General features: G+C 51.5%; 60 protein-coding genes (2 of these 60 running past the window's edge). 18 read left to right on the top strand and 42 right to left on the bottom strand.

Annotation, left to right across the window (positions count from 1 at the left end; translation table 11 throughout):
* The 12 genes from tolB to GQ52_RS06075 form a co-directional block, all read right to left on the bottom strand.
* Positions 1-920, bottom strand: partial view of a Tol-Pal system beta propeller repeat protein TolB gene (gene tolB / locus GQ52_RS06130; RefSeq protein WP_047515912.1) — the 5' portion only. 415 nt of this gene lie to the left of the window's left edge; the window shows 920 of its 1,335 coding nt (coding positions 1-920); its start codon is at positions 918-920; the stop codon falls past the left edge of the window.
* 58 nt (positions 921-978) lie between these two features.
* Positions 979-1,803, bottom strand: coding sequence for a cell envelope integrity protein TolA (locus tag GQ52_RS06125; RefSeq protein ID WP_047515910.1), 825 nt, complete (start codon positions 1,801-1,803; stop codon positions 979-981).
* A gap of 21 nt (positions 1,804-1,824) precedes the next feature.
* The gene (locus tag GQ52_RS06120) at positions 1,825-2,217 is read right to left on the bottom strand and encodes an ExbD/TolR family protein (protein WP_019883647.1); all 393 of its coding nucleotides are present in this window, start codon (positions 2,215-2,217) and stop codon (positions 1,825-1,827) included.
* Positions 2,218-2,228: 11 nt separating this feature from the next.
* Complete coding sequence (tolQ, locus tag GQ52_RS06115) at positions 2,229-2,903, bottom strand: protein TolQ (RefSeq protein ID WP_019883648.1); 675 nt, start codon at positions 2,901-2,903, stop codon at positions 2,229-2,231.
* On the bottom strand, positions 2,900-3,295 hold the full coding sequence (ybgC, locus tag GQ52_RS06110; RefSeq protein ID WP_019883651.1) for a tol-pal system-associated acyl-CoA thioesterase: 396 nt from the start codon (positions 3,293-3,295) through the stop codon (positions 2,900-2,902). The genes tolQ and ybgC overlap by 4 nt, the downstream gene beginning before the upstream one ends.
* 1 nt (position 3,296) lies before the next feature.
* Entirely contained in the window at positions 3,297-4,343 is a 1,047-nt protein-coding gene (gene ruvB / locus GQ52_RS06105) for a Holliday junction branch migration DNA helicase RuvB (RefSeq protein ID WP_047515908.1), read from the bottom strand.
* A gap of 150 nt (positions 4,344-4,493) precedes the next feature.
* Positions 4,494-5,069, bottom strand: a complete 576-nt coding sequence (ruvA, locus tag GQ52_RS06100) for a Holliday junction branch migration protein RuvA (protein ID WP_019883653.1) — start codon at positions 5,067-5,069, stop codon at positions 4,494-4,496.
* On the bottom strand, positions 5,066-5,626 hold the full coding sequence (ruvC, locus tag GQ52_RS06095; RefSeq protein WP_024930879.1) for a crossover junction endodeoxyribonuclease RuvC: 561 nt from the start codon (positions 5,624-5,626) through the stop codon (positions 5,066-5,068). The genes ruvA and ruvC overlap by 4 nt, the downstream gene beginning before the upstream one ends.
* A gap of 38 nt (positions 5,627-5,664) precedes the next feature.
* A complete protein-coding gene (locus tag GQ52_RS06090) occupies positions 5,665-6,393 on the bottom strand; it encodes a YebC/PmpR family DNA-binding transcriptional regulator (protein ID WP_047515902.1) in 729 nt (242 codons plus the stop codon).
* 141 nt (positions 6,394-6,534) lie between these two features.
* Positions 6,535-7,437, bottom strand: coding sequence for a DMT family transporter (locus GQ52_RS06085; RefSeq protein ID WP_019883656.1), 903 nt, complete (start codon positions 7,435-7,437; stop codon positions 6,535-6,537).
* Between the two features lie 34 nt (positions 7,438-7,471).
* On the bottom strand, positions 7,472-7,849 hold the full coding sequence (locus GQ52_RS06080; protein WP_019883657.1) for an SgcJ/EcaC family oxidoreductase: 378 nt from the start codon (positions 7,847-7,849) through the stop codon (positions 7,472-7,474).
* Positions 7,850-7,877: 28 nt separating this feature from the next.
* Positions 7,878-8,390 carry a MarR family winged helix-turn-helix transcriptional regulator gene (locus GQ52_RS06075; protein ID WP_047515900.1) on the bottom strand — a complete coding sequence of 171 codons (513 nt, stop codon included), beginning with the start codon at positions 8,388-8,390 and terminating at the stop codon, positions 7,878-7,880.
* 124 nt (positions 8,391-8,514) lie between these two features.
* Here GQ52_RS06075 and GQ52_RS06070 point away from each other — a divergent pair, with 124 nt between their 5' ends.
* Positions 8,515-8,946, top strand: coding sequence for a CBS domain-containing protein (locus tag GQ52_RS06070; RefSeq protein WP_019883659.1), 432 nt, complete (start codon positions 8,515-8,517; stop codon positions 8,944-8,946).
* Positions 8,947-9,019: 73 nt separating this feature from the next.
* Here the strand turns inward: GQ52_RS06070 and yegQ are convergent, their stop codons facing one another.
* From yegQ to GQ52_RS06030, 8 genes are all read right to left on the bottom strand, one after another.
* Complete coding sequence (gene yegQ, locus GQ52_RS06065) at positions 9,020-10,369, bottom strand: tRNA 5-hydroxyuridine modification protein YegQ (RefSeq protein WP_047515898.1); 1,350 nt, start codon at positions 10,367-10,369, stop codon at positions 9,020-9,022.
* A gap of 35 nt (positions 10,370-10,404) precedes the next feature.
* Positions 10,405-10,824, bottom strand: a complete 420-nt coding sequence (locus tag GQ52_RS06060) for a secondary thiamine-phosphate synthase enzyme YjbQ (RefSeq protein WP_024930884.1) — start codon at positions 10,822-10,824, stop codon at positions 10,405-10,407.
* A gap of 104 nt (positions 10,825-10,928) precedes the next feature.
* Positions 10,929-11,717 carry a quinoprotein dehydrogenase-associated SoxYZ-like carrier gene (locus GQ52_RS06055; RefSeq protein ID WP_047515896.1) on the bottom strand — a complete coding sequence of 263 codons (789 nt, stop codon included), beginning with the start codon at positions 11,715-11,717 and terminating at the stop codon, positions 10,929-10,931.
* A 96-nt stretch (positions 11,718-11,813) separates the two neighbouring features.
* Positions 11,814-12,242 (bottom strand): VOC family protein, encoded by a 429-nt coding sequence (locus tag GQ52_RS06050; RefSeq protein WP_019883663.1) that lies wholly within the window; start codon positions 12,240-12,242, stop codon positions 11,814-11,816.
* A 69-nt stretch (positions 12,243-12,311) separates the two neighbouring features.
* Positions 12,312-12,842: an adenine phosphoribosyltransferase gene (locus tag GQ52_RS06045; RefSeq protein WP_047515894.1), complete on the bottom strand. Its 531-nt coding sequence runs from the start codon at positions 12,840-12,842 to the stop codon at positions 12,312-12,314.
* An 85-nt stretch (positions 12,843-12,927) separates the two neighbouring features.
* Positions 12,928-14,718, bottom strand: a complete 1,791-nt coding sequence (gene aspS, locus GQ52_RS06040) for an aspartate--tRNA ligase (RefSeq protein ID WP_019883665.1) — start codon at positions 14,716-14,718, stop codon at positions 12,928-12,930.
* Positions 14,719-14,750: 32 nt separating this feature from the next.
* Complete coding sequence (locus GQ52_RS06035; protein WP_047515892.1) at positions 14,751-15,350, bottom strand: DUF502 domain-containing protein; 600 nt, start codon at positions 15,348-15,350, stop codon at positions 14,751-14,753.
* Between the two features lie 12 nt (positions 15,351-15,362).
* The gene (locus GQ52_RS06030) at positions 15,363-15,629 is read right to left on the bottom strand and encodes an FmdB family zinc ribbon protein (protein ID WP_019883667.1); all 267 of its coding nucleotides are present in this window, start codon (positions 15,627-15,629) and stop codon (positions 15,363-15,365) included.
* A 129-nt stretch (positions 15,630-15,758) separates the two neighbouring features.
* On the opposite strand from GQ52_RS06030, the gene GQ52_RS06025 reads away from it, so the two are divergent.
* Entirely contained in the window at positions 15,759-15,953 is a 195-nt protein-coding gene (locus GQ52_RS06025; protein ID WP_019883668.1) for a hypothetical protein, read from the top strand.
* 24 nt (positions 15,954-15,977) lie between these two features.
* Here GQ52_RS06025 and GQ52_RS06020 read toward each other — a convergent pair whose 3' ends face one another.
* Entirely contained in the window at positions 15,978-16,349 is a 372-nt protein-coding gene (locus GQ52_RS06020; protein ID WP_024930887.1) for a glycine cleavage system protein H, read from the bottom strand.
* A gap of 214 nt (positions 16,350-16,563) precedes the next feature.
* Between GQ52_RS06020 and pbpG the strand changes: the two genes are divergently transcribed.
* Positions 16,564-17,640: a D-alanyl-D-alanine endopeptidase gene (gene pbpG, locus GQ52_RS06015; RefSeq protein ID WP_019883670.1), complete on the top strand. Its 1,077-nt coding sequence runs from the start codon at positions 16,564-16,566 to the stop codon at positions 17,638-17,640.
* An 85-nt stretch (positions 17,641-17,725) separates the two neighbouring features.
* Here pbpG and GQ52_RS06010 read toward each other — a convergent pair whose 3' ends face one another.
* The 3 genes from GQ52_RS06010 to GQ52_RS06000 form a co-directional block, all read right to left on the bottom strand.
* Positions 17,726-18,169 carry a DUF3106 domain-containing protein gene (locus GQ52_RS06010; protein WP_019883671.1) on the bottom strand — a complete coding sequence of 148 codons (444 nt, stop codon included), beginning with the start codon at positions 18,167-18,169 and terminating at the stop codon, positions 17,726-17,728.
* Between the two features lie 138 nt (positions 18,170-18,307).
* Entirely contained in the window at positions 18,308-18,679 is a 372-nt protein-coding gene (locus GQ52_RS06005) for a DUF3619 family protein (protein ID WP_047515890.1), read from the bottom strand.
* Positions 18,680-18,683: 4 nt separating this feature from the next.
* Positions 18,684-19,259: an RNA polymerase sigma factor gene (locus GQ52_RS06000; RefSeq protein ID WP_029512457.1), complete on the bottom strand. Its 576-nt coding sequence runs from the start codon at positions 19,257-19,259 to the stop codon at positions 18,684-18,686.
* 290 nt (positions 19,260-19,549) lie between these two features.
* Here GQ52_RS06000 and GQ52_RS05995 point away from each other — a divergent pair, with 290 nt between their 5' ends.
* Together GQ52_RS05995 and GQ52_RS05990 are read left to right on the top strand one after the other, a co-directional pair.
* On the top strand, positions 19,550-21,151 hold the full coding sequence (locus GQ52_RS05995) for a nitrogen regulation protein NR(II) (RefSeq protein WP_047515887.1): 1,602 nt from the start codon (positions 19,550-19,552) through the stop codon (positions 21,149-21,151).
* Positions 21,152-22,654 (top strand): sigma-54 dependent transcriptional regulator, encoded by a 1,503-nt coding sequence (locus GQ52_RS05990; RefSeq protein ID WP_047515885.1) that lies wholly within the window; start codon positions 21,152-21,154, stop codon positions 22,652-22,654.
* Between the two features lie 54 nt (positions 22,655-22,708).
* On the opposite strand, the gene GQ52_RS05985 is transcribed toward GQ52_RS05990, so the two are convergent.
* Positions 22,709-23,719 (bottom strand): sodium:calcium antiporter, encoded by a 1,011-nt coding sequence (locus GQ52_RS05985; RefSeq protein ID WP_029512458.1) that lies wholly within the window; start codon positions 23,717-23,719, stop codon positions 22,709-22,711.
* A gap of 126 nt (positions 23,720-23,845) precedes the next feature.
* Here GQ52_RS05985 and ampD point away from each other — a divergent pair, with 126 nt between their 5' ends.
* Positions 23,846-24,394, top strand: a complete 549-nt coding sequence (gene ampD, locus GQ52_RS05980; protein WP_047515883.1) for a 1,6-anhydro-N-acetylmuramyl-L-alanine amidase AmpD — start codon at positions 23,846-23,848, stop codon at positions 24,392-24,394.
* Positions 24,395-24,463: 69 nt separating this feature from the next.
* Here the strand turns inward: ampD and GQ52_RS05975 are convergent, their stop codons facing one another.
* The 3 genes from GQ52_RS05975 to GQ52_RS05965 form a co-directional block, all read right to left on the bottom strand.
* Entirely contained in the window at positions 24,464-25,405 is a 942-nt protein-coding gene (locus tag GQ52_RS05975) for a DMT family transporter (protein ID WP_047515881.1), read from the bottom strand.
* Between the two features lie 1,017 nt (positions 25,406-26,422).
* On the bottom strand, positions 26,423-26,956 hold the full coding sequence (locus tag GQ52_RS05970; RefSeq protein WP_047515879.1) for a GNAT family N-acetyltransferase: 534 nt from the start codon (positions 26,954-26,956) through the stop codon (positions 26,423-26,425).
* A 6-nt stretch (positions 26,957-26,962) separates the two neighbouring features.
* The gene (locus GQ52_RS05965) at positions 26,963-28,189 is read right to left on the bottom strand and encodes a dicarboxylate/amino acid:cation symporter (RefSeq protein WP_047515877.1); all 1,227 of its coding nucleotides are present in this window, start codon (positions 28,187-28,189) and stop codon (positions 26,963-26,965) included.
* A 134-nt stretch (positions 28,190-28,323) separates the two neighbouring features.
* Here GQ52_RS05965 and GQ52_RS05960 point away from each other — a divergent pair, with 134 nt between their 5' ends.
* Positions 28,324-28,869 carry a hypothetical protein gene (locus GQ52_RS05960; protein ID WP_235273002.1) on the top strand — a complete coding sequence of 182 codons (546 nt, stop codon included), beginning with the start codon at positions 28,324-28,326 and terminating at the stop codon, positions 28,867-28,869.
* 26 nt (positions 28,870-28,895) lie between these two features.
* On the opposite strand, the gene GQ52_RS05955 is transcribed toward GQ52_RS05960, so the two are convergent.
* From GQ52_RS05955 to purM, 4 genes are read right to left on the bottom strand one after another with little or no spacing between them, the layout of a single operon-like run.
* Positions 28,896-30,173: an RsmB/NOP family class I SAM-dependent RNA methyltransferase gene (locus GQ52_RS05955; RefSeq protein WP_019883685.1), complete on the bottom strand. Its 1,278-nt coding sequence runs from the start codon at positions 30,171-30,173 to the stop codon at positions 28,896-28,898.
* Positions 30,174-30,195: 22 nt separating this feature from the next.
* A complete protein-coding gene (locus tag GQ52_RS05950) occupies positions 30,196-31,284 on the bottom strand; it encodes a DUF3108 domain-containing protein (protein WP_047515873.1) in 1,089 nt (362 codons plus the stop codon).
* Positions 31,285-31,312: 28 nt separating this feature from the next.
* Complete coding sequence (locus GQ52_RS05945) at positions 31,313-32,014, bottom strand: DUF3108 domain-containing protein (protein ID WP_235273001.1); 702 nt, start codon at positions 32,012-32,014, stop codon at positions 31,313-31,315.
* A 14-nt stretch (positions 32,015-32,028) separates the two neighbouring features.
* A complete protein-coding gene (gene purM, locus GQ52_RS05940) occupies positions 32,029-33,075 on the bottom strand; it encodes a phosphoribosylformylglycinamidine cyclo-ligase (protein ID WP_047515869.1) in 1,047 nt (348 codons plus the stop codon).
* Between the two features lie 176 nt (positions 33,076-33,251).
* Here purM and GQ52_RS05935 point away from each other — a divergent pair, with 176 nt between their 5' ends.
* Positions 33,252-34,382 carry an AI-2E family transporter gene (locus tag GQ52_RS05935; protein ID WP_047515867.1) on the top strand — a complete coding sequence of 377 codons (1,131 nt, stop codon included), beginning with the start codon at positions 33,252-33,254 and terminating at the stop codon, positions 34,380-34,382.
* A gap of 24 nt (positions 34,383-34,406) precedes the next feature.
* Entirely contained in the window at positions 34,407-35,006 is a 600-nt protein-coding gene (locus GQ52_RS05930; protein ID WP_019883691.1) for a DnaA ATPase domain-containing protein, read from the top strand.
* 6 nt (positions 35,007-35,012) lie between these two features.
* Here the strand turns inward: GQ52_RS05930 and GQ52_RS05925 are convergent, their stop codons facing one another.
* Positions 35,013-36,110, bottom strand: a complete 1,098-nt coding sequence (locus GQ52_RS05925; RefSeq protein ID WP_019883692.1) for a diguanylate cyclase domain-containing protein — start codon at positions 36,108-36,110, stop codon at positions 35,013-35,015.
* A 189-nt stretch (positions 36,111-36,299) separates the two neighbouring features.
* Between GQ52_RS05925 and GQ52_RS05920 the strand changes: the two genes are divergently transcribed.
* The gene (locus GQ52_RS05920) at positions 36,300-37,940 is read left to right on the top strand and encodes an NAD(P)/FAD-dependent oxidoreductase (RefSeq protein ID WP_047515865.1); all 1,641 of its coding nucleotides are present in this window, start codon (positions 36,300-36,302) and stop codon (positions 37,938-37,940) included.
* 64 nt (positions 37,941-38,004) lie between these two features.
* On the opposite strand, the gene ahpF is transcribed toward GQ52_RS05920, so the two are convergent.
* From ahpF to GQ52_RS05900, 4 genes are all read right to left on the bottom strand, one after another.
* On the bottom strand, positions 38,005-39,567 hold the full coding sequence (gene ahpF / locus GQ52_RS05915; RefSeq protein WP_024930907.1) for an alkyl hydroperoxide reductase subunit F: 1,563 nt from the start codon (positions 39,565-39,567) through the stop codon (positions 38,005-38,007).
* A gap of 192 nt (positions 39,568-39,759) precedes the next feature.
* On the bottom strand, positions 39,760-40,323 hold the full coding sequence (gene ahpC, locus GQ52_RS05910) for an alkyl hydroperoxide reductase subunit C (RefSeq protein ID WP_019883695.1): 564 nt from the start codon (positions 40,321-40,323) through the stop codon (positions 39,760-39,762).
* Positions 40,324-40,482: 159 nt separating this feature from the next.
* Positions 40,483-41,289 (bottom strand): thiosulfate oxidation carrier complex protein SoxZ, encoded by an 807-nt coding sequence (soxZ, locus tag GQ52_RS05905; protein WP_235273000.1) that lies wholly within the window; start codon positions 41,287-41,289, stop codon positions 40,483-40,485.
* Between the two features lie 4 nt (positions 41,290-41,293).
* A complete protein-coding gene (locus tag GQ52_RS05900) occupies positions 41,294-42,862 on the bottom strand; it encodes a M48 family metalloprotease (protein WP_235272999.1) in 1,569 nt (522 codons plus the stop codon).
* A gap of 114 nt (positions 42,863-42,976) precedes the next feature.
* Here GQ52_RS05900 and moaC point away from each other — a divergent pair, with 114 nt between their 5' ends.
* A complete protein-coding gene (moaC, locus tag GQ52_RS05895; RefSeq protein ID WP_047515858.1) occupies positions 42,977-43,465 on the top strand; it encodes a cyclic pyranopterin monophosphate synthase MoaC in 489 nt (162 codons plus the stop codon).
* A 675-nt stretch (positions 43,466-44,140) separates the two neighbouring features.
* On the opposite strand, the gene GQ52_RS05890 is transcribed toward moaC, so the two are convergent.
* Both GQ52_RS05890 and GQ52_RS05885 read right to left on the bottom strand, forming a co-directional pair.
* Positions 44,141-45,151 (bottom strand): FAD-binding oxidoreductase, encoded by a 1,011-nt coding sequence (locus GQ52_RS05890; RefSeq protein WP_047515856.1) that lies wholly within the window; start codon positions 45,149-45,151, stop codon positions 44,141-44,143.
* Between the two features lie 76 nt (positions 45,152-45,227).
* Positions 45,228-47,204, bottom strand: a complete 1,977-nt coding sequence (locus GQ52_RS05885) for a cation:proton antiporter (RefSeq protein ID WP_019883702.1) — start codon at positions 47,202-47,204, stop codon at positions 45,228-45,230.
* Positions 47,205-47,433: 229 nt separating this feature from the next.
* Between GQ52_RS05885 and GQ52_RS05880 the strand changes: the two genes are divergently transcribed.
* Genes GQ52_RS05880 through GQ52_RS05860 form a run of 5 tightly spaced genes read left to right on the top strand, consistent with a single transcriptional unit; the run spans position 47,434 to position 52,078 of the window.
* Entirely contained in the window at positions 47,434-48,435 is a 1,002-nt protein-coding gene (locus GQ52_RS05880; RefSeq protein ID WP_047515848.1) for an SIS domain-containing protein, read from the top strand.
* A gap of 26 nt (positions 48,436-48,461) precedes the next feature.
* Positions 48,462-49,094, top strand: coding sequence for an LPS export ABC transporter periplasmic protein LptC (lptC, locus tag GQ52_RS05875; protein WP_047515847.1), 633 nt, complete (start codon positions 48,462-48,464; stop codon positions 49,092-49,094).
* Positions 49,095-49,109: 15 nt separating this feature from the next.
* Positions 49,110-49,766, top strand: a complete 657-nt coding sequence (gene lptA, locus GQ52_RS05870) for a lipopolysaccharide transport periplasmic protein LptA (protein ID WP_019883705.1) — start codon at positions 49,110-49,112, stop codon at positions 49,764-49,766.
* Between the two features lie 11 nt (positions 49,767-49,777).
* Complete coding sequence (gene lptB, locus GQ52_RS05865; RefSeq protein ID WP_019883706.1) at positions 49,778-50,524, top strand: LPS export ABC transporter ATP-binding protein; 747 nt, start codon at positions 49,778-49,780, stop codon at positions 50,522-50,524.
* 6 nt (positions 50,525-50,530) lie between these two features.
* A complete protein-coding gene (locus GQ52_RS05860) occupies positions 50,531-52,078 on the top strand; it encodes an RNA polymerase factor sigma-54 (protein ID WP_047515845.1) in 1,548 nt (515 codons plus the stop codon).
* Positions 52,079-52,124: 46 nt separating this feature from the next.
* Here GQ52_RS05860 and tyrS read toward each other — a convergent pair whose 3' ends face one another.
* Positions 52,125-53,363 (bottom strand): tyrosine--tRNA ligase, encoded by a 1,239-nt coding sequence (tyrS, locus tag GQ52_RS05855; RefSeq protein ID WP_047515841.1) that lies wholly within the window; start codon positions 53,361-53,363, stop codon positions 52,125-52,127.
* Positions 53,364-53,483: 120 nt separating this feature from the next.
* Between tyrS and GQ52_RS05850 the strand changes: the two genes are divergently transcribed.
* Both GQ52_RS05850 and gltA read left to right on the top strand, forming a co-directional pair.
* On the top strand, positions 53,484-54,611 hold the full coding sequence (locus GQ52_RS05850) for an anhydro-N-acetylmuramic acid kinase (RefSeq protein ID WP_047515837.1): 1,128 nt from the start codon (positions 53,484-53,486) through the stop codon (positions 54,609-54,611).
* Between the two features lie 165 nt (positions 54,612-54,776).
* Positions 54,777-56,066 (top strand): citrate synthase, encoded by a 1,290-nt coding sequence (gene gltA, locus GQ52_RS05845; RefSeq protein ID WP_047515835.1) that lies wholly within the window; start codon positions 54,777-54,779, stop codon positions 56,064-56,066.
* Positions 56,067-56,154: 88 nt separating this feature from the next.
* Here gltA and GQ52_RS05840 read toward each other — a convergent pair whose 3' ends face one another.
* Both GQ52_RS05840 and erpA read right to left on the bottom strand, forming a co-directional pair.
* Complete coding sequence (locus tag GQ52_RS05840; protein WP_019883713.1) at positions 56,155-56,742, bottom strand: GDSL-type esterase/lipase family protein; 588 nt, start codon at positions 56,740-56,742, stop codon at positions 56,155-56,157.
* An 87-nt stretch (positions 56,743-56,829) separates the two neighbouring features.
* Positions 56,830-56,967 carry the 3' portion of an iron-sulfur cluster insertion protein ErpA gene (gene erpA, locus GQ52_RS05835; RefSeq protein ID WP_019883715.1) on the bottom strand. Its footprint extends 219 nt past the window's final position, so only the last 138 of its 357 coding nucleotides appear in the window; its start codon lies off the right edge, out of view — the gene reads right to left on this strand; its stop codon occupies positions 56,830-56,832.

The raw sequence follows: 56,967 nt of genomic DNA, 5'->3' as shown, positions 1-56,967 counted from the left end.
GGTGAGAATGCAGGCGATGTATCAATCGCACTACTTTTAGTCACTTGCTGCAAATTGGAACCATCGGCAGAAATGGTATAAATCTGTGAGTTAGCACCATAGGTCAATACGACAGCCAGCTTGCTGCCATCGGGCGACCAGGCTGGCGCACTATTATTGCCTTTAAAATTGGCAACGATTTTACGCTCACCAGTGTACAGGGATTGCACAAATACGATGGGTTTCTTTTTCTCAAATGACACATAGGCCATTTTGCTGCCATCAGGCGACCAGGAAGGTGAAATAATCGGCTCATTGGATGACACCAGCGTTTGCGCATTAAAGCCATCGTAGTCTGCAATCTGCAAAGTGAAACGCTTACCGACCTTGGTTACATAGGCGATACGTGTCGAAAATGCCCCTGGCTGGCCGGTGAATTTTTCATAGATCTGGTCAGCAATCAAATGCGCCACATGGCGGTACTGGCTGGGCGAGACGGTGTAAGTCAGTTGCAGCAAAGCGGTTTGGCGCAACACATCCATCACTTGCACAGACACTTTTAAGTTACCGCCCGCTTGCTGCACTTCACCCAAGCTTAGGCCTTGCGCTTTCAATGCTGTCCAGTCAGTGTATTTAATTTGCGCAGCATTGGTTGGCAACGCAGGCATGCCGCTGGTATTGATAATGCGGAACATGCCGCTGCCGCGCAAGTCGTTGCTGATAATGTCATGCAAGCGGCTGCCAGATTGGGCGCTACCGGATTCAGCCATAGGCAGAATCGCGATCGGGATCTGGATCGCGCTACCGCCACTGATCTCGAGTTCTAATGCCGCCTGTGCCGGCAGCGCGAACATCCAGAGCAGTACGCCAGCACCGATGGTATGAGACAAAAAATGGATCAATCCATTTTTGAGGTTTTGCATGGTCACAGTTTTATTCATTTTAGTTTGCTTATATACAAGAATTATAACGAAAAGCTTGTTCAGCGTCATTGCTCTATTAGCTACGCGGCCTAAACTTCAAACGTATCTGATCCACCATTTTCTTGCGCGCGGCCGGATCATCAGGCATATCAAACGGTTTTGCCGCCAGGATGGCACGGATCACCGCATCATCGCATACCGCATCGCCAGAACCTTTGACCAGCTTGGGCATACCAGATATATCACCCGAATTGGTCATTTGTATGTCAACCAGCAACTCTGGATTAGTCACTGGACACAAGCCAGAGTTAACAGTGCTGCGAATTTTTCGGCTCATCAGCCCCATGTAATAGTTAAGCACAGAAGGGTCAACCGCACCCGCTGCCGCTGATTGCTGTGCATCCATATCCTGTTGACGCATGGCGTCCTGAATCTTTTTCAGTTTGTCCTCTTCCTCTTGCTTACGCAGCGCTTCCTGAATTTTCTTCAGCTTTTCTTCCTGCTTCTTCTGCTCAAGCTCTTTCTTTTTCTCTTCGTCTAAGAGGCGTTTTTTCTCATCTTCCCGTTTTTTGAGTGCAATTTCCGCTTCTTGTTCCGCTTGTTTGACTTGCGGCTCCGGCGGGGCCACTTTTTCTGGCGGCTTAGGCTCGGGTGGTTTGGGTTCTGGCTTGGGCTCGGGTGGCGGAGGAGTAGGCTCCACAGGTTTTGTGGCCGGCTTGGATGGCTGTTTGCTGGGTAAACTATCCCACAATGTGGCCTCCATCACGCTCGGATTGACGTGCACGGCTTTCCAGTCGACCATGAAAATCATGCCCAGGAATAGCAGTACATGCATCAGCACAGACAGCATGGCTGCGCGTTTGCGTATGACCTGATCTTGTGGCGACAATACGATCTTCATCTGTTTTAAATCACTAACCGCTTACTTTTCGTTTTGAAACAACAAGCCAACCTGGTTCACTTGCGCCTGTTTCAATAAATCCATGACTGACACCACTTCACCATAAGGCGTGTTTTTGTCAGCAGACACGACCACAGGCTTTTCCGCCTCTGCCAACCGCTGGCGGATCAATGCCAGCATATCATCGCGCTGCATTTCCTTGCCATCCATGAGGACGGTGCCCTCTTTTTGTACAGTGACCACAATCGGGTCGCCACTTTGCTTAAGCGCCTGGCCAACTTTGGGTAGCTCCACCATGCCAGGATTGGTCATCGGGGCGGTCACCATAAAAATCACCAGTAACACCAACGTCACGTCGATGTAAGGCACGACGTTAATCTGGTTCATCATGCGCCGTTTACGCGTTCTGCTCATCGTGGCTCCAATCAGGCTCTACGTTGCAAAATGTTGGTAAATTCTTCGATAAAGCTCTCGTAGCGCACGGACAGACGGTCAACCCCTGCTGCAAAGCGGTTATAGGCAATCACGGCAGGAATCGCTGCAAACAGGCCGATCGCCGTCGCCACCAGCGCTTCAGCAATGCCTGGCGCCACCTGGCTCAGCGTGGCTTGCGCCACATTAGACAAACCACGGAACGCGTTCATAATGCCCCATACCGTGCCAAACAGGCCAATGTAAGGGCTGACGGAACCGACTGACGCAAGGAATGGTAAATGCGAATCCAGGTAATCCAGTTCACGGTTATACGAGGCACGCATGGCGCGGCGTGTGGCTTCCATCACGTCACTCACTTCGGTATCTTTTTGCTGTTTGTAACGGATAAACTCCTTGAGGCCCGCCTGGAAAATACTGGCCATGCCCTGGGGTGTTTTTCTGCCTGCAGTAATGCGCTCATACAATTCGTTCAAGTCACCACCGGACCAGAACTGCGCCTCAAACTGGTCTACATTTTCATTGGCAGCCTTCAATGAAAATACTTTAATGAAGATATACCACCAGGAGACCAGTGAGGTCAGCAGCAGGATCAGCATCACCAGTTGGACTGGCAAACTGGCCCCACTCACCAGGGTAAAAATCGACATATCGTTCGCTACATTCATGAAGACTCCAGTGCAATTTTGAGCCGGGCCGGAATACCCGTTGGTTTAAATGAATCCGCATCCACGCAGGCCACCTTGACCTGCGCCTCTATTAAAATCGTTTCGCCACACTTGATCTGCTGCTGGCAGCTAAAACTGCCACGCTTCATCTCGATCAAGCGTGATACTACCTGTAACTGGTCATCCAGCCTGGCTGGTTTTTTAAATTGCAGTTGCATGCTGTGTACCACAAACAGCACCTGCTCTTGTTGCTTTAACGCAGCCTGGGCAAAACCCGCAACGCGCAACCATTCTGTCCGTGCGCGCTCCATAAAGTTCAGGTAGCGGCTGTGATAGACCACACCACCCGCATCGGTATCTTCGTAATACACACGCACCGGCCACACAAACATATTATTGCCCAGCGCTTTGCCAAAGCTCGCCAGAGGTCATACTGGCAGGCGCTTTCAAGCCAAAATGTTGATAAGTCATCAAAGTGGCGACACGCCCGCGCGGAGTACGCATGATATAGCCTTGCTGGATCAAATAAGGTTCCAGCACATCTTCAATCGTATCGCGCTCTTCACCAATGGCCGCCGCCAGGTTATCCAGTCCCACCGGCCCTCCACCAAATTTTTCAACCACAGCCTGCAACAGTTTACGGTCCATCACGTCCAGTCCCTGCTGATCGACATCCAGCATTTTCAACGCTGCATCTGCCACTTTATCCGTCACCACGCCATCAGACTTCACCTGCGCGTAATCGCGCACGCGGCGTAGCAAACGGTTGGCAATACGTGGCGTGCCACGTGCGCGGCGCGCAATTTCAGAAGCGCCCGCCTGCTGCATCTCGACTTCAAGCAAGTTGGCAGAACGGCTGACAATCTTGGCCAATTCGTCATGGCTGTAAAATTCCAGCCGTGCAACGATACCAAAACGATCACGCAAGGGATTGGTCAGCATACCGGCACGCGTGGTGGCACCCACCAGCGTAAAGGGCGGCAAATCCAGGCGCACACTACGCGCGGCCGGACCTTCGCCGATCATGATATCCAGCCGGTAATCTTCCATGGCTGGGTACAAAATCTCTTCAACCACCGGGCTTAGGCGGTGGATTTCGTCAATAAACAGGACATCGTTAGGTTCAAGATTGGTCAGCAACGCGGCCAGATCGCCAGCACGCTCCAGCACGGGGCCAGAGGTCATGCGTAGATTGACGCCCATTTCTTTGGCAATAATATGAGCAAGCGTGGTTTTACCGAGACCGGGCGGGCCAAACAGCAGCACATGATCCAGCGCTTCCTGGCGGCCACGGGCGGCATTGATAAAAATTTCGAGTTGACCGCGCGCTTTTTCCTGCCCCACATACTCATCCAGCATCTTGGGGCGCAATGCACGTTCCAGCGCCTCTTCTTGGGTGCTGGCAGTGGCAGGAGCGACGAGTCTATCAGTTTCAATCATGGGTGGTCGGTAATGAAGTGCAAAGCAAATTTAATCAACAAAAAACCTCATTGCCGGTCGCGTATTGCCAGTCACTTGGAGAAGTTATTTTTTGTCATGATACCATGCGGCGTTTGACTATTACAGACCATGGCTATTGACCGCGATGCCTCACTTGGCCAGATACTTCAAAGCCTGGCGTATACCATCGCTGACACTGATGCCTGGCTCCAACAATTTGACGGTCGCAGAGGCTTCACGCTCGTTATAACCCAGCGCCACCAGCGCATTGAGAATATCGTCCGTGGCCGCTTTAGCCGAAGGCTGCGCCGAAGTAGAGCCAGTCACGACAAACTTGTCTTTGAGCTCCAGCAGCAAACGCTCGGCGGTTTTTTTGCCGATGCCAGGAATACGCGTGAGTAATGAGACTTCTTGCTGGCTGACGGCCAGCATTAAATCATTGACGCTGACGCCACTGAGAATAGACAGCGCAGACTTGGCACCAATACCGTTCACCTTCAGCAATTGCTTGAAGGTATTTTTTTCCTGCTCGCTGCCAAACCCATACAGTAATTGCGCATCTTCACGCACCACCATATGCGTCAATATTTGCACCGGCTGGCCCAGCTCAGGCAAGTTGTAGAAAGTGCTCATGGGCACCTCCACCTCATAGCCGACGCCATTGCAATCAATCACAATCAGGGGTGGCGACTTTTCCAGCAAACGGCCTTGCAAACGCGCAATCATATTAATCTTCCATTTCTGACTCTTAAACCAGTGGTGGCCAATGCGCCCAGGCCCTGCCCACCATGCGCATGACAGATGGCACACGCTAATGCGTCTGCTGAATCCGGACTGGGGGTTGCAGGTAATTTGAGCAAGCGTTTGACCATCTCTTGCACTTGCTCTTTTTGTGCATGGCCATTACCGACCACAGCCTGCTTCACCTGCAACGCCGTATATTCGGCCACCGGCAATTGCCGGATCACGGCTGCTGAAATCGCCGCGCCACGCGCCTGTCCCAGCAACAAGGTCGATTGCGGGTTGACGTTCACAAAGACTTTTTCAATCGCCACTTGTGTCGGCTGATAGGTGGCGATCACCTCAAACAACCCATCCAGGATCACTTTGAGGCGCTCCGGCAAGGCTTCTTTTTCCGGCTCGCCCTCTGCACTCTTTTTAGCAGAAGCCGTTTTAATCACACCGCTGGTGACATACGACAACTTGCCATCCACCGCTTCGATCACCCCAAAGCCGGTCACTCTTAAGCCGGGGTCTATGCCCAATATGCGGTGCACGGCCATTAGCAAGCTGTTGACCACATGCCAGCGAACAGCACCAGTTAAACCTCTTCAATCACGGCAGAAGTGTACACATCCTGCACGTCATCCAGGTCTTCCAGCATATCGAGGATTTTTTGCATTTTGACTGCATCATCACCGGTAAAAACCACTTCATTGAGTGATTTCATTGTGACTTGCGCCATCACTGCTTTCAGCCCAGCCGCTTCCAGCGCCTCTTTCACGGTGACAAAGTCGTTTGGTGCAGTGACCACTTCAATACTGCCGTCTTCATCTGCAATCACATCTTCTGCGCCTGCTTCGAGCGCGACTTCCATCACTGCATCTTCGGAGACTCCTGGCTCAAACACCAATTGGCCACAGTGCTTGAACATAAACGCCACGCTGCCATCGGTGCCCAAATTGCCACCATGCTTGGTTAAGGCGTGACGCACGTCCATGACGGCGCGCTGGCGGTTATCGGTCAGGCAATCAATAATGATGGCGGCACCATTGATGCCATAACCTTCATAACGAATCTCTTCATAACTCACGCCTTCCAGTTCGCCCGTACCTTTTTTAATGGCACGCGTGATATTGTCTGAAGGCATATTCTCTTCTTTAGCCGCTGCCACCGCCGCACGCAAACGTGGATTCATGGCAGTATCGCCGCCGCCCATACGTGCAGAAACCGTGATTTCCTTGATCAGCTTGGTAAAGATTTTGCCGCGTTTGGCGTCCTGACGGCCTTTACGGTGCTGAATATTGGCCCATTTACTATGCCCAGCCATAGTGCTTCCTTGTATTTTTTAACAACGTTGTTGAGGTAATTTAAGCCGCTGATTTTACCACAGCCGCCCGATCACCAAACGACCGTCGCACACAACAAAAAAGGCCTGACAATGTCAGACCTTTTATAAAGTCGGCTGCAATTATTGGCTTTTGCCGTAACCGGGTCGCATCATGAGGATGGAAATCAGGCTGAGCGAAAAGATAATCAACGCCATCCCTATCATTTCCAGATGATCCGGCACTTCGTTCAACTGTATCCAGGCCGCAATCACGCCGATCACCGGCGCCAGCATGGAGGCCATACTTGCCACGCCAGCGGGTAACCGTTGCAAGGCAAACAGCCACAATAACCAAGCCAGCGCGCCACATAACACCACATTAAACAATACCGCACCGATCAAATAAGGCGACCAGTCTATCGCTGGCGCAGGCACCAGCCAGGCGATCAGCACCATTGGCAAGGAACCCAGCAACATCGGCCATGCGGTCAGGTTGATCAAGTCCAAGCTTGGATGGCGCCTGTGCAACTGCTTGGTCATGATGGCAGACAACGCCCATGACACGCCAGACAACACTGCCAGCAACATACTAAAACTATCCGCGCGGATATGTAGCGGATCGAAAATAAACAGCATACCCAGCACTGCAGCAATCACCGCCAGCCATTGCCAACCGTGCACACGTTCGCCCAGCATCGGCCAGGCAAACAGCAAGGTCCAGAACGGCATGGTATAGGTCAGCACGGCCGTTTTGCCCGCGCCGCCCTCTACCAGCGCCCACATAAGCACACCGGTAAAACCGACATTCTGCAAAATGCCCAACAGCAGCATGGTCGGAAACTCGGTCAAGCCCATGGGGCGGCGCGTCACATACAACACCAGGAACAACACCAGCGCACCAAAAAACGTACGCATGGCCGCAAACTGGAACGGCCCGGCATATTGCAGCGCACTCTTCATCACCACCCAGTTATAGCCCCAGATGATGGTGAGTACCAGCAGCGCGGTCAGCGCTTGCGAACGTTGTTTGATCAGTTGATCCATGAGCCTTGTTCCATCGAAGTATGTTCCCTGTGTATTAATTCCAGATATGTGTCACAGCCAGCCACTGGCCATCTGCTTGTTTCTGGAAAACAACCTGTACATTGCCGCCAAACTGCTGCTTGACACCATCTTCGCCGATCAAGGCACCTGCCCAATTACCGGTTTGTGTTGCCAGCGTGTCAGTCACCACCGCTTCTTTCATGGTCAGCGCATGTTCAATCACGCCAGCCTCAATCAAGCCACCGAAAAACTCGGCCACTGCCTGGCGGCCTTTGACTACTTGACCGGCGGGTGCTGGCATCACAATCGCGTCATTGGCATACAAGGCCGCAATCGCCTGGGCATTTTTGCTGTTAAACGCAGCGTCAAATTGCTGGTTCAATGCGATTAAAGTATCTACAACAGTTGCCATGGTGAAACTCCTTCATTAAAAATTGAATTTACTGATTAAAATCCCAGGCAGACATCCCGTGGTCTATCACACCTAAAATCGCTTGCAAATCATTGCGTTGCTGCTCACTTAAGCCCTGCATGCACAACCGTAAGCGTGTGTAGTAATCCGGCATCACGGCATCCAGTTTGGCCTGGCCTGCCGCTGTGAGCCGGATTTTGACACTCCGCCGGTCTTCAGGCACAGAGATACGCTGTACCAGGCCGCCCTGCTCCAGGCCGTCGAGCAAACCGGTCATGGTTGCACGCGTCACGCCCAGCTTTTCCGCCAACACCGATGGCGTAGACGTCAGGTCAGCTTCGCGCATAAGTAAAATCAGCACCCACCAACGGCCTTGCAGCAAATCATGCTTGCTCAGGCAGGCGTCCAGCGCCACGGACAAATCAGTCGCCACCCGCAGCAGCATTAAAAAGCTGGCAATGGCCGTCACATCTGCTGCGGGGTACCGTTGGGCAAACCGCTGCAAAATTTCTTGGGTAGGGAGATCTCTAAGTTGCAACATAATTAGCTACATTATAGTTAGCTAGCTAATTATGTCAAGGGGTCAAATTCAAGTGAAACAAATATGTTACTAATTACCACATCGGTGTATATTAACTATCCGTGCCCGATGAAAGGAGGAAGTGATGAAGACGCTTCAACAAGTACTCTCTCATAAAACACACCAAGGCATCATCAGTATTGCGCCCAACCGACCGGTGTACGATGCATTGGTCATCCTGGCGGAATACCAGATCGGTGCACTGGCGGTGATCAAGGATGGCGAACTGGTCGGCATTTTCTCTGAACGAGACTATGCACGCGAAGTGATCCTCAAAGGCCGCTCATCCAAAACCACCACCATCAGCGAAGTCATGACCGAGAAGGTGATTACCGGCAAACCGGCAGAGATGGTGGAATCGGCCATGAGCACCATGCTGGAAAAACGCATCCGCCACCTGCCTGTGGTCGACAATGGAAAAATGCTGGGCATGCTGTCAATTGGCGACATCCTCAAAGAAACCATCAGCTACCAGCAAGAGCTTATCAAGCAACTGGAAAGTTATATCCATAGCTGATTTGCCAGCTGCCATAACATAGCAAAAAAGGGAGCACTGCTCCCCTTTGGTTTTATATGGCGTCGATCACTGATTAACTCAAATACCTGGCGACCATTGCATTATGCAAGGCCGTGGCGGCAATTGGCAATTTCACGAAATGGCCGCTGCCTGCGGCTTGCTGTACGGGTTCACCCCGTTTATCGAACAACTGCTCAACCACAATATCGCGATTACCACTGGGGTGGATTAATTGCAATCTATCACCCACGGAAAATTTATTACGTGCCTGAATCGAGGCAAGACCGCGCTCGACATCGTAATCCACGACATCACCGACATATAAACTTCGGTTGGCGCTGGAATGCCCTTGTACGTAATTCTGGTGCTCGGCAGTATGGTGACGCTGGTAAAAACCATCGGTATAACCACGGTTAGCCAGGTTTTCCAGCTCGCCCAGCAAGCGCCAGTCAAACGGGCGCCCCGCCACGGCATCATCAATCGCCTGACGATAGTTCTGGCTGGTGCGAGCCACGTAGTAACGTGACTTGGTGCGGCCTTCAATCTTGAGCGAATCCACGCCCAGCGCAATCAGTTTTTCCACATGTTCAATCGCGCGTAGATCTTTACTGTTCATGATATAGGTGCCGTGCTCGTCTTCCATGATAGGCAGCAACTCGCCTGGACGACCTTTTTCCTCAATCAGGTAGACCTGCTCGGCCGCCGGATGCCGCGTTAATGAGCCACAAGAAGATAAACTGGATTTCTCCAATTCCGCCTGAAAATCAAACTCCTTCAAGCGGATCACGCCTGCTGCATCCGGCTGCGCATCGTGCACTTTGTAATCCCAACGGCAACTGTTAGTACAGGTGCCCTGATTCGGGTCACGCGAGTTGAAATAGCCAGACAGCAAACAACGGCCGGAATAGGCAATACACAACGCACCGTGTACAAACACTTCCAGTTCCATCTCCGGGCATTCCTGGCGGATTTCGGCAATTTCATCGAGGGATAATTCACGTGACAGAATCACGCGCGTCAGCCCCATACGCTGCCAGAATTTGACCGAGGCGTAATTGACTGCGTTGGCCTGCACAGATAGATGAATAGGCATCTCCGGCCATTGCTCGCGCACCATCATGATCAAGCCTGGGTCAGCCATAATCAGCGCATCCGGCTGCATGGCGATCACTGGCGCCATGTCGCGCATATAGGTTTTGACCTTGGCGTTGTGCGGCGAAATATTGCTGGCGACAAAAAACTTTTTACCACGCGCATGCGCCTCCTGAATGCCAATGGCCAGATTCTGCATCGAGAAATCATTTTCACGCACCCGCAGGCTGTAGCGCGGCTGACCGGCATACACCGCATCCGCACCATAATCAAAGGCCGTACGCATGCGATCGAGATCGCCCGCAGGGGCTAATAACTCAGGAGACTTCATTACCGTATTTCCATTTCAACACGCAGTGTTTGCATTTACTCACCGATAATTTTCACCAGCACACGCTTATTACGACGGCCATCAAATTCACCGTAAAAAATCTGTTCCCAAGGGCCAAAATCCAGCTGGCCTTCAGTAATCGCCACCACCACCTCGCGCCCCATGATCTGGCGCTTGATATGCGCATCGGCATTATCCTCGCCGGTATCATTGTGACGGTAGCCACTCACAGGTTCATGCGGCGCCAGTTTTTCCAGCCACACTTTGTAGTCATGGTGCAGACCGCGCTCGTCGTCGTTAATAAATACACTGGCAGAAATATGCATGGCGTTGATCAACACCAGACCTTCTCTAACGCCACTCTCGCGTACACACGCCACCACATCCTGCGTAATATTCTTGAAGTCCATACGCGCTGAAATGTTAAACCACAGCTCTTTACGAAAACTTTTCATTTTGTCCCCTTTCCTAAAGCGGTTATTTTAGCACTGCGATTAAACAGTCATTTGCCATAAAACAAAAAAGGCCTCTAAAAGAGGCCTGATCTGCAACATTTCATCTAGCTGTGGACATCCAACGTTTGCGTGAAGATTTTACCTTCATTATCGGTGGCCACTACCTCCAGCTTGCCCGGCGCGTCTGGAATAAAACTGAATTTCATATAAGGATCCTCACTGGTTCCCACACCAACATCCACCGTCATCACTTCTTTACCATTGTAGGTAAAGGTCGTTTTATTGATGTAAAACGCAGGCACATAGCCTTGCGAGACCAGGTCGCGCTGCAAGCCGGTACGCATCACGTGGCGAATATTGAAGGTTGCCGTGGCTGGTTCACCAAACTTGGGCGCATCTACGTTCAATTTAATTTTGCCGGCGGCCGCGCGCACCTCGGCTTCATTATTATCCACGGTACCGCCACAGCCACCCGCGGCGCGAATTTCACGCTTGCCCATATACAGCTTGCCATCGGCCGTTTCACCAATCAATCTGACAAAAGAATCCGTTTCCTGGCGGATACGGGTTGCCATCTGAAAGCCGTTCAGCATGTCGGTTAAATGGTAGGTCGAAGCCAATTGAATCGGGTTGGCATCGACAATGACATACAGTTTCTTCAGCACCACACCATTAGCCGCTGCCTTGTCATAGATAAACGTCACCGGCACTTGCGCACCGCTCTCGGCGCGGCGCGGCGCTTCAATTTTAAGAAAGTCGACTTCCTGAATATCGCGCTTGGGAAAGAACGCCTCTTTGACCACCGCCCATAACTTTGGATCGGCCTCCGCCTGCGCCAAACCGGTCAACCCAAAGGCCAACACACCTAACATCATCACCCATGTTTTCTTCATACATTTCCCCATCTGCTGATTATTGATTTCATTTGCATGAAAAGGATTTTCTTATGCTTTAACCATCAGAATATGTGATGCACATCACACTCGTGATCAAATCTTGCTTGGGTCACCTGAAGGTCGCATCTCGTAGTTCGGGTCTGCATATTCGGAAAAATTTAATTCCACGCCATTGCCCGCCGGGTCGCGCATATTGATCTGGCGGATACCATTGGCCAGGATGCGTGTGGTATAAGTCACGCCCCGCGCCTGCAAATTGGCTTCCATCGCATCCATATCATTACAGTTGAATGAAACATGGTCATAGACGCCATGCACATGCAGTTGCGGTGGCTCAGCGGTTTTATATTCTGCCAGGTGCACCACGGCCTGCTTGCCAATATACAACCAGTAGCCATATGTCGTGCTGGCCACCCGCTTACCAACCGTCAAGCCCAGCACGTCGCAATAAAAATCGCGCAACAGATGCATGGTGTCGCGGTCGGTCCGAAAGTTGACGTGATCAATTCCTGTCAATGGCATGATTTTCCAATCTATTTAGTGCCGTATCAAAAAGTGTGTGCAAAGCGTCTGCGCAATATAGTACAAAAATCAGTGTCCTTCAAATTGACACAGGGCAAACGTTTGGACGCCGCTGGCCTGCAAATGTTGCATGCCGGACAAAGCAGGCAAGTCAATAACGAAGCCGGCATGCTCTACCACACCACCCAGTTGACGAATCAAGCCAACCGCGGCCAGCGCCGTGCCGCCAGTTGCAATCAAATCATCAATCAGCAACACACGTTCACCGGCAACAATCGCATCGGCATGCAACTCCAGCGCATCTTCACCATACTCAAGCGCGTAAGACTGCCGAATGACACTGGCTGGCAATTTACCTGGCTTACGCACCGGCACAAACCCCAGCTTCAATCGATTGGCAAGGGCGGCACCTACAATAAACCCGCGCGCCTCAATGCCGACTACCTTATCCAGCACGACATCCGCATAATGCAAGGCCAGCGCATCAATCGTAGCATTAAATGCCAGCGGATCCTTGAGCAAGGTCGTGATATCGCGAAACTGGATGCCTGCTTTCGGATAATCGGCAATCGTCCTAATGTGCGCACTCAAATTAATCATACGGTTACCGCCAATAAAAAACGCGCCCACCCAAGGCAGACGCGTTTAAAGAGTTCGTGTGAGTTGTCACACAAGCCAGCCAGGCTTAGCTGCCAGCTGCGTTTTGCTGACGTACGCGAATATGTAATTCGCGCAATTGTTTCTCGTCGACCTCGTTCGGCGCATTGGTCATCAGACATTGCGCGCGCTGGGTTTTCGGGAAAGCAATCACGTCACGGATAGACTCGGCACCTGCCATCAAAGTCACCAGGCGATCTAGGCCAAAAGCCAGACCACCGTGCGGAGGTGCCCCGTACTGCAATGCATCCAGCAAGAAGCCGAACTTCTCTTGCGCTTCTTCCTTGCTGATTTTCAATGCATCAAACACTTTAGACTGAATGTCTTGTTTGTGGATACGCACAGAACCGCCGCCCACTTCCCAGCCGTTTAACACCATGTCATAGGCTTTAGACAAGCAAGCGCCTGGATTGCTGACCAGCAAATCTTCATGGCCATCTTTAGGCGCAGTGAACGGGTGATGCAAGGCCACCCAACGGTCACCGTCTTCATCGTGCTCGAACATCGGGAAATCCACCACCCACAATGGCGCCCACTGACGACCATCGACATGGCCTTTTTCGTGGCCGACCTTGGTACGCAAGGCACCCAGCGCTTCGTTGACGATTTTGGCTTTATCGGCACCAAAGAATACGATGTCGCCGTTTTGTGCGCCTGTGCGCTCAATAATGGCTTGCAGCGCATTGACGTGAATATTTTTCACAATTGGGCTTTGCAGGCCTTCTTCGTTCAGTTTAGTGATGTCATTGATCTTGATATAAGCCAGGCCTTTGGCACCGTAGATTTTGACAAACTCGGTGTAGGCATCAATTTCAGAACGACTGATCGCAGCGCCGTTAGGGACGCGAATCGCTGCCACACGGCCACCCGCCATATTGGCGGCACCAGCAAATACTTTAAAGTCGACATCTTTCATCACATCGCTGAGCTCTGTGATTTCCAGTGTCACGCGCATGTCTGGTTTATCTGAACCGTAACGGTTCATCGCTTCAGAGAAAGGCATGCGTGGGAATTTGGCAGGCAGATCAACATCCTGAATTTTTTTCAGCATGCGACGGATCATCTCTTCGACGATATCCATGATTTCATTTTCTTCCAGGAAGGAAGTTTCAATATCGACCTGGGTGAATTCTGGCTGACGGTCCGCACGCAAATCTTCGTCACGGAAACATTTTGTGATCTGGAAGTAACGGTCAAAACCGGACACCATCAACAATTGTTTAAACAATTGTGGCGATTGCGGCAAGGCAAAGAACATGCCGTGATGTACGCGGGATGGCACCAGGTAATCACGCGCACCCTCAGGTGTCGAACGCGTCAGCATGGGTGTTTCAACTTCGATAAAACCGTTATCATCCAGATAGTCACGCAGATTTTTCGCCACCTTGTAACGCAACATAAGGTTTTTCTGCATGGCAGGGCGACGCAGGTCGATATAACGATGCTCCAGACGCACAGTCTCGGTCAGGTTGTCGTCATCCAGCATGAATGGTGGCGTCAATGAAGCGTTCAACACTTCAATTTCAGTCGCCAGCATCTCGACTTCACCGGTAGGCAAGTTCGGGTTAACGGTGCCTTCAGGGCGCGCGCGCACTTTACACACCACACGCAAGACAAACTCGCTACGTACGGTTTCAGCAATGGCGAATGCGTCTTTGGTATCCGGGTCAATCACAATTTGCGCCAGGCCTTCGCGATCACGCAAATCAATAAAAATCACGCCCCCGTGGTCGCGACGACGGTGGGCCCAGCCACACAGTGTCACGGTTTGTCCGATATGTTCGCGGTTCAGGTGACCGCAATAATGTGTACGCATCATAATAATTTTATAAAGTTAAAGTGGTGTTGCGGTTAATGATGTTTAGGCAAGGGCGCCACTGTACCCATGCTGATGATGTATTTCAAGGCCTGATCCACACTCATATCGAGGGCGACCACATCAGACTTGGGTAGCATCAGGAAAAAACCTGAGGTCGGGTTAGGTGTAGTCGGCACATACACACTCACATACTCGCCCTGCAAGTGATTCGCCACATCGCCACCCGGCGTACCGGTCAGAAAGGCAATGGTCCACACACCCTGGCGTGGATACTGAATCAACAATGCCTGGCGGAATGCATTGCCGGAATCCGAGAACAGCGTGTCAGACACTTGCTTGACGCTGGAATAAATGGATTTAACGACTGGCACGCGGATCAGCAAGCCTTCCCACAACTCGATCAACTGCTGGCCGAAGATATTGGTTGCCACCAGGCCAGTCGCCAGCACAATCGCCACGGTCAATATGACACCAAAGCCCGGAATATCCACACCAAGCAAGGCTTCCGGGCGCCAGGCAACCGGCAGCAACAGCAAACTTTGGTCCAGTGTTTGCACTAAAGTTTTGAGCACCCACACCGTAATAAATAATGGGACCAGTACCAGCAAACCTGTAATGAAATATTTTTTCATGCGTCTTGTTTTTTAATGGCAGGCACAACCTGGGTTGCACTTGGCAGCCTCGGTCGTTGTGGCAGATTCTGTGGATTTACTGCTGCTTGTTGCCGGCTTGTTTTTGAAATCGGTCGCGTACCAGCCACTACCGGTCAGTTGAAAATTAGGAGCAGACACCTGCTTGCTAAATGTCTCTTGCGCACACTTGGGGCACGCCTCAACAGAAGGCGCGGACACTTTGCGCATCAGCTCTTGCTGGTAACCACACGCGGTACATTGAAAATCGTAGATAGGCATTTGTTAACACAACCTGAAGGGCAACTTGCTGGAAAAATTTCACCAAGTGCAAATTATACCTGATTCGCGTTACAAATCACCAAAAGCACAGCGATGTATTTGAATTGAAAAGACTTTAAGGAGCACGATATGCAACAACTCTCACTCAAATTACCATTTATGCTGACTATGCTGTTTTTTCTGGGATTAGCCAGCCGCGACCTCAACATACATCACCCTATGCTGACACTTGGTAAACAAGCACAACCGGGCAAAATGGTGACATTACACCTGGCGGATTTGCTATATGCCGAACCGACACTCAAAATCAGAAAAGTGGAGTAGCCGCTGCGCTAAAAGCGCAGTGATTTAGAGCTGCGCGTCGTAAGCCGCCTGGTCAAGCAAAGACGCCACTCCACTGGCATCAGGCGCCAGCTTGAATAACCAGGTAGCGTACGGATGATCGTTGATCTTCTCCGGCGAAGACAGTGCTTCTTCATTAATGGCCTGCACCACACCGGACAAAGGCGCATAAATATCCGAGCCTGTTTTGACCGACTCAATCAAGCCACACACACTGAATTGTTCCACGGACTGGCCGACTTTTGGCGGATCCACAAACACCACATCACCCAGCATATTCTGTGCGTAATCAGTGATCCCGACCAACCATGCCCCATCTTCGGACTGAGCAGCCCATGTGTGGTCTTTAGAAAAGAAGTATTTCAAGCCTGCTGACATATGATTTAAAAATCAAAAGTTTAGTAGATAATTATTGTGCCACAGTCTGCGAAACGCGCCAAAACTTATTCAGGTAAGTCAAAAAGCGGTTTAATTTTTTACACGAAAAAATTGCGATAAGTGATTGACTCTGAATAATAACTGGGCAATAATTAGTCGGGTTTTCGGAAGGTTGATTATGAGTTTTTACAAGCATTGCCTTAAAGTGTTGCTAATGTGTTCCATCGCTTTTGCACCTGCGGGTCAAGCCATAGCAAAGTCACCTTCTAAAAAACAGACCGTTTCTGCCGCCAAGAGCAAGAAATACAGCACGCGATCCTCACAATACCGCGTCAACCCGGAAAAAACCAAATCCATGCGCCCGGTTAAACTGCATGCGCATGCCAGAAAATCAGCCAGACCTGCGATTGATGCAGAAATGTTTGATTCTTTCGAAGGTAAATCCGGTAGCCATGGCAATCTGTCCATCGCCTCCACCAAAGCGCTGGTGATGAACCAGAACACGCACGAAATCATTTATTCCAAAAATCTGGATACGCCGACACCCATCGCCTCAGTGACTAAACTGATGACCGCCATGGTCGTGTTGGATGCAAAACTGAATCTGAATGACCAGGTCTCGATTACTGAAATGGACGTGGATTACCTGAAAGGCACCTCTTCACGCCTGCCGGTTGGCACGACCATGACGCGTGAAGACATGCTGAACCTGGCATTGATCGCTTCAGAAAATCGCGCCGCCTCTGCACTGGCCACCAACTACCCGGGTGGCAAGGCACGCTTTATTCAAGACATGAATGCCAAGGCGGCCAGCCTGGGTATGATGAACACCCATTTTGAAGACTCTACCGGCCTCACCAGCAATAACGTGTCTACGGCCATGGACCTGGCAAAAATGGTACACGCGGCGTATCAATACCCCTTGATTCGTCAAATCACGACGACTTCTGACTACGACCTGAATGTCGGCAGCAGACGCCAGCCTATACACTTCCACAACACCAATGCGCTGGTACGTGAAAGCACAAACAGCAGCTGGGAAATTGGCTTATCAAAAACAGGTTATATCAGCGAAGCTGGACGCTGCCTGGTGATGCAGGCGACCATTGCTGGCGAGCCGCTGATTCTGGTGTTGCTGGATTCCGTTGGCAAACTGACCCGTATCGGCGATGCCAGACGCATCAAAAAATGGATGGAACATAACTACAGCACCCTGACCTCACACAACGACGGTGGCATTGTGCTGACCGGGCTGTCAATGAGCAAAACGCTTGGCGACGAAGCCAATTAACAGTCAACCAAATACAATAAAAAACCTGCGAGATTCGCAGGTTTTTTATTTGTCAGTGCATTTTATTTAGCGCCACCACAGACGGCTAATGTTCAGCGCCATCAAACTCAGGATCATAGCCCTCAGTAATCGCTGCTTTTTGCTTATGCTCTTTCCACTGCTTGCGTAGCACGTCTTTTTTCTCAGGGCTCAAACTCTGAAACTGCTGATAACGCTTACGCGCATTTTCACGCTCATACGGCGTCATGCGGCTCCATTTCACCAATTGATGCTGAATGCGCTGCTGTTTCTGCGCATCCATCTTGGGGTATTCTTTGGCAATATCCAGCATTTTCTCGCGCTGCCATGGGCGTAGCGTATCCCACTCACCACCCAAAGGCGATAACACGGCGCGCTGCTGATCGGTCAGGTGTGACCACGTCACATTGGCAGCAGGATCAGCAGGTGACAGATCATTCTTGATCGCACCGATATCCGCCATCGCCAGCCAGCGCTGGCCAGAATCATGATCAGCCGCACTGGCATGCATCGACAAGCCACCGCTTCCACACACCGCTAATACTATCCACCCTAATAAAACAGAATGATTTCGCATCATTTCTCATTGTTCCATTGACACATTATTTTCTTCATCCCGCCAAGTTTTGCTTTCAATCCAGCTGGCCACTCAAATATTTTCTGAATATTGCCAGGCGTCGAATCCGCTATCGACAAAAGCCTCGACAGGCAAATCATCGCTCAGCAACATCGCATCATCATTATTGCTGGCGGACAGGACAAATAGCCCGACTGCAAAAAATACAGACAAGGCCGCCATACCGGCCATCCGCGGATGGCCGAAAGAGGCCCAGGACAAGGCATCTGCCCAAGCATGCCCAGACTGGCTTGATTGGGCAAATTTCGCCAATGCAGCCTGTCGCGCTTCTGCCAGGCGAGCTTCTACCTCAGCCGACAAAGGCCGATCATCTTGCTTCAGCCACTCAACACCTTCGCGCAGAGGGGTAGGCAAGTCGTCTTCTGGATGACGTTGTTTCCTCATGGCTTTACTCCTTCTTTTGTAACTTGCGGGTTCCGATCCCGGCTTGCTCTAACAATGTAGATAACGCACTGACCGCTCTTGAGCAATGCGTTTTAACACTTCCTTCTGAACACCCCATGACCGATGCCGTTTCAGCAACATCCAACTCTTCCCAATAACGCAGCACGAATGCTTCTCGTTGACGTAAAGGTAATTTTGCCAATGCCTTTTCGATCAGGGCCATGATTTGCGACCGCTCCAATTGATCAGAAGGGTCACCGTCAGCACTTTCCACCTCTATGGTTTCCAGCGGATCATAATCTTCGTCATCAGACTGGCCGAAAGACGAAAACAGCGTGGTCCACAGGTTACGCACCTTCTGCCGACGCCAGTAATCCCGCATGGTATTTTGCAGGATACGCTGGAACAACATGGGGTATTCTTCAACCGGTTTGCTGGCATATTTATCAGCCAGTTTTAACATGGCGTCCTGCACAATATCCAACGCAGCATGGTCATCACGCACCGCATACGCGGTTTGCCTGAATGCCCGCTTTTCAACCTGTCGTAAAAAATCCGATATTTCTTGCGCACTCGCCACTACAAATCCTCTTCCCCGAGATCACCAGTGTTTGCCACTGACGCACGTGCTTTTTTCGCGATATTGTTGTGAATTATGAGATGTCATCACAGAAATATGCACCGTTTTATCTCCCTGTCGCTTGCGAGTATATCAGTTTTAAATTTATTTACTGTTAGAATAAGCCCGATAGCAGCGAAAGTTCGGCCACCCTTTATGACGACCAAAAAAATAAATTCTATCACCCTGCTCGATCCGTCGCACACACGTCACGCCTGCGCCGCCAGCCGCGCGACCACGGAGTCAGTTGCATGACGGCAGCCACGATCACCACCCTCGAAAAAACACCAGACAGCCAGCACCTGCGGCTTTACAGCCTGTTCCGCCTGGGCGCCTCAGGCATGCTGTTCGGCAGCCAGCTCTGGCCCTACTTTAGAAACGCCCCCTCAGAGCCTTCACTCTCATTCTGGTTACTGTTGATTTTCTTTTTGTACGCGATTGCCGTCAGCGTCAGCTTTGAATCACTGCAATGCAAGCGCGGCCTGCCATTAAAAATCCAGACCAGCCTGGATATTGTGTTTTTAGTGCTGATGATGCACTTTTTGCCAGGCAACCAGAGTGGCATCGGACTATTGCTGATTGTGAACATTATTTTTGCCGGCCTGATCAGTGATGGCCGTTTTGCCCTGTTTTATGCAGCCATTGCCACCATCGGCATCTTGCTCGAAAACACCTTCCAGATCATCCACCGCAACCTGCCACTCAATGATTTCAGTAATGCGGTCGTCCTCTCCTTAAGCTGCTTCGCCACCGCCTGGCTGGCGCAAACATTGACTGCGCGCATGCAACGCAGCGAAAACCTCGCAACGCAGCGCGGCCAGGATATTGAATACCTGGCCAAAACCAATGCGCTGATTACACAAGAGATGCCGAACGGCGTATTAGTGATTGACCAGCACCAACAGCTCAAGCACTACAACCAGCAAGCGTGCAAACTGTTAGGGCTGGAAGAGATGACGCTGCAAGCCGCCATACAGCTGCAAACCCCGCTCGCAGAGCTGATGCCTGCCGTGATGCAATTACTGCAATCCTCCCCCGCCAGCAAGCTCGCCGCGACAGACGCGACCAAACTCGGCATCAATAACCGCGACCTTGGTATACGCTTTCACCCCATTTCTGAAAGCATTGATAATGGTGTGGTGATTTTTATTGAAGACTGGTCACAAATCCAGACACAGGCACATCAGGTGAAACTGGCGGCATTAGGCAGGCTGACCGCCAATATCGCGCACGAAATCCGCAATCCACTCAGCGCAATCAGCCATGCGACACAATTGATGCAGGAAGACTCGCAGCAACCTGGCACGCAGCGTATGCTGCAAATCATTTCTGACAACGTGCAACGGCTGGATCAAATTATCAAGGACGTGCTGGAACTCAACCGCCGTGACCGCACCAATCAGGAGCAGCTCAATATCAACCACTTTGTGCAAGAGTTCTACCAGCAATTCTGCGCCGTGGAAAAGATAGACCTCAGCAACTTTACGCTGGATCTACCAGCCAAAGAGAGCGCGATCGTGTTTGACCGCAGGCATATCAACCAGATTTTGTGGAATTTATGTAAAAATGGCTGGCGGCATAGCCAGCAACATGCCCAAAGTTTGCAACTCAAGGTAGTGAGCGATAAAAGTGGTCAATTCATTCACGTGCACGTGAAAGATGACGGCAGCGGCCTCGACCCCAAAATACAGCCGCATTTGTTTGAACCATTCATGACCACAGAAAAAACCGGCACCGGCCTGGGTTTGTTTATCGCCCGCGAACTGGCCGAAGCCAATGGCGCAAAATTAAATTACACCAGTAGTGCCAATGGCACGCAATTTTCACTGACAGTTAAAAAGGCAATCGTTTAAATGGCAAACTCTTATCGCTGCCTGGTCGTCGATGACGAGACTGATATCCGCGAACTCGTGGTACTGACCCTGGAACGCATGGGCATACAGGCAGAAAGTGCCAGCTCGGTGACGGACGCAAAACACATGCTGAATTCATTCAGCTATGACCTGTGCCTGACAGATATGCGGCTGCCAGATGGCCTCGGGCTGGAGCTGGTGCAATATATCAATGCGCAATTCCCTGGCCTGCCAGTCGCAGTAATTACCGCTTACGGCAGTGCAGAAAATGCGGTTTCTGCCTTAAAAGCGGGCGCCTATGATTACATCACCAAGCCGATTTCGCTTAAACAATTACGCCCACTGGTAGAGTCTGCGCTCAAGCTGTCTTCACAAAAAGAATCGCAGGGTGCCAATACGGTAGACCTGATTGGCGCGTCACCCGCCATGGCTTACGTGCGCACCATGATCGCCAAACTGGCGCGTAGCCAGGCACCCGTTTATATCAGCGGCGAATCCGGCAGCGGGAAAGAACTGGCTGCCAGGCTGATTCATCTCAACAGCTCGCGCAAGGATCAATCCTTTATCGCGGTGAACTGCGGCGCCATTCCCGAGAACCTGATGGAAAGCGAGTTCTTTGGTTATAAAAAAGGTTCGTTTACCGGGGCCATCCAGGATACGCTAGGCTTGTTCCAGGCGGCCAACGGCGGCACGCTGTTCCTCGACGAAGTCGCAGATTTACCGCTGGCCATGCAAGTAAAACTGCTGCGTGCAATCCAGGAGAAAAAAGTACGCGTAGTCGGTAGTACCAGTGAAGAAGCGGTGGATGTGCGCATTATTTCCGCCACACACAAAAACCTGAATGCCATGATGGAAAAAGGCGAATTCCGCCAGGACTTATACTACCGCCTGAACGTCATTCAACTCAAAATGCCGTCCTTGCGCGAGCGGCCGGAAGATATCCCCGAGCTGACTGAACGTTTGCTAGGCAAGTTGTGCCTGATGCAGGGTATTGGCATCCCCGGCATTGCAGACGAAGCCAAAGTCTACATTCAGCAATTACCTTTTCATGGCAATGTGCGTGAACTTGAAAATATGCTGGAACGTGCGCTGGCATTATGTGACGGCGTCACCATTACGGTTGAAGACTTGTCACTGGATGAAATGCCTGCCAGTCTCAGCGACAAGCCGGTGCTACCCTGGAATGCCCCCAGCCTGGAAGAACCCAGCCAGCCAATCCCGGCCATTCTCGCCGCGACCCCACCACGCGAAAATCAGCCAACGGCGCAAGCAACCCCAAGCAGTAGCACCATGTTGCCTATGGATATCAGCTTGTCTGATTACCTGGAAGATATTGAAAAACGCACTATTTTGCAGGCGCTGGAAAAAACCAATAACAACAAAACGGCAGCAGCTAAATTATTAGGCATCAGCTTCCGTACCCTGCGCTATCGCTTGTCCAAACTCGGGCTATCCAAAGAACAGGATGCCGACCTGGACGATGCCGAAGGCGACGAGGAATAAAATAGCCAATAAAAAAGGGCGACTGCATAGTCGCCCTTTTTAACATCTGTTTGATTAACTCAACACAATCGCCAGATAGGCCAGGTAGAACAAGCCATTCACCAGCAAATGCCACACCAGCAAGCCGCCTTTGGCAATGCGGTAACGTACCCAGATTGCCGCCAGCAAAGTAATCAGGATGCCCAAGGCCACTTCCTGCCTTGGTGCCCAGTCAGTCAGCATGATGCCGATGGCCGGTAACAACGTACCCTGAAACACCATGGCGCCAGTGATATTGCCAAATGCCAGGGTATCTTTACCCTTGCGTATCCACAAAATGCTATTCACTTTCTCTGGTAACTCGGTCGCAATCGGGATAATCAGCAAAGACAGCAGCAAAGCTGACACGCCTAAAATCGCCGCAGCCGTTTCGACCTCGTTGATAAAGCCTTTGGCACCTGCGATCAACAGGCCCAGACCAATCAGCAATTGCAGCACGATCGTCACCATATTGGTCGGCAAACCAAGCCTGGATAACATCATGACGTCTTCAGCCTCAGTCGCATGCCCCTCTTCTACCAGGCCTTTGGAGGCTTTAATCGTCATCAGCACATACACAAAGTAGGTCAGAATCATCAGAATGCTGATGCCGTAACGCACCAACGCTTCGGTGTGCGGAATAAACATGGCGATGGTGGCAAAAATAAAGGCCAGAATAAAGAAGTTGAGGTCCCGAATCAGGCCAGTACGCTCAGGGCGGATATGCCCATGCGCACCACGACGCTTCAACACCGAGAACGCCATTAAGCTGATAGACAGCGTCGCCAGCATCAGCGGTGCGCCCAAGATGGCGCCGACACCGATATCGTGCCCGGCATGACTGTCGCCGGTCGATGAGGTGTAGGAGAAAATGGCCAGCAACGGCACCAGCGTCTCTGGCAATGCCGTGCCCACGGCGGCAAAAATAGAGCCGGTCACCCCTTCGGAAATACCCAGCCGCTCACCCAAATGTTCCAGGGCATTGGTAAAGACTTCAGCCGCCACCAAAATCAGCAGCAACATTAGCAATAATTGTAGAAAAACCATGACTGTTCCTGTCTGGCGGTAATCGATCTCGCATGCGGCCACCGCCTGCCCCGCATGTGCATGACAAACGTGTGCATGCGGGCGGAATCATAACGCAATTCGCCCAAATTCACCTACAATGTTCGCATGTCGCAAACACCTGCCTCTGCTATTCACATTGACTCCGCTGGCCTCGCCAGCCCGGTGCAATATATATTGTCGCCCAACCAGGATGAACGGCCACAGCCTGCCGAAGTGGATATGATCGTCATCCACAATATCAGCCTGCCGCCCGACCAGTATGGCGGCCCGGGCATTATGCAATTGTTCACCAACCAGTTAGACCCGCAGGAACACCCTTATTACGCCGAGATTGCACACCTCAAGGTCTCGTCACACTTTCTCATACGCCGCACAGGTGAGTTATTACAATTTGTGAGTTGTAACCAGCGCGCCTGGCATGCCGGACTCTCACAATGGCAGGGCCGCGAACGTTGCAATGACTTTTCAATCGGCATAGAACTCGAAGGCAGTGACATTGAGGTGTTTGAAGATGTGCAATACATCACCTTGCAAGCACTGATCAATGCCTTGCGACAACGCTATGCCATCAGGCACATTGTCGGGCATTCAGATATTGCGCCGGGACGCAAAACCGACCCCGGCCCATTCTTTGATTGGCAACGAATCACATAAGAAACAGACCGAAGCGAGCCAACGCTTAACTTGAGCGTTAATTATCGCTAAAAAACCTGTCACTACAGATTAAGCTTTGGCCGTGGCTGTTTCAGATATACGTGGCTTATTTTCCAGGCTCACCGCCATCACCCCGGCCAGCACCAGCGCAGTGCCCAAGCCCTGTATCCAGGAGAGTGACTCGCCCAGAAACAGGTAAGCCAGCACAATCGTCGACACCGGCCCAATCGCGCTGATCAATGCCGCCTTGCGGCTACCGAGCTGGTGTATGCCCATATTCATCAGTACCGAAGGCAATACCGTCGCAATCAGCGCCATCAAAAAAGCCAGCGCATATACTGCGTTAGGCAACATCGTCGCATGGTCAAATGAGCCACTGGTGCCAAAATGGACGGCACTGGCAAGCGCCGCCAAACTCATGGTCATCGCAGTAAACCGGCTAGCGCCCAACTTGGGGATCAATTGCCCACTCACCAGTAAATAACCCGCATACACAATAGCGCTCAGCAATACCAGCCACGCGCCATACAGTGTATCGGCAGAATCCAGCCCGGCCAGCTCAACATCATGCCAGACCACCAGCACCACACCCGCATAACTGGTCACCATGGCAAACCACTCGCGACGGGTAATGTGATGTTTGAGAAATACCGCACTCATGGCCACCACCAGCGTTGGATACAGAAACAGAATCACCCGCTCCAGCCCCGCCGACACATAGCGCAGACCTTCAAAGTTCAGCCACATCGAACCATAACCACCGACCACCGCGAGCAACAGCAACGTCACCCAGTCTTTACCAGTCATGGACATAGGCACGCCTTGACGCATCGTCCACCAGCCTAACCCGGCAAAGAACGGAATAGCGAACGCCATCCGCAAAGCGATCAAAGTCGCGGCATCAAGATGATAAGCGTAAGCCAGCTTGACCATAATCGCTTTCGACGAAAAGGCCACGGACGATACCAGCACCAGCATGGCACCGTAATACGGATGGGTAGAATCTTTCATATGAGCCCTGAATCAATGGGGCTCACCGGGAAGGGTATGACAAGATCAACCGCGGAGAGCCCGCGGTTGCAAAAGAATTACGACAAGCAGCAACCGCAGCACGATGTGGCGACTAGCCACAATGCCTTTCGGTTCATCACCACAACAGTAGATTGGAGGAATTGCTTGTTCATAAGGTTATGGAATTTACGTGGGTTTGCGGGAATGGTCAAGGGAGTTATTTGTGTTCGACTAAGTAAACACTCTTTTTCGCCTCTAGGCGAGTCACTTTCTGATGCTTGTCCCCCAGAAAGTAACCAAAGAGGAAGACACCCAGCCATCACGGCCTGCGGCTCCCTTGCGTTGCTCAACAAAATAGCCGGTCACGAAACTCAACCTGGCAGCTCACAAACCCCGTGAGCTGCTGCGGGATTCAAACAGTCGCTCCCTCTACTCTTATTTTGTCTCCGCTACTCAGCGTGATGGAATGGGATTGATCTCACCAAACTGACATTGTCGAAATCTGAACGGTTCAAAAAAACAGATTAGTTTATTAAGGACACAAATGGCGGCATTCGCCTGGTGTTCGGGGTCCCCATCTGCCGCGCCGAGCAACGCAGGATTGACGGGAGTTCTCGGCCATCGGCTGTTTGAGCTCCGCAACAAGCCACGTTTTATGTGGCTTGTCAGGGTGACAACTAACGAAGTGTTGCGGCGTAGGCTAACATTGCGTAGCAATGTTAAACGTAGTGGCCGTAGCCAATTTCGATGGACGCCCGGCAAACCGAGTAGCACAGGATAAAAGCGGAAGCTGGGGTGCATTTCTTTTGGTTACTTGTTCTTTGTGCAAGCAAAGAAAAGTAACTCGCCGAAAAGGCGAAATAGATCACCCATAAAATAACCAAACAATTTCTTACTAAGGGGCTCTGCGCTACAGCGAGGCTAAGCAAAGTAACTCACTGGCAGAGCGAGAAGAAAAAAGAAACCTCCCAACCAACCCGCCAAAGAATTACTTTCCCAGCCTAATCCAGCAATCCATTAAACGATCAAATTCTTTTGTAAAGTGATCAACTGCATATTCTCCACCTTCGCCTGCCACATCTCCGGCAGATAAGGAAAAGGCTTTAATTCCCCCGTCGCCTGGTACCCAAGCCGCTGGTAAAACGCAATCAGCGCCTGCCTCACACTAACCACAGCCATTTGACTGGCACGCGCTCGCCAGCGCTCAACTGACAATTGCTCAGCGGCGAGAATCATTTTTTTACCATAGCCTCGATTCTGTGCCGTTGGCTCTACCGCAATCATGCCCAGATGTGCGACTTGTTCATCCGCATGCCATTCTGCACACAGCGTGACCATCAGCGTTTCGGCGACCCAGCCAGTCAGGATCACGGCATCATGACGATTTAACAATGCCAGTACATCGCCGGTCGTCGTGCGTTTGCCATCCAGCAGATCCGCCTCCGTGGTCCAGCCTGCCCGGCTGCTTTCGCCGCGATAAGCACGATTGACCAGTGCCGAAATGGCATCGGCATCCTGCACTTGGGCAGGTTTGATGATTAATTCAGTCATGGTGGTTTATTGCGCTAATTTTTCGATTCGATGTTGTACCACCAGGCTACCTATCATGTCGCCTTCCACATTCACCGCAGTACGTACAGTATCCAGCAAGCGGTCTATCGGTAATAAAATGGCAATGGCCTCTGCGGGCAAGCCCACGCTTTGCAATACCATGACCATGGTGACCATACCCGCACTCGGGATACCCGGTGCGCCCATGGCGGCGATCATGGTGGTAAAGCACACCACCAGTTGCTGCCCAAGTGACAAGTCAATACCAGCCAGTTGTGCGACAAACAAGGCAGCCGCGGCTTCGTATAATGCGGTCCCATCCATATTCACGGTGGCACCCAGCGGCACCACAAAACCTGCAATTTCGGGTTTCACCTGCATATTTTCTGTCGCGCAACGCATGGTCACCGGCATGGTGGCATTACTCGAACTGGTGGCAAACGCCGTGAGCAGGGACTCACGCGCCCGCTGTAAAAACCACCACGGACGTTTGCCGGTAAGCAGGAATAACAAGAGTGGCAGCACGACCAGACCATGAAACAAGGTGGTCCCTGTGACCACCAGCATAAACTTGGTCAAACTGGCAAACAGGCTCACATCCTGCGTGGCGACCAGTTTGAATAGCAATGCGGCAATGCCAAAAGGTGCCAGGCGCATAATCCAGTTGATCATCTGCATCGCCACCGCCATGCCTTCTTCAAATACAGCCAGCAAGTGTGGGTAACGCTCGGCAGATACTACCAGCGCAATCCCCAGCAACAAGGCAAAAGCCACAATGGCCAGGATATTGCCCTCAGCCAGCGCTTTGAACGGGTTCATAAAGATGCCGTGCAGAAATTGCGTGAAAAACTCAGGCAAGGTGAGCTGCTTGGTTTCAAACTGCTGCAGGGCATCGGCAAACATATTGAGGTGTAAACCTGCTCCAGGCTGGAAAAGATGGCTGGCACCCAAGCCGATAACGACTGCAATGATGGTAGTCGTGGCAAAAAACAATAGCGTGGTTTTCCAGACAATATCAATTTGACTATGTTTACGTAGATTGGCGATGCCGGTGACGATGGCACAAAATACCAGCGGGATCATCACCATTTTGAGCAGGTCGATAAACAGGGTGCCGACCAGGTTGGCGGCATATAAAGCGTTATCAACTTGTTTGCCATGTGCAAAAAGGCCAAGTACGACCGCGGCGGTGGCGGCGAAAAAGATTTGTCCATTGAGTCCAATGCTTTTCATTTACACGACATCCTTAAAAATAATTACATTGTGCAAAACCACCAACACGTATAAAGTTTACATACGTTAATATTCATGTCGGAAGATGAAATACCTTGCTGACAATCCTAAATCCAGAAAGCTTAATCACGCTCATGGCTAATATAGAAATAAAGATAATGATGCTAATAAAAAACTACGCGATCACTTTTGCCGGATTAATTTTTCTTGCATCTTGCGCCAGTACGGGTAGTGATATTAAAGCAACTTCAGAAGTAAAACGCGGCCCCTTGGGCAATATCAATCAACTCATGATTGTTCGGCCTGAACAAAATCGCAAAGACATTTTGAATCATCAAGCCTATGCAGTCGCAGTAGAACTGCAACAGCAGTTGAATCACGCAGGCATTCCAGTCAGTGAATATACGGTCAAAGGATATGAAATAAATAACTTATCCAAATTGATGGAAGCATCTCAACGGCATAAACCTAGCCATATTCTCTCCATTACGTTGGAATCAGGTAAAGTCGCTGCCGCAAAGTATTTACAAAACTACACCGTAGATATCTGGATACGCCCTGCCACTGAATCAAGCGCTGTATGGCATTACCGCGCCGAAGTGTATGCACCGACAAGCACCAATCAAGAGGTTGCTGCACATGCGATCAAACAAATGCAAGCAGACCACCTGATCGAGTAAAAAGGCTGCGCAGAGGCAGCTAATAGCTAAGCCGCTTTTTCAAACACCGCTGCAAAAAAACCATCTGTGCCATGCAGATGCGGCAGTAACTTCAGATATTCACCGGTATCTAACACGATATTCTGCTGCGCCAGCACTTCATTGGCAGGCACTAATTTAAATTCTGGATGCGCTTGTAAAAACGCTTCGGCAATGGCTTCGTTTTCGTCACGCAACAAACTGCATGTGGCATATACCACACGGCCGCCTGCTTTACACAGTTTGGCGGCACGGGCGAGGATATTGGTTTGCTTGACGTTTAACTCGGCAACATCTTCTTCCGCCTGACGCCACTTCAGATCAGGGTTACGGCGCAAGGTACCCAGGCCACTACATGGCGCATCGACCAACACGCGGTCAAACTTGCCGTTGAGACGTTTGAGTTTCAAGTCGTTTTCGTTGTTGATGAGTTGCGCTTGCAGGTTAGACAAGCCACTACGCTTGAGGCGTTGACCCAGGTTATTCAGGCGTTTTTCAGACACATCAAACGCATATAAACGGCCAGTGTTTTTCATGAGTGCGCCAAGTGCCAGGGTTTTACCCCCTGCACCTGCACATAAATCGGCCACCATTTGCCCGCGTTTAGGTGCGACCAGGTAGCTCAACAACTGACTGCCTTCGTCCTGCACTTCAATTTTGCCTTCGGTGAACAGGATGTGTTTGCCGATATTGAGACGTGCGCCCATGCGGATGCCCACAGGTGAATAAGGGGTTGGGGCGATGACGTTATCTTTCACTGTGTTTTCTGCCAGCATGCGCGCCAGCACTTCTTCACGGTTGGACTTGATGGTATTCACGCGTAAATCGAGGCTCGCTTGCTCAAACATGCTGCGGCAAATGGTCATGGCTTCAGCCTCGCCATATTGCTCGACCAGCTTGTTCCAGAACCAGTCGCGTACATCGGCCAGCACAGCTGGCGCAAAGCCTTCACTGTTTTTGCTTTTAATGGCCACTGCCCATTCTTTTTGGCGCTCATCCAGCATCTCATCTAAGTCACGAATGCTTTTGCCTTCAATCTTGAGCCACCAGGCAATAATCAGTTTACGCGTATCTTCCTGCTCGTCTGTCTCACTGACAGAGACTTCGCGCAGGTAACGATAACGGCGCAAGACACCATAAGCGGTTTCAGCCACCCATGCACGGTCTTTGGTACCTAACTCACGATGTTGGCGAAAAAATTCGCTGAGCTTGGCATCGGCCGGACTTTCGAACTTCAGTATGTCGTTTAACAACATCGCCGTCTGGCGCATCAGGGATTGGTTCATCAGAATCTTTCAAATACTTACATTATTCGGTGATCAACCGCGTGGCGACTTGCTCAATCACCATGCCGTTTTTCTCCAGCTTTTTAATTTTGACCGGCACATAGCGATAATCGCTGGCCAGCCATAGTTCTACTTTTTCGTCGGTATCGCCACGTGTGTGCACAATGTGCACCGTCTGAATGGTCTGGTCAGCAATCACCAGGCTATCTTCGCCTTCAAACGTATATTCATATTCACCAACGCGCCGGCCATTGGTCAGCGTCACATGCATTTCTTGCAACGGCGGCACAAACATAAACTGGTACATAAAACTGAGGATATCTTGCGTATTGACGCGCAAATCCCGGCGCTGCTCACCCTTGGCTGTTTTCAGGGTAATCACATTGGTTTCCCAGTCAAACACAGCTTCATAAGTTTTACTGGCGCGGCTGCCAAAGGCATAGCGATACAATTGCGGCTTCAAACCGCCTGGGCCCACTTCGCCTGAGCTTTGCTGCTCTAGCGAGGGATATAGCAATTTTAACAGACCGCGCCCTTCCACCAGCCAACGCAAACGATAAGTGGCCGATGTATCGCGAACATACTCAATTTCTGCACTGCCCGCGGGCCGCTCTTCGCCGTTCACAAACACCACAAAGTCAGTCCTCACATGCTGGTAAGGCGGCGGCTGTGCATCATCCGGCACAGCCTCAGGGTGATCCATTTCATGCCAGGCATTGATTTCTGCCAAGCTGGTTTGCGTATCCTCCTCACTGATGGCTGGCGACTCAGCATCGGCCAATGGCGCCTGCGGCGCATCTGTCACAGTGGCCGATTCAGCTGCTGGCGTTGGCGTCACAGCGGGAGCCTGCGCAGGCGGCGGTGCAGCTTGCTTTTTGGGTGAGTTGAGCGGCGACACAGGCTTTGCCAACGCAGTAGAGACAGGCGGTGCGGGAGGCGGTAATAATCGTGCCTGCAATACAGAAGGCGCACGCACTTCATTATCAAACCAGTTGCGCCAATTCACTTCACTAAACGCAAACACATGCAGTAATAACGACAAGCAGAGTGCCAGCACCAGTGGCCATGAAACATGCTGTTGAATCCAGTGTCGCAGAGCTGATGCTTGCATCACGCGCTTTCTCTCGCTGCAGAACCTGTTACTGACCGGTGATACTGGTGATCACCTGTTCCATGCGTTTACCATCATCCTGAATCACCAGCTTCACTGGCAAGTAATTCTTATCCTTGGCCAGATACAGGGTTTTCTCACCATCTGCATCTGTCAGTTTAATCACATTAAACGTCCCCGCCTCAGTCTGCAATGGCGTGGTTTCCTCAGTCACCACAAACGTATGTGGTGCCAGTTTTTTACCGTTGGCGACAGAAAAACTCACCTGCTTGTCCTTAGGCGGTTGCCACATCCAGCAATACATCACACTTAATAAATCCTGCGTGCCCTTGGATAACTTATCTGTCGCTTGTTCATCTTTAATCTGCATCTTAAGCACTTTCTTTGACCAGTCAAAATCACTGATCAGTGCTTTATCTGGGTGCTTGGACTGACGAGACTCAAAACGATTGGGGCGCAAGGCATTGGCAATCACCTGGCCCTGGCTGGAGAGTGTGCGCTCACCCATGAGCTTATAGATTCCTTTACCCTCAGCCAGCGATGCGATTTGATAACGGTTGCCTGTTACACTCAACTGGTCTTTGACCGTGCCGATGGTGATGCCCTGTTGCAGCAAGTCATATTTGAGCGTCAACTGCTTGGGCGCCGCTGACAATGCAGGCGATACCAACAGCAGCATCGTGACTAACAGACTGGCCGCGATGCGCTTGTGATTGCTGAAAAGCAGCATTACACCATCACGCATTACACGACCACGGTTGGTGCTTCACCTGCTTGTTGCTCACGAATCTGGCCAATGCGGTACACCGTCTCGCCCGCGCCAGCCAGCACAGCTTGCGCCTGCTCTGCATGCTCAGCCGCCACAATCACTGCCATGCCGATACCACAGTTAAATGTGCGGTACATTTCAATCGGCTCAATATTGCCTTGTGCCTGTAACCACTGGAACAACGGTGGCAAGGTCCAGCTGGATTTTTGCACTTCTGCCGTCAAGCCAGCTGGCAACACGCGCGGAATATTTTCGGTAATACCGCCACCCGTGATATGCGCCATGCCTTTTACTGGCAGGGTGTCCAGCAACTTGAGAATAGACTTCACATACAACTTGGTTGGTGCCATGACCACGTCTTTAAAGCGACGACCATGAAAATCGGATTCCATATCGATACCGGATTTTTCAATCAGCTTGCGAATCAGCGAATAGCCATTGGAGTGCGCACCGCTGGAAGCCAGGCCTAACACCACATCACCGGCTTTGATGGTAGAACCATCGATGATATTGGCTTTATCGACACAACCGACGGCGAACCCAGCCAGGTCGTATTCACCAGCCGGATACATGCCTGGCATTTCAGCCGTTTCACCGCCCACCAGCGCACAACCTGACTCTTCACAGCCGAGGGCAATCCCTTTAATCACCGCGGCAGCGGTGCCAACTTCGAGTTTGCCACAGGCAAAATAATCGAGGAAAAACAGCGGCTCAGCGCCTTGCACCAGGATATCGTTCACGCTCATGGCCACCAGATCGATACCCACGGTATCATGCTTATCCAGCTGGAAAGCCAGTTTCAGCTTGGTACCCACGCCATCGGTGCCGGACACCAGTACTGGCTCCTTGAATTTTTTGGGCATGGCGAACAGCGAGCCAAAACCGCCAATGCCGCCCATCACTTCCGGGCGCATGGTGCGCTTGGCAAACGGCTTGATTTGCTCGACCAAGGCATCACCAGCCTCCATATCGACACCAGCATCACGGTAGGTGAGTGAAGTTTTATCAGAAGAAGTCGTCAAGATACTCTCGTTTCTTTCAATGCGATTAATCAGGTGAACCACTGTAAGCAGCGCAGATGTTTATAACAAAGCGCGATACAGCGTTGAAATTCAGTATAATTTTAAAATAATCATTATTTTAACGCATCTTGCCGCTTCGACCTATGCCGGATTGTGCGGATGCGTCACACACGCCCATGTCAGACCAGGATCATCAGAAATCTGTCGCCACTCAATTTGTCAGCGATCATCGCTGGTGGCTTGTGACGGCGGTCTTCATCTACCTGTTTTACCTGCTGGAACCTATCCTGACCCCGTTTCTGGCGGCGGCGGTCATTGCCTATATGCTGGATCCGCTGGTAGACCGCCTGAGTGAAACCGGCATTAAGGGTTGGCAAATTGGCCGCACACTGGCAACGCTGCTGGTGATGCTGGGCGTCATCCTGGTCGTCACCGGCCTGCTGCTCATTATCATCCCCTTGCTACAACAGCAATCTATGCTGATCGCTCAACGCCTGCCGCTGCTGCTCGATCACTTTCACCAGCAAGTCGAGCCCTGGCTGCTGCAACGATTTGGCATCCACCTCGACATGAATCACGCCGACGTGCAAAAGCTGATCACCGAGCACTGGCAAACCGCAGGCAGCATGATAGGCACCTTTCTGCTCAACGCTGGCCAGAAAAGCCTGAGCCTGATTGGTATCTTTGCCAATATCTGCTTGTTACCGGTAGTGCTGTTTTATTTCTTGCGCGACTGGGATGACATGGTGGCCGAGATCGGCGAATTGATTCCGCGCGACTGGGTCGGCAGGGCCAAAAGCATGTCGGTTGAAATCGATCGTGTCGTTGCCGAATTCTTGCGCGGCCAATTGTCGGTCATGCTGTCATTGTGTGTGTTTTACAGTGTCAGCTTATGGTTGGCTGGCCTGGATATGGCACTTTCTATCGGCATGATTGCCGGCTTGCTGAGTTTTGTGCCCTACCTGGGGTTTGCGCTGGCGTTTGTGTTGGCGGTGGTACTGGCCTTATTGCAGTTTGCCTCGTTGCCAGAAGTCGTGCCAGTGTTACTGGTGTTTGGTGTCGGCCAGTTGGTAGAAAGCTTTATCCTCACCCCGATTCTGGTCGGTGACCGCATCGGCCTGCATCCCGTCATTGTCATTCTGGCCTTGATGGCAGGCGGCCAGTTATTTGGTTTTGCGGGCGTATTGCTGGCATTACCTGTCAGCGCCGCCATTGCTGTGGGGGTGCGCCACACCAAACAAAGTTATTTGCGTAGCGAAGCTTATTTGAGCAGCCAACCGCAAATTATTCAAACCCTGGACGAGTGATTCCAGACACCTGAAACGACCGCCGTGAAACAACTGTTGCTCAACATTCAACCACCGGCTGCGCCGAGTTTTGATAACTATATCGTTGGCCAAAACCAGGAAGCACTTGCCAGTGTGCATGCCGTCCTGGCTGGCCAGGCCACCACCCGCTTTATTTACCTGTGGGGAGAATCCGGCAGTGGTAAAAGCCATTTACTGCTTGCCGCGCAAGACATGGGCGCACACATTGCAGATGATGTGCACACACTCGATGAGGAATCACAAATTGTGCTGTTTGATACCTACAACCAGATCAAGGCCGAAGGCGGCGTATTAGTCACCGCGGGCAACCATGCGCCTACACAAATGGGCTTGCGTGACGACCTGGCCACGCGGCTGGCCTGGGGACTGGTCTACCAGTTACATCCGCTCAGTGACGATGAAAAAGCCGATGCCCTGCGCGCGCATGCCCGCGATCGCGGCATGAAACTGCCAGACGAAGTGATTGCTTACTGCTTGCGCTATCTGCGCCGCGACTTGCCAACCTTGATGGCGGTGCTGGAGGCGTTGGATGAATGGTCACTAACGGCTAAAAAAGCGGTCACCGTGCAGTCACTGAAAAAGATGCTGCAAGACGTGTTCTAAGCGCCTTTATTCTGACCCAAAACTGTAGCGGTTTTTGCCGTTTTTCTTCGAGTCATACATCGCCTTATCCGCCACATGCAGCAGCTGTTTCACATGCTTGCCATGGTGCGGATACTCGGCGATACCGATACTGACACCGATCTCCAACGGGATACCGCGTACTACCACCGGCTGCGCAAACAATCTGATCAGGCGCTCTGCTAACTGCGTCAATTCGTGGCGATATAAATAACTGCCAACCACCAGCACAAACTCGTCCCCGCCTTGGCGCGCCAGAAAGTCAGATTGCCTGAGTACTTTTTTAAACATATCAGCCACTTCTATCAGCAACGCATCGCCTACGCCGTGCCCATATTTATCATTCACCAGCTTAAAGCCATCAAGATCCATAAAAAGCACCGCAAACTGCTTGGAGGTATGCCTGGCCAATTGATACGTATTGGCCAGATGCACATCGACACTGCGACGATTAGGCAAGCCGGTCAGCAAGTCGTGATCCGCCTGATGGCTGGCTTGTTTGGCGACGGCCTGATTTTCCAGCACTTGTTCCAGCAAATGCGTCGTACTGCGATAAGAGAATAGCAAGACACCAATAATCAGCACCCCCAGTAGAATCGCGCCCACCACAGAGGCAAACATGCGCTTGCGGATTTCCTGCTCAAAGCTTTCCCTCATTCGCTGCAACTTGCCATCAATCGCGTCCAGCTGATCATCAATCAGCTTCATCACCTCACGCCCCTTGTCCTTGCTCAGCGACAAATGTGGCGAAAACTCGCCTGCATGCAATTGCACCTGGATACTCTGGTCCATGACGTCAAATTTCTGATGCACCAGCTGTTTGACTCTTTCCAGCTCAGGCCGTATCTCAGTCACATCGAGCGATTGCTTATCCAGCTTTGCCATCACTTGCCTGGTCTCGATACGGCCCTGCTCCAAGGTATCCAGAAACAAGGTATGGCCTGTGAGCAAGTAGCCGCGCTGTCCGCTTTCAGCATTAGTGATGGCTTTGCCCAGCGCCACAATGTCATAGCGCTGCCGGTCGACCAGGTCTTTTTGTTCTGAATAATAGACAAGCTGATACATGGCAATAAACAGCCACACCATTGAAACGCACAACAGTGCAGTAGCAATGATTAACGGGATAATTATTCGTCGCTTGTAATTAAACATACGATGTTTATATCGTCATTTTTTTGCGCAGATTAAATCGAAGCCGAATAAAATCTATGATACGACTAGTCTGATTATAATAAAATAGAGTTTTGATAGATAACCACTATCCACGAGACCTTTATGTTACGCATTACCGAAATCAAACTGCCGCTGGTACAAGCTGAAACCCTCAAACATCAGGATGACCAGATTAAGGCGGCGATCCTCAAACGACTGGAAATTCCTGAAAGTGAATTAATCAGTTTTGAGATTTTTAAACGCGGTGTAGATGCGCGAAAATCGCATGCGATCTTGTATGTGTATAACATTGATGCCGAAGTCAAAAACGAGGCGAAAATTTTAGCCAAGTTTAAAAAAGACCCACATATCAAACCTGCGCCGGATACCACTTATCAATTCGTCACGACCGCGCCCGAAAAGGCTGTAGAAAACACGCATAGACCGGTAGTGGTTGGCTTTGGTCCCGCCGGCATTTTTGCTGCGCTGATTCTCGCCCAGGCGGGATTCAAACCGATTGTGCTAGAACGTGGCAAGGAAGTCCGCCAACGTACCAAAGACACCTGGGGATTATGGCGTAAACGCGAATTGAACCCAGAATCCAACGTGCAGTTTGGTGAAGGCGGCGCCGGTACATTCTCTGACGGCAAACTCTACAGCCAGATTAAAGACACCAAACATTACGGCCGCAAAGTGCTGCAGGAATTTGTTAAAGCTGGCGCGCCAGAAGAAATTCTCTACATCAGCCATCCACACATCGGTACCTTCAAGCTGGTAAGCATGGTGGAAGAAATGCGTAGCACTATCATCAGCCTGGGCGGAGAAATCCGCTTTAGCCAGCGCCTGACCGATATTGATGTCAAAGACCAACAGGTACAGGGTGTCACCGTACATACCGGTGAATACCTGCCAACCAACCACCTGGTACTGGCCGTGGGCCACAGCGCCCGTGACACTTTTGAAATGGTGCATGAAAAAGGCATTTATATCGAAGCCAAGCCGTTCTCGATTGGCTTCCGTATCGAACATCCGCAAAGCCTGATTGACCGTGCGCGCTACGGCAAAAGTTATAGCGACGATATTCTGCAAAAGCTGGGCGCCGCGGACTACAAACTGGTACACCATGCCAAAAATGGCCGTAGCGTGTATAGTTTTTGCATGTGTCCAGGTGGCACCGTCGTCGCGGCCACTTCTGAACCTAATCGCGTCGTGACTAACGGCATGAGTCAATACAGCCGTAACGAGCGCAATGCGAATGCAGGCATTGTGGTCGGCATTACCCCGGAAGTGGATTACCCCGATCATCCATTAGCCGGCATTGAATTACAGCGTCAACTGGAAAGTCAGGCGTTTGTGCTGGGTGGCAGCAACTATTCCGCACCCGGGCAATTGATTGGTGATTTCCTGGCGAATAAGCCGTCTACCGCATTTGGTGAAGTGACACCGTCTTACACCCCTGGCGTACATCTCACCAACCTTGAGTCTGCGCTACCCACTTTCGCAATTGAAGCCATTCGCGAGGCAATTCCAGCCTTTGCCAAACAGATTCCAAACTTCGATCTGAAAGATGGCATTCTGACGGGCGTGGAAACACGTACGTCCAGTCCTATCCGTATCAAGCGAGATGATGAAAGTCTGCAAAGTATCAATACCAAAGGTTTGTTCCCATGTGGTGAAGGCGCGGGCTATGCCGGTGGTATTTTGTCCGCCGCGGTGGATGGTATCAAAGTCGCCGAAGCGGTTTCATTGTCTTTAGTTTCCTGATCCGTTTTCCAAGTCACCCAAAATAAAAAAACCTGCCGAAGCAGGTTTTTTATTGCGACTACACTTACTGGCGAATCAGGTAATCAAACGCACCCAGCGCTGCATTAGACCCTTCACCCATGGCAATCACAATTTGCTTGTAAGGGATCGTAGTCACATCCCCCGCCGCAAACACGCCTGGCAATGAAGTGGCATTATGGTTGTTAATTTCAATTTCACCATATTTGCTCAGGTTCACGCTGCCTTTTAACCAGTCACTATTCGGCACCAGGCCAATCTGGATAAACACGCCTTCCAGTGCGACATGCTTGCTCTCGCCGCTGACGCGATCCAGGTAAGTCAAGCCGTTGACACGTGTACCATCACCGGTGATTTCAGTGGTTTGCGCGCTGGTTAAAATAGTCACGTTTTGCAGTGAACGCAACTTGCGTTGCAGCACGGCATCGGCTTTAAGCTCGGTGTCAAATTGCAGCAAGGTGACATGCCCGACCACACCGGCCAGGTCAATCGCTGCCTCAACACCAGAGTTACCGCCACCGACTACCGCCACGTGCTTGCCTTTAAACAAAGGGCCATCACAATGCGGGCAATACGCCACACCCTTGTTTTTGTATTCCACTTCACCAGGCACGTTGAGGTTTTTCCAACGTGCACCCGTGGCCAGAATCACAGACTTGCTACGCAGGGTCGCGCCACTTTCCAGCTTCACTTCAATCAGGCCAGCATGTTTGTTGTCCTTTTGTGGCTCACTCAGACCAACCGCACGTTGCAAGGGCATGATATCCACGTCATAGGTTTTCACGTGCTCTTCAAGGGCTGCCACCAGTTTTGGCCCTTCGGTTTCTTTCACAGAAATAAAGTTTTCAATCGCCAGTGTGTCATTAACCTGACCACCAAAACGGTCAGCGACGATGCCGGTACGTATGCCTTTACGGGCGGCATAAATCGCAGCTGAAGCACCCGCCGGGCCACCGCCAACCACCAGTACATCAAACGGTTCTCTGGCGCTGATTTTCTCAGCTTCTTTTGCGACTGCACCAGTATCGACTTTGGCCAGAAACTCTTCCACCAGCATACGGCCAGAGGCAAACATCTCGCCATTCAAGAAGGTGGCAGGCACCGCCATCACGTTACGCGCATTCACTTCGTCCTGATACAAGCCGCCATCAATCACCGTCACATTGATGCGCGGGTTAAACACCGTCATCAAAGTGGTTGCCTGCACCACGTCCGGGCAGTTATGGCAAGACAAGCTCATATAGACTTCAAAGTTCAAATCGCTGTCGAGCGCCTTGATCTGGTCGAGCACATCCTGCTCCACTTTGGGCGGATGGCCGCCAGTCCATAACAGAGCCAGCACCAGTGAAGTGAACTCATGGCCTAATGGAATCGCCGCAAAACGCACGCCACGGGTCTCGCCCTCTTTAGCAATCACGAAAGAAGGTTTACGGGCATCATCACCGGTTTCGTCCAGGCTGACTTTGTCTGACAACGCAGCAATTTCTTGCAACAGCTCGCGCATTTTTGCAGCATTGTCGCTGTTGTCCAGGGATGCGATCAGACGGATAGGCTGACGCAGCATGCCCAGGTAGGTTTGCAGTTGTGTCTTTAAGGTATCGTCTAACATTTTTTATTCTCCAAATTCACGCGCTTGTCTAAACCTTGCGGCAACAACAAGCCGTGGCCATCTCGTATGGCGATCAAACATGGTTGGGGGAAGCTCGCTCAGGTAAAACCACCGCCATATTAAAGACAACCGGGTGACTTTACCTGAGCGCCCTGCTTGCGCAGGGCTGTGCTCAAGTCATCTCAAAGAGATTTAGATCTTACCTACCAAGTCCAAAGATGGTGTCAATGTTGCAGCACCGTCGTTCCATTTGGCTGGGCAAACCTGGCCTGGGTGAGCAGCGGTGTATTGCGCTGCTTTCAACTTACGCAAGGTTTCTTTTACATCACGGGCGATTTCGTTGCTATGTACTTCAGCAGTTTTGATCACGCCATCAGCGTTGATCACGAATGTACCGCGCAATGCCAGACCTTCTTCATCAATATGCACGTCAAATGCACGTGTCAATTGGTGTGTCGGGTCGCCAACCAATGGGAATTTTGCTTTGCCCACTGCTGGTGAAGTCTCGTGCCAAACCTTGTGGGAGAAATGCGTATCGGTGGTCACGATGTACACTTCAGCACCAGCCTTCTGGAATTCTGCGTAGTTGTCAGCTGCATCTTCAACTTCTGTTGGGCAGTTGAAAGTGAACGCTGCTGGCATAAAAATCAACACAGACCATTTGCCTTTCAAAGACTCTTCAGTCACTTCGATAAATTTACCGTTGTGGAATGCTTGCGCCTTGAATGGTTGTACTTGTGTGTTAATCAATGACATTTAGTTCTCCTTTATGATCTATTAAACAGGACTTAATTAAAATTTGCTGTGTTTCAACAGCGAATGGATGCATTTTAAGCAACCACATACCATATGTAAAATTGATTATTCTAATTTTATTGATAAATATTATTAATCAATAAAATTGACGATTAAAAATCAGGCCGACACCGTGACCTGACCATGACCTTCATAACCCAGGTTATCTTGCCAGTTTACCGCAATCACATCGCCCAGCTTGGCTTCTTGTATATAAAAGGTAAAGTAAGGGTTACGCGCAATGCCGGTACCGGTCTGCGCGTCAACAATCACCTGCCCATTCAGCACCACCTGCATGAGCTGCATAAAATGCGCAGGCAGCAACTGGCCATCATCGTTTTTACTGCGGCCAGTACGCATGGGATGCAGAATAATAATCTTTAGTTCAGTGACTGGCTTGCCTGGCGAACGCTCATCCATCAACCGTGCACGCATTTTCATGCTGCTGGCAAACGGCTCTTCACGTTCGCTGCCGGCACAGCCATCTTCCAGCACAATCACCTGGCGTCGCTGTTGCTGAAACTGCCCATTTGCCTGCTGCGCCAATGCAATCACCTCTCCCGACTGCGCCAGTTTGATGCGCGTCACCAGCTTGGGCAACACCTGCTTCCCCAGTTCAAAACTGGCAATCAGCGGGGTCGGGTTAGCATCCGCCAGCAAGCGCAAACTGCTCACGCCGCCTGCAGCCTGCTTGCTCGTCAACTCAACCTGCACCACCGCACCATTTTCGGCTTTCTGTGGCGCGTCAATCTGCAAATCAGCCGACACCGGCACGGCGCTCGCTTGCAGCGCTGCCATCACTTGCGCTGTCTGCTTGGCCTCAAAGGCTTGCGTAAACCAGGTAGCTGCCTCGAGTTTGCGTGCAACCAGCCAAAACGGCATGGTGGCTAACGCTAACCCTGCTTTCAACCACACCCGTCTTTGCATACTGTTATCCATTTTTATCATCCCCCTGCTCCAGTTTGAGTTGCAGCCTCAGCGTTTTCAATCGCGCCTCTACTTTGGATTGCAGATAAAAATCGCCATCTTTGGCTTTGCTGGCGATCTCAAACTGGTCAATCGCGCGCGGCAAATCATATTTACGCACATAGCTTTCGCCCAATGCCTGATGCCGTAACATCTGCTTGCCTTGTCCTTGATAAGCCGCTGCCAGCCAGTCATACAACTTGGGATCATCGGGAAAAGTATCCAGTTGCTTTTGAATAAAGGTCACAGCCAGCGCCCATTGATTACTACGTATTAATGACTCGGCCTGCCCTTGTGCCAGGATTCTATGTTTGGGGTACTGCTGCAAGCCCTGCACAAATTGCGCCTGTGCCTGCGGCACCTGGCCTAACTTGGCCAAAGTCAGCGCCTTTAAGGTCACCAGGTAAGGACTCACCATACCATGCTGCACCAGCCAGTCGACCTCCCCCTGCGCATTTTTGGCCTGATTGGCCCGCAGCCAGGCATAAGCCAGGCCATAATGCTCTGCCAGTTCGTTCTGATAACGGCCTTCGCTAATGTTATTCTGAAACTCCTCCACCATTTGTTGCGGCGCCCCCTGAAAAGCGCGGATTTTCGCCCGCATCAGGAAAAAAATCAGGCTTTCGTTAATCTGCTTGTAAGGCAGATTTTGCACACGGTTACCAATGTCGGCAATACGCTCACTGGTCAAAGGGTGTGTACGCAAATAGCTGGGCATACTGCCGCCATCAGAAAAGCGTGTCGCACGCTGCATGGTGGTAAAAAAGGCCGGCATAGCGCGCACATCAAATCCGGCGTCCTGCAAAATGGTCAGACCCACCCGGTCGGCCTCGCGCTCATGCTCACGCGTGTAATCCAGTTGCTTTTGGATGCCGGCGGCAGAGGCAGCCGTCATCGCACCCATCCCCACCTGCGGATTCGAACGCGCGATCAATAAGGCCAACGCCGTCGCTGCGATATTTTTAAACATATCGTACTTTTGTGACGCCAGCATGCGTGCCAGGTGATGCTGGGTGACATGACCGATCTCGTGCCCCAGCACACTGGCCAACTCTGACTCACTGTTCGAAGCCATAAACAAACCGGTATGTACACCAATCACGCCACCAGGCATGGCAAACGCGTTAATGGTTTTATCCTGTACCACAAAAAAGTAAAACTTCTGCTGGCGATCGGGGCTGCTCTCGCCCAATCGTGACCCTAATGCTTGCAGATAATCAGTGACTTCTGCGTCATCCAGCACATCCTCACTGGTCGCCACCTGCTTGAGAATCTGGTGCGCAATCTTTTCTTCATCACGCAATGACAATACAGTTTGCGAAGCATCGCCCAGCTCCGGCAACTGATTAGATGAATCTGACGGCAAACTCAAGTCAAGATCATCCGGCTCATACGGCTTACCCGAAAACACGCCTGTTGCATAATTAGCCAGTAAGGTCGCCCCCGGCATCAACAACAGGCCGCACAACAGCAATCCACGCACCACGTGGCGGCCACCCTGTTGATAAGCATGTTTAATGTCTTTAAAAGCCATGAATCCCAGCGTTCGAAATTGCACCGCCCGATCACAGGCCTGTGCCAACTACCCAAACTTGTTATGATAACGACTTCATCGCTTGAGTTCACCCTTTTTCATCCTAGCCAACCCATGACAAAACCAACATCAGGACTCACCCATTTCAATGCCCAAGGCCATGCCCACATGGTGGATATCGGCGACAAAGCCCATACCAAGCGCATCGCCATTGCCGAAGGCCACATCACCATGCAAGCCACTACTTTGCAAACCATCCTGCAAGGCAACGCAAAAAAAGGCGACGTGCTCGGCATCGCCCGTATTGCAGCAATCCAGGCCAGCAAAAAAACCAGCGACCTGATTCCACTATGTCACCCACTCAGCCTAAGCCGGGTAGATGTCAGTTTTATGGCGGATGAAACACAACACAGCATTAGCTGCCGCGTGCAATGTGAAACTACCGGGCAGACAGGGGTCGAAATGGAAGCATTGACTGCTGTGCAAGTGGGACTGCTAACGATTTATGATATGTGCAAGGCGATTGACAGAGGCATGACCATACAAGGGGTGAGAGTCCTGGAGAAGCATGGCGGGAAGAGTGGGGATTGGGTAGCCGTTTAAACGAAAACCTATCCAAGTAAATACAAAAGAATTAAGTTTTAAAGCGACACTGACCGTATCGAGGCATTTCTTTCGCCTCTAGGCGAGTCACTTTCTGATGCTTGCCCCTCAGAAAGTAACCGAAGAGGAGGGCACCCAGCCATCACGGCCTTACGGCTTCCTTGCGTTGCTCAACAAAATAAGCCGGTCACGAAACTCATCCTAGCGGGCTGCACACTACGCAGCCCACCGCGGGATTCGGACAGCCGCTCCCTCTCCTCTTATTTTGTCTCCGCTACTCAGCGTGATGGGATGGGATTTATCTCGCCAAACTCACATTGTAGAAATCTGAACGGTTCAAAAAAAACAGATTGGTTTGTTAAGGGCAATAATGGTGGGGCTCATTAGGTGTTCGGAGTCCCCATCTGCCGCGCCGAGCAACGCAGGATTGACGGGAGTTCTCGGCCATCGGCTGTTTGAGCTCCGCAACAAGCCACGTCTTGTGTGGCTTGTCAGGGCGAGTTTCGATGGACGCCCGACAAGCCGAGTAGCGCAAGGAACAAGCGGAAGCTGGGGTGCACTTTCTTTTGGTTACTTGTTCTTTGTGCAAGCAAAGAAAAGTAACTCGCCGAAAGGGCGAAACAAAGCGCCTCATCAATGCACAACCCTAAAAATCAAAAGAATCACTTTCCCAGCCTAATCCAACAACGCCGCAATCCGCCGCGCGCACTCCGGTGCCATAGTCACCCCATACCGAAAATGCCCGGTATTCAGGTACAAATTCTCAATCTGCGGGTGTCGCCCAATACTAGGAATATTATGCGGTGTCCCCGGACGCAAGCCACTCCAGTGTTTGATAATCGGCTGTCCCTGCAAGGCAGGTAAGATAGCCTCAGCCTTTTGCAGCATTTCCTGTCGCATACTGTCGGTCACGCCTGTATCAAAACCAACATCCTCCAGGCTGCTACCCGCCAGTAAATGACCATCCTGCCGTTGCAGCATATAGAACCCATCGCGGTAAAGAATATGCGGCAGCAGACCAGGCGCCATGTGATACAACAGCATTTGCCCGCGCATAGGTTTGATATCGAGACTGGAGGCCGTTTGCTTGAGTAGTTCAAAACTCCAGGCACCAGAGGTGACGACAAAAACATCGGCAGACAAGGTTTCACCAGTAGTGGTTTGCCAGCTGGTGATGGATGCGTGACCTTCTTGCAATGGCATCAATTGGGTCTGCTCGCGCAGCGTGACGCCATGCTTGATCAGCCAGGCTTTGAGGGATTGCAGCAGGCGTGGATTACGGATTTGCACAACTTCGGGAATCAATAGATCAGCGCCCTGTAACACGTATTCAAGGCCAAACCGTTCACACCAGTCTATGGCTGGTTGCAGGTCAAACGGTGGCTGAATCAGCATACCACTACGGGTACATTCGGGGTCTATACCGGTTTCGGCGTACAACTCGGCGCTCACTGCCGGATAGGCACGCGCACCAGCCAACGCCAGTTCATTCACGACGTCCTGGTAAAACCAAGGCAATAGAGGAAACGCTATGCCAGCCCCCGCCCAAGAGGATTCGCCTGAGGTTTGCGCCGCAATGATGTTGCGCTCAACCAGCGTGACCGTATGGCCTTGCTTGCGCAACTGCATGGCGGTCAGGCACCCGACAATACCGCCACCCACCACCACGACTGAACTGTTAGCCATAAGATTTTTTCTGAAATAGCATGAAAAGCCTGGCAGGACGATGTGTGACCTGCCAGGACACGAGGCGTGTATTGTCTTACGGTTTGCGTCCGGAAATCAAATAGACTTCCATTGCGATGAGGGCTGCATTACTGCCCAGCAACACCAGGATATCGCCTTCATTCAGCATAATGTCATCCCTGGGCGCGATTGGCTCGGGCATATTCGGGCGACGTAACTGCTTGACCTCGACGGCAAAATCACCGAACGGAATATGGTCCAGGCGCAGGCCGTGTGCATAAAAGTTCTTATACACTTCCACCGAGTGCAACTGTGGTAACGAGGCAGTGGCGGTATCAGCATCGCTGACGCCGCGGAAGTAGCCCTTGAACATTTTATAGCGCTCTTCACGGAACAGGCGGATGCGTTTGACGACACGGTTAAGGGGGACGCCTAAGGTCACCAGTGCATGCGAAGCCAGCATCAGGCTGCCTTCAAGGATTTCCGGCACCACTTCTGCGGCACCGGCATCTCGCAGTGCATCCATGTCACTATCATCATGCGTGCGCACAATCACCGGCAGGTTGGGATTCCGCTCCTGAATCACATGCAAGACCTTCATGGTACCGCGGATTTCAGCATAACTGATGATGACGGCTTTTGCCCTGGCCAAGCCAGCGGCTTCCAGCACCGAGCGCCGCCCGGCATCACCGTAAATCACATTCTCACCAGCAGAAGCGGCTTCCTGCACACGGCTGGCATCCATATCCAGCGCGACATACGGGATATTTTCTTCGCGCAAAAAACGCCCCAGGTATTGGCCGCTACGACCATAGCCGCAAATAATCACGTGATCACGCAGATCCTGGCTATGCTCCTGTATGGTATCCACCACTTTGATGCTGTTGCGGCTGTAGCTTTTGACCAGCGCACGCGCAATGCGGCCGTTTTTTTGAATAATAAACGGCGCCACCAGCATGGAGAGCACGGCCACAGACAACACCAGTTGCAAGGAGTCGCCATCAATCAAATTGGTTTGTAAACCCAGCGCCAGTACCACAAAACTAAACTCGCCGGCCTGGCCGAGGATGATGCCGGTACGCACGCCCACGCCCATTTCAAAGCCATAGAACCTGGTCAGCAAGGCGATCAGGCCAATCTTGAAGACCAGGAACAATATCAGCAAGACAGCAATCAGCCCCACATGCTGGACGAGCACAGAGACGTCCAGCAACATGCCGACACTGATAAAAAACAGGCCCAGTAAAATATCGCGGAAAGGGGCAATATCAGATTCCACCTGGTAGCGATACTTGGTTTCTGAAATCAGCATACCCGCCACAAACGCCCCCAGGGCATACGACAAGCCAACAAAGTTAGTGGCCGCTGCCATTAACAAGGTCACCATCAATACATTGAGTACAAACAGCTCACGTGAACGCTGCTTGGCAACCAGCTCAAACCAGAAGTTGAGGATGTTTTTACCAAACTTGAACAAGAAAAACAGCAGGATTGAGGACTTGAACAAAGTCAGTCCCAATACATCCAGCCAGTTATCGCTGTGTGAGCCTAAGGTCTGGATCAGCACCAGAATCGGGATCACTGCCAAATCCTGGAACAGTAGCACGCCGATACTTAGGCGGCCATGTCTGGAGTTTAAATCGACACGTTCCATCAGGATTTTGGACACAATGGCGGTCGAAGACATGGTGATGGCGGCACCAATAATGAACGCCGAGGTCAGGCTCAGCCCCGCCAGCTTGCCCAGTACCAGACTGGCCAGCAAAGTCAGTACTACCTGGCCGCCACCCAAGCCGAACAGGGTTTTACGCATGGCATAGAGTTTAGGCAGGCTGAACTCGAGGCCGATACTAAACATCAGGAACACAATACCGAACTCGGCCACCTGGCGGCCAGTTTCTTCATCTTCCAGCAAGCCTAGGGCGTGCGGGCCGAGCACAATACCGATCATGAAGTAAGCCAGCATCGCTGGCAAACCCAGGATGCGGAATAAGCCGACGGCAAAGACCGAGCTGGTAAGCAACAATAATAAATGGATCAGGGAATCAAACATGCAAAAATTCTAAAGCATTAATGTCAAGCCGTGCAGATGAATGTCTGCCAGCAAACCATATATTATGACGTATCGTCAGTGATGTAACCTGAAACAGTCGCGTTTCAGGATGATGCATCCTGCCACAAAACACTATTTTATGCAAAAAATGTGCCCGCTAATAAAAAATCCGTAAAAAAGCTGTGTTTCGCTTTCTTGCCGGGGGCGTCACTTGCTATACTAACCCGCCATGAACACAGCAAAATCAGGTGTCCACCTCGTGAAAAGTCCAGACATCGTGACGCGTGCACGAGGCATACTGCTGCACGAGGCAGATGAAATCCGCCAACTGGCCGACCGTATCGGCAGCGAGTTCGAAGCCGCTGTCAGCATGATTCTGGCCTGTCGCGGCCGCATTGTCGTCACTGGCATGGGTAAATCCGGCCATATCGGCGGCAAAATTGCGGCTACCCTGGCCAGCACGGGTACCCCTGCGTTCTTTATGCATCCGGCGGAAGCCAGCCATGGCGACCTGGGCATGATCACAGCTGAAGATGTCGTGATTGCGCTATCCAATTCCGGCGAAAGTGATGAAATCATCAATATTTTGCCCGCCATTCGCCGCATCGGTGCGCGTATTCTGAGCATTACCGGTAGCGAAAATTCCACGCTATCGCGCGAGTCAGATGTACATTTAAGTGCTGCAGTTAGCCACGAAGCGTGCCCACTGGGGCTGGCACCCACGGCCAGCACGACGGCCGCACTGGCCTTGGGCGATGCGTTGGCGCTCTGCGTTCTCGACTTGCGCGAATTCACTGCCGAGGACTTTGCGCGGTCACATCCTGGCGGCAGTCTGGGCAGACGGCTGCTGGTGAGAATTAAAGATGTCATGCGTACGGGGGATGCGATCCCCGCTATCAGCGAGCATGGCACCGTACAGGAAGCGATTGCACAGATTTCGAGCAAAGGCATGGGATTTACAGCGATTGTCGATAGCGCACAACACCCGATCGGCGTATTCACCGACGGCGATTTGCGTCGCTTGTTTATGCAAGGTGCAACCGATACGCAACAATCTATCAAAACGGTCATGAATACGCAGCCACGTTTATTGGGCATGCAACAAATGGCGGTTGAAGCAGTCAACCTGATGGAGCAATATAAAATTAACGGGTTTATGGCAGTGAACGAGCAGCAGCAATTAGTGGGCGCATTTAACATGCATGATTTACTCAAGGCAAAAATCGTTTAGGTTCACTGACGCCCTGGAACGCCCACATGCTTAAACACCCCATCTTATTGCCGATTGCGTTAATGCTGTTTTTAGCGCTGCTGACATTCTGGATTAACCAGACGGTACAGGAACAGGCGCTGAGCTTGAGCCGCTTAAGTCGTCACGATCCGGACTACATGCTCTATAACTTTGTCAGCACGCGTACCGACGCCACTGGCAATACCAAATACGTGTTAGCTGCGGCAGAAATGCGCCATTTTCCGGATAACGACTATACCGAATTACAGCGCCCGCGTTTCACCCAGTTTGGGCAGGATAAACCTTACACGCAAATTCATGGCCAGCACGGCAAAGTCTCAACCAATGGTAAACTGGTCGAGTTTAGCAAGCAGGTCAAGGTCATACGCCAGGGCACGCTGGCCAAGCCTGAAATGCAGTTGCAAACCGAACATTTAACGCTGGAGCCGGATACAGACCTCGCTTACACCGATTTGCCGGTCACGATCCGTCAGCTACCAGCGACGGTGATCACAGGCACCGGCATGCGTTTTGATAACAAAGCAGGCACCATGCAATTATTTAACCGGGTGCATGTACATTATGTACGCGTACCCGCAGTCGCAAAAACTGCAAGCCCGGCAGCGAAGGCGAAAACAGGCAAACACAAGGGTCGTTGATTCTGGAGAAATGAGTTGAACACGCACAAGCCATTATTTTATGCCACCTGCTTGACCTTATGGGCACTGCTATCGTGGTCAACCAGCGTGCTGGCTGAAGAGTCTGACCGTGACCAGCCGATTGAGCTGGAAGCGGATACCGTGACCGTGAATGATGCCAAAAAAATCAGCATTTATACCGGCAATGTGATCCTCAACCAGGGCACCCTGCAAATCAAAGCCGACAAAATGATTGTGCGTGAAGACCAGGATGGCTTTCAGCACAGCACCTGTACCGGCAACCCGACCACATTCAAGCAAAAACGCACTGGCAAAGACGAATGGATGCAAGGCAGCGGACAGCGTATTGAATACAACGCGCGCATGGACAAGGTACAGCTATACACCAACGCCTGGGTCAAACGTGGTGAAGACCTGGTCACCGGTGACTACATCAGTTATGACGCCAATGCAGAGTACGCCGAAGTCATTGGCGGCACCAAGGCTAACCCCAATGGTACCGCCGGTAGCCGTGTCAAAGCGACTATCCAGCCCAAGAACAAAACCACGCCGCCTGTGATTGATAACAAGCCAACCTCGCAGCAAGGGCTGCGCATGAACCGCTCGCTGCAAATCAAAGTGGAACCGGCACCCGCCGACACCACTAATGAGCCTACGAAAGCGCAACCTTAAAGACCGGCCTTATGCAGACAACAGTTTCACCAGATCATAACCATTTACGTGTCAGCCACCTGAAAAAAGCCTATCAGGGACGCACCGTGGTTAAAAACACCACACTTGAGCTACGCAGCGGCGAAGTGATTGGTTTGCTCGGCCCGAATGGTGCTGGCAAAACCACCAGCTTTTATATGATTGTTGGCCTGGTCGCACTGGACGACGGCAGCATTACGCTGAATGGCGCAGATGTCAGCCGCGCGCCCATGCACGAGCGCGCCCGCATGGGCCTGGCTTACCTGCCACAAGAAGCATCCATTTTTCGTAAAATGACGGTGACTGATAATATTTTATCAATTCTGGAAACCCGCCCTTACACGGAAGAAGAGCGTGAAGCGCGGCTGGAGTCTTTACTGGATCAATTACATATCCAGCATATCCGTCACAGCCAGGCCGTCAGCCTGTCGGGCGGCGAGCGCCGCCGCGTAGAGATTGCGCGCTGCCTGGCCACAGACCCGAAATTCATCCTGCTGGATGAGCCATTTGCCGGGATTGACCCGATTGCGGTGATTGAGATCCAGAAAATTATCCGCTACCTGAGCAGCCAGAATATTGGCATTTTGATTACAGACCACAACGTGCGTGAAACCCTGGATATTTGTGACCGGGCGTATATCGTTAATGAAGGCGCTGTGTTTGCCGCAGGCACGCCAGACGAAATCATTCAGAACGAAGGCGTACGTGAAGTCTATCTGGGCAAGAATTTTAGGCTGTAACCTGATATGAAGCAAAACCTGCAATTACGCATCTCACAAAACCTGGCGCTCACCCCGCAACTTCAGCAGTCCATCCGCCTGTTGCAGTTGTCCACGCTGGAGTTAAGCCAGGAGCTGGAAACCATCCTGCAGGAAAATCCGCTGCTGGAAATGGCTGACGGCGAAGAAGGAGAATTTGAAGATAACTCGCCATTGGCCACCAGCTCGACAGACACAGAGCAGGTGGATGCAAGTTCATTTGATGTCGCTACCCAAAACGACCTCACTCCTCCTGCAGAGAGTCTGCGTGATGAACCACGTGACGAAACGAGCGGCACTGAAGGCGAACAACCGAATCTGAATGAAGAATTCACGCCGCCCGAGTTTGAAGATGACTACGAAGAGTTTGGCAGTGCCAGCAACTGGGACGAAGCGGGCCGCAACAACCTCGATGATGAAGATAGTGACTTCTCTCGCCAGGACGCCAACAATATCAGTCTGCGCGAGCACCTGATCAACCAGATGCAGTTGGCACATCTATCCAAGCGTGACATGGATCTGGTGAAATTTTTGCTCGACAGCATTAACGATGATGGTTATTTAGAGCAGGATTTACAAGAGATTGTCGACCTGTTGCCGCCAGAGCTGGAAATTGAGTTACTGGAGCTGGAAACCGCACTGAAATTGATCCAGAACCTGGATCCGATCGGCGTCGGCGCACGTGACCTGCGTGAATGCATCTTGCTACAACTGCAAGTACTGCCGCCTGAGACACCTTATTTGCGTATTGCGATGGCGATTGCCAAAGATCACCTGGCATTGCTCGCCAACAAAGACTTTGTCAAATTGCGCAAGGTACTCACTTGCGACGAAGCCGCGCTCAAAGGCGCGCAACACCTGATTCGCCAGCAAAATCCCAAGCCAGGCAACGAGTTTGCGACCTTTAGCCATGACCACTTTATCCAGCACGATGTCGTGGTCAAAAAAATCAAAGGCATCTGGATGGCATCGCTCAATGATGGCGTGATCCCCAAATTGCGTATCAATCAGTTGTATGCAGATATCCTCAAGCGCAACCGTGAAAGCTCCGGCCAATATCTGCAGAGCCAGATGCAGGAAGCCAAATGGATGATTAAAAATATCCAGCAACGCTTTTCTACCATCTTGCGTGTGTCGCAAGCGATTGTGGACAGACAGCGCAATTTCTTTGAACATGGTGAAATTGCCATGCGGCCCCTGGTATTGCGCGAAATTGCCGAAGAGCTCGACTTGCATGAAAGCACGGTTTCTCGCGTGACAACGCATAAGTATATGCTCACGCCACGCGGTGTATTTGAACTTAAATACTTTTTTGGCAGCTCAGTTGCCACCGATGCGGGCGGCTCATGCTCTGCAACCGCCATTCGCGCCCTGATCAAACAAATGGTCGCTGAAGAGAACCAGAAAAAACCATTGTCCGACAATCAAATCACCGATACGCTGGCGCAGCAAGGCATTGTGGTTGCGCGCCGCACCATTGCCAAATACCGCGAATCGCTGAATATTCCACCGGCCAACTTACGCAAATCGCTGTAAACCAAAAAGGCCGCAAATGCGGCCTTTTTTAATCAGTAACACATGTTTACTGGATGGTGATTTTGGCAAACTTGCGCTTGCCGACTTGTGCCACCACGGTCACCCCTTTTGCCAGTGACAGGTTTTTATCATCAACTTTTACGCTATCCAGCTTCACGCCGCCTTGTTGCACGGCGCGCATGGCTTCACTGGTGCTTTCCACCAGACCCGCCTGCTTGAGCAACTGGCTGATACTGATGCTATCACCGTCAATCGCCACTGCCACCTCAGGCACATCATCAGGAATCCCGCCTTTGGCACGGGTCTGGAAGTCTTGCAGGGCCTTTTCAGCCGCCGCCTGGCCGTGGAAACGGGCGACGATCTCCTGCGCAAAACCGACCTTGATATTACGCGGATTGTCGCCAGCAGCCACTTGTGCTTTCCACTGGGCGATAGTTTCCAGGGTGGCAAATGACAGCAAGTCGATGTAACGCCACATCAGTTCATCAGAAACCGACATGATTTTGGCAAAAATCGTCTCAGGCGCTTCGCTGATACCAATATAGTTACCCAAAGACTTGGACATTTTATTCACGCCGTCCAGGCCTTCCAGCAACGGCATCATCAACACGCATTGCTGCGATTGGCCAGCCTGCTTTTGCAATTCACGGCCCATTAGCAGGTTAAATTTCTGGTCTGTGCCGCCCAGTTCCAAATCGGCCTGCAAAGCCACAGAGTCATAGCCCTGCAATAAGGGATACAAGAATTCATGAATCGCGATTGGCTGGTTGCCTTTGAAGCGCTTGGAGAAGTCATCGCGCTCCAGCATACGGGCGACCGTATGGCTGGCTGCCAGCTTGATCATGCCCGCGGCACCGAGGTCGCTTAACCACTTGGAGTTAAACACAATCTCGGTTTTGGCCGGGTCCAGAATCTTGAATACCTGCTCGGAATAGGTATCAGCATTCGCCTTCACCTGTTCAACCGTTAACGGCGGGCGCGTGGTACTTTTACCCGTCGGGTCACCAATCATGCCGGTAAAGTCACCGATCAGGAATTGAATCTGGTGCCCCAGATCCTGCAACTGGCGCAATTTGTTAATCAGCACGGTGTGCCCCAGATGCAAATCAGGCGCAGTGGGGTCAAAACCCGCTTTCACACGCAAGGGTTTGCCAGTTTTCAGCTTTTCAATCAGTTCTTGCTCGATTAATAGCTCATCGGCACCGCGTTTGATAATCGCCAGTGCATTCACAATCTCTGGACTCAGTGCTTCAGTCGTCACTGAAGCTTGGTTTACGTCTGTCATAAAGGTTCTTTTTTTGAGGCGCGCGTTGCGCGCACTTCGTCATGAAAGTAAAACAGCTATTTTAACGTAATCCCATGCATTTCTGTAAGCCAGGCATGAGCAGTGTTACACTTATGCCTTATGAATTTTTCTGCCCCACCCACTCAAACGCGCCTGTTTATCGGCCTGATGTCTGGTACCAGTCTGGATGGGGTGGACGCCGTCCTGGTCGCGCAACAAGGCGAGCACCTGCAGCAACAAAGCCAGTATTTCCTGCCTTATCCGGCAGATATCAGGCAAATCCTGCTGGATCTGCATACACCAGCCGTCAACGAATTACATACTGCCGCTATAGTGTCCAATCAGCTGGCCGACCTCTATGCAGCGGCAGTGCAAGGCTTATTGCAAACAGCCAATGTATCGGCAGAAGCCGTGACGGCGATTGGCTGCCATGGGCAAACCATACGCCACTGTCCTGATCTGGCCAACGGCCAGGCCTATACCTTGCAACTGGGTAACCATGCACGCCTGGCGGAACGCACTGGCATCACCGTAGTCGGCGACTTTCGCAGCCGCGACATTGCGGCTGGCGGACAAGGTGCACCATTAGTGCCCGCCTTTCACCAGGCAGTCTTTGCGGCACCTGACACACATCGCGTCATTTTGAATATTGGCGGCATCGCCAACCTGAGCGACTTACCGGTGAGCGGCAAGGTGATTGGCTTTGATTCCGGCCCCGGCAACTTACTTATGGACTCATGGACCCTGCAGCACACAGGCCAGAGCTATGATGCTGGTGGCGCCTGGGCAGTACGTGGCGACGTCAATCCAGCCTTGCTGGACGCTTTGCTCGCTGACCCGTATTTTGCATTGCCCATCCCGAAAAGCACTGGCCGCGACCTGTTTAACCAGGCCTGGCTCCATGCACACCTGCAAGCCCATGCTGACACACCACAGAATGTCGCGCGTACGCTGCTGGAACTGACTGCAGTGACGATCGCCAATGCCTTGAAACAGCATTGCAGCGGTGCTGCAGAAATCTATGTCTGCGGCGGCGGTGCGCACAACATTGCCTTGATAGACAGATTGCAAACCCTGTGCGGGCGACCAGTGCAACACACGGATAGCCTGGGAATTGGCGTCGACTGGGTGGAAGCCGTTGCTTTTGCCTGGCTGGCGCAACGTTGCGTGGATCATCAACCCGGCAACCTGCCTGCCGTCACCGGCGCAGCAGGGCCACGGGTATTAGGCGCGATTTATCCGAATTAGGACTAAGACACCCTAAAGCAGTGCGAATGCACTCAATGTTTGATTTAAACTGGTGCAGGATTGAAGACGATTTTTTAACTTTTCCACCCTCATTTCCGCGCAAGCCCCCATATTCAAAAACGATTGCGTATAATTTAGACAACCTTGACTTAAACAGAGTACGTTATGGCTACCAAAGCGACCATTACATTTGACAACGACAGTACCGCAATTGAATTGCCCGTCTTAAAGGGCAGCTTGGGCACGGATGTAATCGATATCCGTAACTTGGGCAAACATGGTTACTTCACATTTGACCCCGGCTTTATGTCTACGGCTTCTTGCAACTCCGGCATCACCTTTATTGATGGTGAACAAGGGTTGCTGTATTACCGTGGCTACCCGATTGAACAGCTGGCAGAAAACTGTAACTTCCTCGAAGTTTCGCACTTACTGCTCAATGGCGAACTGCCGGACCTGCAACAACGTGAAGCATTCGTCGACACCATCAGCCAGCACACCATGCTGCACGACCAGATGAGCAACGTGTTTCGCGGTTTCCGCCGCGATGCCCACCCGATGGCAGTCATGATTGCGGTCGTGGGTGCCATGGCTGCGTTTTATCCCGACAATAACAATGTGGCCGACCCGGAATCTCGCCGGGTGGCCGCCATGCGTCTACTAGCCAAAGTACCGACGATTGCCGCCTGGAGCTACAAGTACAATGTAGGCGAGCCATTTATGTACCCCCAAAACAAGCTGGGATACGCAGAAAACTTTATGCATATGATGTTCGCGACCCCTTGCGAAGAGTATGTACCCAACCCGATCCTGGCACGTGCATTTGAGCGTATCCTGATTCTGCATGCAGATCACGAGCAAAACGCATCTACCTCTACCGTACGCCTGGTTGGCTCCAGCGGCGCCAACCCGTTTGCCTGTATCGCGGCCGGGATTGCCTCTTTGTGGGGCCCATCCCATGGCGGTGCCAACGAAGCAACATTGAACATGCTGGAAGAGATTGGCGACGTCAGCCGTATTGGTGAATTCATCAAGCGCGCCAAAGACAAAACTGACAGCTTCCGCCTCATGGGCTTTGGTCATCGCGTCTATCGCAACATGGACCCGCGCGCCTCCATCATGCGTAAAACCTGCCATGAAGTATTGAATGAACTGGGTCTGCACGATGACCCTATGTTCAAACTGGCGATGGAACTGGAAAAAATCGCGCTGGAAGACGAATACTTCGTCTCACGCAAACTGTATCCGAATGTCGACTTCTACAGCGGTATCGTCATGCGTGCCATGGGCATTCCAAACTCCATGTTTACCGCCATATTTGCGCTAGCGCGCACCGCTGGCTGGATTTCGCAATGGAGCGAGATGAATGCCGACCCGGAGCAAAAAATTGGCCGCCCACGCCAATTGTATGTCGGCTCTGAACGCAGGGAGTTTGTACCGCTGCACCAACGCTAGCCACAGACTGAATCACGCCTGCAAAAACAAAAGCCCGACATCAATAGATTGTCGGGCTTTTCATATTCTCCGATCCTGATCGTTTCCGCTAACGCAACACACCAAGGTCATGGAGCTGTTTTGTCAGTGCATCCGCCAACTCACGATAACCTTCTGCATTCGGATGCACTTGATCGGCAAGCAGCCGGCCATCTGACAAGACAGCAGACACTGCGTGAGGCACTAATAGTGCGCCAGTTGCCTCGGCCGCGCGTGCATAGAGCGGGTGATCACTGAGCGGGCCAGCCAGACTCACTTCCGGCATGGCAATCAATATAGCGGCTGCATCCGCCTGCTGTACTAAATGTACGATACTTTTCAGGTTTTCCTCGACACGCGCTGGCGCCATTTGCCGCAAGAAATCATTGCCACCCAGCTCAATAATGACCAATCGAGGTCTATGCTGCACCAATAAGCCCGGCAAGCGTGACAAACCACCGCTGGAAACATCCCCAGCAATACCAGCATTGATGACCTGCCAGCCGGTCTTGCGTGCCAGCAGTGTCGGATAATCCTGCGTACCATGCTCGGCGCCTGTACCGTAGCTAATGCTATCGCCCAGCACAAGTACAGTCGCGCCAGCCGGGATAGCCTGCACCTCTGCTGCATGCTTGGTACAGCCCAGGCTGATAGCCATACTCGTGACAAGTATCAGCCGGCATAAAAAAAGCCAAGCACCCGCTTGGCTTTTCTCAATCATAAAACGCATGACTGAATGCAGTCGTTAAACCGAGAACGAGCTACCACAACCACAAGTGGTGGTCGCATTCGGGTTGCGGATCACAAACTGTGAACCTTGCAGGCTATCGGTGTAATCAATCTCGGCACCGGCCAGATATTGCAAGCTCATCGGGTCAATCAG

Source organism: Methylophilus sp. Q8, from assembly GCF_000800115.1.
Lineage (GTDB): Bacteria > Pseudomonadota > Gammaproteobacteria > Burkholderiales > Methylophilaceae > Methylophilus.
Note: the sequence above shows the minus strand (reverse complement) of the source record. Positions and strands in the feature narration are given on the sequence as shown.

Coding starts and splice junctions, on each gene's coding strand:
- GQ52_RS05860 (WP_047515845.1), top strand. CDS start 50,531: ATGAAGCAAAACCTGCAATTACGCATCTCACAAAACCTGGCGCTCACC.
- GQ52_RS05990 (WP_047515885.1), top strand. CDS start 21,152: ATGGCAAACTCTTATCGCTGCCTGGTCGTCGATGACGAGACTGATATC.
- aspS (WP_019883665.1), bottom strand. CDS start 14,718: ATGATGCGTACACATTATTGCGGTCACCTGAACCGCGAACATATCGGA.
- GQ52_RS05970 (WP_047515879.1), bottom strand. CDS start 26,956: ATGACTGAATTAATCATCAAACCTGCCCAAGTGCAGGATGCCGATGCC.
- tolQ (WP_019883648.1), bottom strand. CDS start 2,903: ATGAATGTAGCGAACGATATGTCGATTTTTACCCTGGTGAGTGGGGCC.
- GQ52_RS05965 (WP_047515877.1), bottom strand. CDS start 28,189: ATGAAAAGCATTGGACTCAATGGACAAATCTTTTTCGCCGCCACCGCC.
- GQ52_RS06085 (WP_019883656.1), bottom strand. CDS start 7,437: ATGGATCAACTGATCAAACAACGTTCGCAAGCGCTGACCGCGCTGCTG.
- GQ52_RS06055 (WP_047515896.1), bottom strand. CDS start 11,717: ATGAAGAAAACATGGGTGATGATGTTAGGTGTGTTGGCCTTTGGGTTG.
- gltA (WP_047515835.1), top strand. CDS start 54,777: ATGGCTACCAAAGCGACCATTACATTTGACAACGACAGTACCGCAATT.
- yegQ (WP_047515898.1), bottom strand. CDS start 10,369: ATGAAGTCTCCTGAGTTATTAGCCCCTGCGGGCGATCTCGATCGCATG.
- GQ52_RS06075 (WP_047515900.1), bottom strand. CDS start 8,390: ATGTTGCAACTTAGAGATCTCCCTACCCAAGAAATTTTGCAGCGGTTT.
- GQ52_RS05950 (WP_047515873.1), bottom strand. CDS start 31,284: ATGCAAGCATCAGCTCTGCGACACTGGATTCAACAGCATGTTTCATGG.
- GQ52_RS05960 (WP_235273002.1), top strand. CDS start 28,324: ATGGCTAATATAGAAATAAAGATAATGATGCTAATAAAAAACTACGCG.
- ahpF (WP_024930907.1), bottom strand. CDS start 39,567: ATGTTAGACGATACCTTAAAGACACAACTGCAAACCTACCTGGGCATG.
- ybgC (WP_019883651.1), bottom strand. CDS start 3,295: ATGTTTGTGTGGCCGGTGCGTGTGTATTACGAAGATACCGATGCGGGT.
- GQ52_RS05925 (WP_019883692.1), bottom strand. CDS start 36,110: ATGGTGTGGCTGTTTATTGCCATGTATCAGCTTGTCTATTATTCAGAA.
- pbpG (WP_019883670.1), top strand. CDS start 16,564: ATGTGTTCCATCGCTTTTGCACCTGCGGGTCAAGCCATAGCAAAGTCA.
- GQ52_RS06020 (WP_024930887.1), bottom strand. CDS start 16,349: ATGTCAGCAGGCTTGAAATACTTCTTTTCTAAAGACCACACATGGGCT.
- GQ52_RS06035 (WP_047515892.1), bottom strand. CDS start 15,350: ATGAAAAAATATTTCATTACAGGTTTGCTGGTACTGGTCCCATTATTT.
- ruvC (WP_024930879.1), bottom strand. CDS start 5,626: ATGGCCGTGCACCGCATATTGGGCATAGACCCCGGCTTAAGAGTGACC.
- soxZ (WP_235273000.1), bottom strand. CDS start 41,289: ATGCAAAGACGGGTGTGGTTGAAAGCAGGGTTAGCGTTAGCCACCATG.
- ahpC (WP_019883695.1), bottom strand. CDS start 40,323: ATGTCATTGATTAACACACAAGTACAACCATTCAAGGCGCAAGCATTC.
- GQ52_RS05995 (WP_047515887.1), top strand. CDS start 19,550: ATGACGGCAGCCACGATCACCACCCTCGAAAAAACACCAGACAGCCAG.
- GQ52_RS06120 (WP_019883647.1), bottom strand. CDS start 2,217: ATGAGCAGAACGCGTAAACGGCGCATGATGAACCAGATTAACGTCGTG.
- tyrS (WP_047515841.1), bottom strand. CDS start 53,363: ATGACAGACGTAAACCAAGCTTCAGTGACGACTGAAGCACTGAGTCCA.
- moaC (WP_047515858.1), top strand. CDS start 42,977: ATGACAAAACCAACATCAGGACTCACCCATTTCAATGCCCAAGGCCAT.
- GQ52_RS06125 (WP_047515910.1), bottom strand. CDS start 1,803: ATGAAGATCGTATTGTCGCCACAAGATCAGGTCATACGCAAACGCGCA.
- lptC (WP_047515847.1), top strand. CDS start 48,462: ATGCTTAAACACCCCATCTTATTGCCGATTGCGTTAATGCTGTTTTTA.
- GQ52_RS05985 (WP_029512458.1), bottom strand. CDS start 23,719: ATGGTTTTTCTACAATTATTGCTAATGTTGCTGCTGATTTTGGTGGCG.
- ruvA (WP_019883653.1), bottom strand. CDS start 5,069: ATGATTGCGCGTTTGCAAGGCCGTTTGCTGGAAAAGTCGCCACCCCTG.
- GQ52_RS06090 (WP_047515902.1), bottom strand. CDS start 6,393: ATGGCTGGGCATAGTAAATGGGCCAATATTCAGCACCGTAAAGGCCGT.
- GQ52_RS05955 (WP_019883685.1), bottom strand. CDS start 30,173: ATGAACCAATCCCTGATGCGCCAGACGGCGATGTTGTTAAACGACATA.
- GQ52_RS05945 (WP_235273001.1), bottom strand. CDS start 32,014: ATGCTGCTTTTCAGCAATCACAAGCGCATCGCGGCCAGTCTGTTAGTC.
- GQ52_RS06050 (WP_019883663.1), bottom strand. CDS start 12,242: ATGCCATTGACAGGAATTGATCACGTCAACTTTCGGACCGACCGCGAC.
- GQ52_RS06030 (WP_019883667.1), bottom strand. CDS start 15,629: ATGCCTATCTACGATTTTCAATGTACCGCGTGTGGTTACCAGCAAGAG.
- ruvB (WP_047515908.1), bottom strand. CDS start 4,343: ATGATTGAAACTGATAGACTCGTCGCTCCTGCCACTGCCAGCACCCAA.
- GQ52_RS06010 (WP_019883671.1), bottom strand. CDS start 18,169: ATGCATGCCAGTGCGGCTGATCATGATTCTGGCCAGCGCTGGCTGGCG.
- ampD (WP_047515883.1), top strand. CDS start 23,846: ATGTCGCAAACACCTGCCTCTGCTATTCACATTGACTCCGCTGGCCTC.
- GQ52_RS06045 (WP_047515894.1), bottom strand. CDS start 12,842: ATGATTAATTTGAGTGCGCACATTAGGACGATTGCCGATTATCCGAAA.
- GQ52_RS05880 (WP_047515848.1), top strand. CDS start 47,434: ATGAACACAGCAAAATCAGGTGTCCACCTCGTGAAAAGTCCAGACATC.
- lptB (WP_019883706.1), top strand. CDS start 49,778: ATGCAGACAACAGTTTCACCAGATCATAACCATTTACGTGTCAGCCAC.
- GQ52_RS05935 (WP_047515867.1), top strand. CDS start 33,252: ATGTCAGACCAGGATCATCAGAAATCTGTCGCCACTCAATTTGTCAGC.
- GQ52_RS05840 (WP_019883713.1), bottom strand. CDS start 56,742: ATGGCTATCAGCCTGGGCTGTACCAAGCATGCAGCAGAGGTGCAGGCT.
- GQ52_RS05900 (WP_235272999.1), bottom strand. CDS start 42,862: ATGGCTTTTAAAGACATTAAACATGCTTATCAACAGGGTGGCCGCCAC.
- GQ52_RS06080 (WP_019883657.1), bottom strand. CDS start 7,849: ATGGCAACTGTTGTAGATACTTTAATCGCATTGAACCAGCAATTTGAC.
- GQ52_RS05975 (WP_047515881.1), bottom strand. CDS start 25,405: ATGAAAGATTCTACCCATCCGTATTACGGTGCCATGCTGGTGCTGGTA.
- GQ52_RS06060 (WP_024930884.1), bottom strand. CDS start 10,824: ATGAAAAGTTTTCGTAAAGAGCTGTGGTTTAACATTTCAGCGCGTATG.
- GQ52_RS05920 (WP_047515865.1), top strand. CDS start 36,300: ATGTTACGCATTACCGAAATCAAACTGCCGCTGGTACAAGCTGAAACC.
- GQ52_RS05885 (WP_019883702.1), bottom strand. CDS start 47,204: ATGTTTGATTCCCTGATCCATTTATTATTGTTGCTTACCAGCTCGGTC.
- GQ52_RS05850 (WP_047515837.1), top strand. CDS start 53,484: ATGAATTTTTCTGCCCCACCCACTCAAACGCGCCTGTTTATCGGCCTG.
- GQ52_RS05890 (WP_047515856.1), bottom strand. CDS start 45,151: ATGGCTAACAGTTCAGTCGTGGTGGTGGGTGGCGGTATTGTCGGGTGC.
- GQ52_RS06070 (WP_019883659.1), top strand. CDS start 8,515: ATGAAGACGCTTCAACAAGTACTCTCTCATAAAACACACCAAGGCATC.
- GQ52_RS06025 (WP_019883668.1), top strand. CDS start 15,759: ATGCAACAACTCTCACTCAAATTACCATTTATGCTGACTATGCTGTTT.
- GQ52_RS06005 (WP_047515890.1), bottom strand. CDS start 18,679: ATGAGGAAACAACGTCATCCAGAAGACGACTTGCCTACCCCTCTGCGC.